The sequence below is a fragment of the Pseudoflavonifractor sp. SW1122 genome, from assembly GCF_012027765.1.
Taxonomy (GTDB): Bacteria; Bacillota; Clostridia; order Oscillospirales; family Oscillospiraceae; genus Enterenecus; species Enterenecus faecium.
The window spans coordinates 1-51,275 of record NZ_SJOS01000015.1 but is presented as its reverse complement, the minus strand read 5'-3'; the positions used below and the strand labels follow the sequence as shown (position 1 = coordinate 51,275).

46 protein-coding genes are annotated in these 51,275 nt (G+C 58.2%); 27 read left to right on the top strand and 19 right to left on the bottom strand.

All coding sequences use genetic code 11. From position 1 onward, the window contains the following. Positions 1 to 171 precede the first annotated feature (171 nt). The 10 genes from hpt (at position 172) to E0L15_RS12540 (ending at position 12,196) form a co-directional block, all read left to right on the top strand. Positions 172 to 714, top strand: coding sequence for a hypoxanthine phosphoribosyltransferase (hpt, locus tag E0L15_RS05510; RefSeq protein ID WP_087232071.1), 543 nt, complete (start codon positions 172 to 174; stop codon positions 712 to 714). A gap of 34 nt (positions 715 to 748) precedes the next feature. Continuing rightward, positions 749 to 2,626, top strand: coding sequence for an ATP-dependent zinc metalloprotease FtsH (gene ftsH, locus E0L15_RS05505; RefSeq protein ID WP_243155397.1), 1,878 nt, complete (start codon positions 749 to 751; stop codon positions 2,624 to 2,626). After that, positions 2,619 to 3,302, top strand: a complete 684-nt coding sequence (gene lepB, locus E0L15_RS05500; protein ID WP_168124836.1) for a signal peptidase I — start codon at positions 2,619 to 2,621, stop codon at positions 3,300 to 3,302. The genes ftsH and lepB overlap by 8 nt, the downstream gene beginning before the upstream one ends. Positions 3,303 to 3,320: 18 nt before the next feature. After that, positions 3,321 to 4,367: a hypothetical protein gene (locus E0L15_RS05495; RefSeq protein ID WP_168124835.1), complete on the top strand. Its 1,047-nt coding sequence runs from the start codon at positions 3,321 to 3,323 to the stop codon at positions 4,365 to 4,367. Next, on the top strand, positions 4,360 to 6,339 hold the full coding sequence (gene metG / locus E0L15_RS05490; RefSeq protein ID WP_168124834.1) for a methionine--tRNA ligase: 1,980 nt from the start codon (positions 4,360 to 4,362) through the stop codon (positions 6,337 to 6,339). The genes E0L15_RS05495 and metG overlap by 8 nt, the downstream gene beginning before the upstream one ends. 14 nt (positions 6,340 to 6,353) lie before the next feature. Then, positions 6,354 to 7,130 carry a TatD family hydrolase gene (locus E0L15_RS05485; RefSeq protein WP_168124833.1) on the top strand — a complete coding sequence of 259 codons (777 nt, stop codon included), beginning with the start codon at positions 6,354 to 6,356 and terminating at the stop codon, positions 7,128 to 7,130. A 123-nt stretch (positions 7,131 to 7,253) separates the two neighbouring features. Next, positions 7,254 to 7,814: a hypothetical protein gene (locus tag E0L15_RS05480; RefSeq protein ID WP_168124832.1), complete on the top strand. Its 561-nt coding sequence runs from the start codon at positions 7,254 to 7,256 to the stop codon at positions 7,812 to 7,814. Positions 7,815 to 8,541: 727 nt separating this feature from the next. Continuing rightward, positions 8,542 to 10,302: a threonine--tRNA ligase gene (gene thrS, locus E0L15_RS05475; RefSeq protein ID WP_168124831.1), complete on the top strand. Its 1,761-nt coding sequence runs from the start codon at positions 8,542 to 8,544 to the stop codon at positions 10,300 to 10,302. A gap of 3 nt (positions 10,303 to 10,305) precedes the next feature. Next, positions 10,306 to 11,043, top strand: a complete 738-nt coding sequence (gene truA, locus E0L15_RS05470; RefSeq protein WP_168124830.1) for a tRNA pseudouridine(38-40) synthase TruA — start codon at positions 10,306 to 10,308, stop codon at positions 11,041 to 11,043. Positions 11,044 to 11,155: 112 nt separating this feature from the next. Further along, positions 11,156 to 12,196, top strand: a complete 1,041-nt coding sequence (locus E0L15_RS12540) for a M15 family metallopeptidase (protein WP_168124829.1) — start codon at positions 11,156 to 11,158, stop codon at positions 12,194 to 12,196. 124 nt (positions 12,197 to 12,320) lie between these two features. Here the strand turns inward: E0L15_RS12540 and E0L15_RS05460 are convergent, their stop codons facing one another. The 9 genes from E0L15_RS05460 to E0L15_RS05420 all read right to left on the bottom strand — a co-directional run bounded on the left by E0L15_RS05460 (position 12,321) and on the right by E0L15_RS05420 (position 22,754). Beyond that, the gene (locus E0L15_RS05460; RefSeq protein WP_168124828.1) at positions 12,321 to 12,857 is read right to left on the bottom strand and encodes a hypothetical protein; all 537 of its coding nucleotides are present in this window, start codon (positions 12,855 to 12,857) and stop codon (positions 12,321 to 12,323) included. Further along, positions 12,854 to 16,780, bottom strand: coding sequence for an RHS repeat-associated core domain-containing protein (locus E0L15_RS05455; protein WP_168124827.1), 3,927 nt, complete (start codon positions 16,778 to 16,780; stop codon positions 12,854 to 12,856). The genes E0L15_RS05460 and E0L15_RS05455 overlap by 4 nt, the downstream gene beginning before the upstream one ends. A 335-nt stretch (positions 16,781 to 17,115) precedes the next feature. Beyond that, entirely contained in the window at positions 17,116 to 17,547 is a 432-nt protein-coding gene (locus tag E0L15_RS05450; RefSeq protein ID WP_168124826.1) for a hypothetical protein, read from the bottom strand. 35 nt (positions 17,548 to 17,582) lie between these two features. Next, complete coding sequence (locus E0L15_RS05445) at positions 17,583 to 18,428, bottom strand: DUF4367 domain-containing protein (RefSeq protein WP_168124825.1); 846 nt, start codon at positions 18,426 to 18,428, stop codon at positions 17,583 to 17,585. Beyond that, positions 18,421 to 18,981, bottom strand: a complete 561-nt coding sequence (locus E0L15_RS05440) for a sigma-70 family RNA polymerase sigma factor (RefSeq protein WP_168124824.1) — start codon at positions 18,979 to 18,981, stop codon at positions 18,421 to 18,423. The genes E0L15_RS05445 and E0L15_RS05440 overlap by 8 nt, the downstream gene beginning before the upstream one ends. A gap of 132 nt (positions 18,982 to 19,113) precedes the next feature. Beyond that, positions 19,114 to 19,761, bottom strand: a complete 648-nt coding sequence (locus tag E0L15_RS05435) for a hypothetical protein (protein WP_168124823.1) — start codon at positions 19,759 to 19,761, stop codon at positions 19,114 to 19,116. A gap of 278 nt (positions 19,762 to 20,039) precedes the next feature. Next, positions 20,040 to 20,948: a hypothetical protein gene (locus E0L15_RS05430; RefSeq protein WP_168124822.1), complete on the bottom strand. Its 909-nt coding sequence runs from the start codon at positions 20,946 to 20,948 to the stop codon at positions 20,040 to 20,042. A gap of 375 nt (positions 20,949 to 21,323) precedes the next feature. Further along, positions 21,324 to 22,310 (bottom strand): SPFH domain-containing protein, encoded by a 987-nt coding sequence (locus E0L15_RS05425; protein ID WP_087232028.1) that lies wholly within the window; start codon positions 22,308 to 22,310, stop codon positions 21,324 to 21,326. Positions 22,311 to 22,322: 12 nt separating this feature from the next. Beyond that, positions 22,323 to 22,754: an NfeD family protein gene (locus E0L15_RS05420; RefSeq protein ID WP_168124821.1), complete on the bottom strand. Its 432-nt coding sequence runs from the start codon at positions 22,752 to 22,754 to the stop codon at positions 22,323 to 22,325. Positions 22,755 to 22,935: 181 nt separating this feature from the next. On the opposite strand from E0L15_RS05420, the gene E0L15_RS05415 reads away from it, so the two are divergent. The 4 genes from E0L15_RS05415 to groL all read left to right on the top strand — a co-directional run bounded on the left by E0L15_RS05415 (position 22,936) and on the right by groL (position 27,127). Continuing rightward, entirely contained in the window at positions 22,936 to 24,060 is a 1,125-nt protein-coding gene (locus tag E0L15_RS05415; protein ID WP_168124820.1) for a class I SAM-dependent RNA methyltransferase, read from the top strand. Positions 24,061 to 24,075: 15 nt separating this feature from the next. Further along, on the top strand, positions 24,076 to 24,999 hold the full coding sequence (locus tag E0L15_RS05410; protein ID WP_168124819.1) for a diacylglycerol kinase family protein: 924 nt from the start codon (positions 24,076 to 24,078) through the stop codon (positions 24,997 to 24,999). Positions 25,000 to 25,183: 184 nt separating this feature from the next. Next, positions 25,184 to 25,471: a co-chaperone GroES gene (locus E0L15_RS05405; protein ID WP_087232017.1), complete on the top strand. Its 288-nt coding sequence runs from the start codon at positions 25,184 to 25,186 to the stop codon at positions 25,469 to 25,471. Between the two features lie 30 nt (positions 25,472 to 25,501). Further along, positions 25,502 to 27,127, top strand: coding sequence for a chaperonin GroEL (gene groL / locus E0L15_RS05400; protein ID WP_168124818.1), 1,626 nt, complete (start codon positions 25,502 to 25,504; stop codon positions 27,125 to 27,127). An 831-nt stretch (positions 27,128 to 27,958) separates the two neighbouring features. Here groL and E0L15_RS05395 read toward each other — a convergent pair. Then, the gene (locus tag E0L15_RS05395) at positions 27,959 to 28,279 is read right to left on the bottom strand and encodes a helix-turn-helix transcriptional regulator (protein WP_168124817.1); all 321 of its coding nucleotides are present in this window, start codon (positions 28,277 to 28,279) and stop codon (positions 27,959 to 27,961) included. A gap of 107 nt (positions 28,280 to 28,386) precedes the next feature. Between E0L15_RS05395 and E0L15_RS05390 the strand changes: the two genes are divergently transcribed. The 3 genes from E0L15_RS05390 to E0L15_RS05380 all read left to right on the top strand — a co-directional run bounded on the left by E0L15_RS05390 (position 28,387) and on the right by E0L15_RS05380 (position 29,920). After that, positions 28,387 to 29,052 carry an AsnC family protein gene (locus tag E0L15_RS05390; protein WP_168124816.1) on the top strand — a complete coding sequence of 222 codons (666 nt, stop codon included), beginning with the start codon at positions 28,387 to 28,389 and terminating at the stop codon, positions 29,050 to 29,052. Between the two features lie 72 nt (positions 29,053 to 29,124). Continuing rightward, the gene (locus E0L15_RS05385) at positions 29,125 to 29,310 is read left to right on the top strand and encodes a hypothetical protein (protein ID WP_168124815.1); all 186 of its coding nucleotides are present in this window, start codon (positions 29,125 to 29,127) and stop codon (positions 29,308 to 29,310) included. Continuing rightward, the gene (locus tag E0L15_RS05380) at positions 29,303 to 29,920 is read left to right on the top strand and encodes a Fic family protein (RefSeq protein WP_168124814.1); all 618 of its coding nucleotides are present in this window, start codon (positions 29,303 to 29,305) and stop codon (positions 29,918 to 29,920) included. The genes E0L15_RS05385 and E0L15_RS05380 overlap by 8 nt, the downstream gene beginning before the upstream one ends. Before the next feature lie 153 nt (positions 29,921 to 30,073). Here the strand turns inward: E0L15_RS05380 and rpiB are convergent, their stop codons facing one another. The 3 genes from rpiB to E0L15_RS05365 form a co-directional block, all read right to left on the bottom strand. Continuing rightward, complete coding sequence (rpiB, locus tag E0L15_RS05375; protein ID WP_168124813.1) at positions 30,074 to 30,517, bottom strand: ribose 5-phosphate isomerase B; 444 nt, start codon at positions 30,515 to 30,517, stop codon at positions 30,074 to 30,076. Between the two features lie 18 nt (positions 30,518 to 30,535). Further along, positions 30,536 to 31,342: a PHP domain-containing protein gene (locus E0L15_RS05370; RefSeq protein ID WP_168124812.1), complete on the bottom strand. Its 807-nt coding sequence runs from the start codon at positions 31,340 to 31,342 to the stop codon at positions 30,536 to 30,538. Positions 31,343 to 31,527: 185 nt separating this feature from the next. Beyond that, a complete protein-coding gene (locus tag E0L15_RS05365) occupies positions 31,528 to 33,543 on the bottom strand; it encodes a glycosyltransferase family 39 protein (protein ID WP_168124811.1) in 2,016 nt (671 codons plus the stop codon). A 275-nt stretch (positions 33,544 to 33,818) separates the two neighbouring features. Between E0L15_RS05365 and hrcA the strand changes: the two genes are divergently transcribed. The 5 genes from hrcA to E0L15_RS05340 all read left to right on the top strand — a co-directional run bounded on the left by hrcA (position 33,819) and on the right by E0L15_RS05340 (position 41,937). Next, positions 33,819 to 34,886, top strand: coding sequence for a heat-inducible transcriptional repressor HrcA (gene hrcA / locus E0L15_RS05360; RefSeq protein WP_168124810.1), 1,068 nt, complete (start codon positions 33,819 to 33,821; stop codon positions 34,884 to 34,886). A gap of 6 nt (positions 34,887 to 34,892) precedes the next feature. Further along, complete coding sequence (gene grpE, locus E0L15_RS05355) at positions 34,893 to 35,423, top strand: nucleotide exchange factor GrpE (RefSeq protein WP_168124809.1); 531 nt, start codon at positions 34,893 to 34,895, stop codon at positions 35,421 to 35,423. A gap of 55 nt (positions 35,424 to 35,478) precedes the next feature. Then, the gene (gene dnaK, locus E0L15_RS05350; RefSeq protein ID WP_168124808.1) at positions 35,479 to 37,335 is read left to right on the top strand and encodes a molecular chaperone DnaK; all 1,857 of its coding nucleotides are present in this window, start codon (positions 35,479 to 35,481) and stop codon (positions 37,333 to 37,335) included. A 90-nt stretch (positions 37,336 to 37,425) separates the two neighbouring features. Then, complete coding sequence (gene dnaJ / locus E0L15_RS05345; RefSeq protein ID WP_168124807.1) at positions 37,426 to 38,598, top strand: molecular chaperone DnaJ; 1,173 nt, start codon at positions 37,426 to 37,428, stop codon at positions 38,596 to 38,598. A gap of 141 nt (positions 38,599 to 38,739) precedes the next feature. Then, positions 38,740 to 41,937, top strand: coding sequence for an SIR2 family protein (locus E0L15_RS05340; protein ID WP_168124806.1), 3,198 nt, complete (start codon positions 38,740 to 38,742; stop codon positions 41,935 to 41,937). A gap of 465 nt (positions 41,938 to 42,402) precedes the next feature. On the opposite strand, the gene E0L15_RS05335 is transcribed toward E0L15_RS05340, so the two are convergent. Continuing rightward, on the bottom strand, positions 42,403 to 42,810 hold the full coding sequence (locus E0L15_RS05335; protein WP_087233495.1) for a hypothetical protein: 408 nt from the start codon (positions 42,808 to 42,810) through the stop codon (positions 42,403 to 42,405). A 123-nt stretch (positions 42,811 to 42,933) separates the two neighbouring features. Between E0L15_RS05335 and E0L15_RS05330 the strand changes: the two genes are divergently transcribed. Beyond that, positions 42,934 to 43,551, top strand: a complete 618-nt coding sequence (locus tag E0L15_RS05330; protein ID WP_168124805.1) for a single-stranded DNA-binding protein — start codon at positions 42,934 to 42,936, stop codon at positions 43,549 to 43,551. Here the strand turns inward: E0L15_RS05330 and E0L15_RS05325 are convergent. Next, positions 43,530 to 44,114, bottom strand: a complete 585-nt coding sequence (locus tag E0L15_RS05325; protein WP_168124804.1) for a uracil-DNA glycosylase — start codon at positions 44,112 to 44,114, stop codon at positions 43,530 to 43,532. The genes E0L15_RS05330 and E0L15_RS05325 overlap by 22 nt on opposite strands. A gap of 173 nt (positions 44,115 to 44,287) precedes the next feature. Between E0L15_RS05325 and gatC the strand changes: the two genes are divergently transcribed. From gatC to E0L15_RS05305, 4 genes are read left to right on the top strand one after another with little or no spacing between them, the layout of a single operon-like run. After that, positions 44,288 to 44,578: an Asp-tRNA(Asn)/Glu-tRNA(Gln) amidotransferase subunit GatC gene (gene gatC / locus E0L15_RS05320; RefSeq protein WP_168124803.1), complete on the top strand. Its 291-nt coding sequence runs from the start codon at positions 44,288 to 44,290 to the stop codon at positions 44,576 to 44,578. After that, positions 44,575 to 46,041 carry an Asp-tRNA(Asn)/Glu-tRNA(Gln) amidotransferase subunit GatA gene (gene gatA, locus E0L15_RS05315; RefSeq protein ID WP_168124802.1) on the top strand — a complete coding sequence of 489 codons (1,467 nt, stop codon included), beginning with the start codon at positions 44,575 to 44,577 and terminating at the stop codon, positions 46,039 to 46,041. The genes gatC and gatA overlap by 4 nt, the downstream gene beginning before the upstream one ends. Beyond that, positions 46,038 to 47,459 (top strand): Asp-tRNA(Asn)/Glu-tRNA(Gln) amidotransferase subunit GatB, encoded by a 1,422-nt coding sequence (gatB, locus tag E0L15_RS05310; protein ID WP_168124801.1) that lies wholly within the window; start codon positions 46,038 to 46,040, stop codon positions 47,457 to 47,459. Before gatA ends, gatB begins: the two co-directional genes overlap by 4 nt. Before the next feature lie 17 nt (positions 47,460 to 47,476). Beyond that, on the top strand, positions 47,477 to 48,091 hold the full coding sequence (locus E0L15_RS05305; protein WP_168124800.1) for a thiamine diphosphokinase: 615 nt from the start codon (positions 47,477 to 47,479) through the stop codon (positions 48,089 to 48,091). 46 nt (positions 48,092 to 48,137) lie between these two features. On the opposite strand, the gene E0L15_RS05300 is transcribed toward E0L15_RS05305, so the two are convergent. From E0L15_RS05300 to cysK, 4 genes are read right to left on the bottom strand one after another with little or no spacing between them, the layout of a single operon-like run. Continuing rightward, on the bottom strand, positions 48,138 to 48,539 hold the full coding sequence (locus tag E0L15_RS05300) for an Rrf2 family transcriptional regulator (protein WP_168124799.1): 402 nt from the start codon (positions 48,537 to 48,539) through the stop codon (positions 48,138 to 48,140). A 6-nt stretch (positions 48,540 to 48,545) separates the two neighbouring features. Further along, a complete protein-coding gene (gene nifU, locus E0L15_RS05295; RefSeq protein ID WP_168124798.1) occupies positions 48,546 to 48,980 on the bottom strand; it encodes a Fe-S cluster assembly scaffold protein NifU in 435 nt (144 codons plus the stop codon). Positions 48,981 to 48,990: 10 nt separating this feature from the next. Continuing rightward, the gene (gene nifS / locus E0L15_RS05290) at positions 48,991 to 50,181 is read right to left on the bottom strand and encodes a cysteine desulfurase NifS (RefSeq protein ID WP_168124797.1); all 1,191 of its coding nucleotides are present in this window, start codon (positions 50,179 to 50,181) and stop codon (positions 48,991 to 48,993) included. A gap of 23 nt (positions 50,182 to 50,204) precedes the next feature. Beyond that, positions 50,205 to 51,137: a cysteine synthase A gene (gene cysK, locus E0L15_RS05285; protein WP_168124796.1), complete on the bottom strand. Its 933-nt coding sequence runs from the start codon at positions 51,135 to 51,137 to the stop codon at positions 50,205 to 50,207. Positions 51,138 to 51,275: the final 138 nt, after the last annotated feature.

Genomic DNA, 51,275 nt, shown 5'->3' with positions numbered 1-51,275 from the left:
GGCAGCGTCGGATGGGTATAAGAGACAGCTCCCACCTCCGCCCCCGCCTTCCGGTGGTGGCCCAGGGGGAGCGGGTGGCAGCGGTGGCGCTGCTGGGGGTGGACCAGGCCTTTTTGGCCCAGCCCGGACAGCCCGCCCGATATATCAATGTGACAAAGGAGAACGAAGACCATGCATGAACACGTGGAATCCATTCTGTATAGTGAAGAGCAGCTCCGTCAGCGCGTAAAGGAGCTGGGCGCCCAGATCACCGCCGACTACGCCGGGAAGGAGCCGGTGCTGGCCTCGGTGCTCCGGGGGTCCTACATCTTCATGGCGGACCTGACCCGGGCCATCGACCTGCCGGTGACGGTGGACTTTATGGCGGTGTCCTCCTACGGAGCGGGCACCAAGAGCTCCGGCCAGGTGGAAATTAAGAAGGACCTGTCCGACTCCATCGAGGGCCGGGACCTCATCATCGTGGAGGACATTCTGGACTCCGGCAACACCCTGTTTTACCTCATGGAGATTCTCAAGGCCCGCAAGCCCGCCTCCATCCGCATCTGTACCCTGATGGATAAGCCCGACCGCCGCACCCAGCCCATCGTGGCCGACTATGTGGGCTTTACCATCCCCGACGCCTTTGTGGTGGGCTATGGCCTGGACTACGACGAAAAGTACCGCAATCTGCCCTATGTGGGCATTTTGAAGCCCTCCGTCTACGGCGGCGAGTGAGCCCCTTCGGGGAGAAAAGGAGCTGTATTCAATTTTGAATCGTGGAAAACATGTGCGCAGCGCCGTGGTGTATGTGGTGCTCATTCTGCTGCTGGTGTGGAGCTTTACCGCCTTCCGCTCCGCCCAACAGGAGAACTTCATCTCGTACAGCCAGGTGCGAAGCTATTTCTTAAACGAACAGGTCACCGCCTTCCAGGTGGAGGACAACCAGACCCTGGTGCTCCAGCTGGAGGACGGGAAGGTGTGGTACCACCGCCTGGCGGATGTGGAGCTGTTCTACAACGACCTGGGGGACGTCATCGACCAGCAGCAGGCCGACGGCACCTTAAAGGAGTTTGACATCCAGCCCGCCTATGAGATGCCCCTGTGGCTGCAAATCACCATTCCCATTGTGGGCACCGTGGTGGTGGTCATGGTGATCTGGGGCGTGATGGCCATGCGCCAGCAAAACGCCCAGGGCGGACAGGGGGGCATGAGCCGCTTCGGCAAGGCCCGCACCGTCCAGGGGGACGGCACCGTGAAGGTCACCTTTGCCGACGTGGCGGGGGCCGATGAGGAGAAGGCCGAGCTGCAAGAGCTGGTGGACTTTTTGCGCAACCCCCAAAAATACATCGACCTGGGCGCCCGCATCCCCAAGGGCGTGCTGCTGGTGGGCCCTCCGGGCACCGGTAAGACCCTGCTGGCCAAGGCCGTGGCAGGGGAGGCGGGGGTGAAGTTCCTGTCCATCTCCGGCTCCGACTTTGTGGAGCTGTACGTGGGCGTGGGCGCCTCCCGTGTCCGTGACCTGTTCGACCAGGCCAAGAAAGAGGCCCCCGCCATTGTCTTCATTGACGAGATCGACGCCGTGGGCCGCCAGCGTGGCGCTGGCCTGGGCGGCGGCCACGACGAGCGCGAGCAGACCCTCAACCAGCTGCTGGTGGAGATGGACGGCTTTGCCGCCAACGAGGGGGTCATCGTGCTGGCCGCCACCAACCGCCAGGACATTCTGGACCCCGCCCTGCTGCGCCCCGGCCGCTTTGACCGCCAGGTGTATGTGGGCCGCCCCGACATGAAGGGCCGGGAGGAGATCTTGAAGGTCCATGCCCGGCGCAAGCCCCTGGCCGAGGACGTGGACCTCAAAGAGGTGTCCCGGGAGACCACCGGCTTCACCGGGGCCGACCTGGAGAACCTGATGAACGAGGCCGCCCTGCTGGCCGCCCGGAAAAATCAGCCCTTTATCACCCTCAAGGACATTCAGGAGTCGGTGATCAAGGTGATTGCCGGCCCCGAGAAGAAGAGCCGGGCCCAGCTGGAGGAGGACCGCCGCATCACCGCCTACCATGAGGCGGGCCACGCCGTGGTCAGCCACGCTCTGGCCACCCAGGACCCGGTGCACCAGATCACCATCGTCCCCCGAGGCCAGGCCGCTGGTATGACCATCAACCGACCCCAGGAGGACAAGGGCCATGTGAGCCGCCAGGAGCTGTGCGAGACCCTGTGCACGCTGCTGGGTGGCCGGGCCGCCGAGGCCCACGCCCTTGGCTTTGTGTGCACCGGGGCCATCAGCGACTTGCAGCGGGCCTCCGCCATCGCCCGGGACATGGTCACCAAGTACGGCATGAGCGAGAAGCTGGGACTGGTCACCTTCTCCTCGGAGCACGACGAGGTGTTCCTGGGCCGCTCCATGGCCCAGGCCAAGCCCTACTCGGAAGAGACCGCTGCCCTCATTGACAGCGAGGTCAAGCACCTGCTGGACCAGGCCTATGAGGCCTGTCAGGCGATTTTGAAGCGGGACAGCGACAAGCTGGAGCTGGTGGCCCGCTATCTGCTGGCCTATGAGACTATGGACGCCGCCACCTTCCAGATGGTGTACGACGACCCCCAGGCTCTGGCCCAACAAATCCCCACAGAGGAAGTGGAAAATAATGGATGAACTATGGCAAGACAGCCAGCCCACCACCCCGTCTGAGCCGGAGGGCACCGACGGCCTGGGGAATCTGAATCTCAGTGATCTATCGGACCTCACCGACCTGACCGAGACCACCACCCCGCCGCCCACCCCCACCCGCACCAAGAAGGACACGTCTCTGGGTTATGAGCTGTATTTGAATGTCCGCACCCTGGTGTTTGTGCTGGCCGCCCTCATTTTGATCTTCACCTTCGTGGTGCGCATCATTGTGGTCAGCGGCAGCTCCATGGAGAACACCCTGCAAAACGGGGACTCCATGCTGGTGTGGTGCCTGGGCTACGAGCCCAAGCAGGGGGACATTGTGGTGCTCACCCAGCGCTCCTACCAGGAGGACTCTCTGGTCAAGCGGGTCATCGCCACCGAGGGCCAGCGGGTGGACATTGACTATGACACCGGGACCGTCTATGTGGACGGCACCCCATTGGAAGAGGATTATATCAAGGAGGCCATGAAGGTGCCCAATTACGGCGAGGGCGTCAACCATGTGACGGTGCCGGAAGGGTGCATCTTCGTCATGGGCGACAACCGCAACGACTCCGCCGACAGCCGTTACCCCAGCATCGGCATCATCGACACCCGCAGCGTCATTGGGCGGGCGGTGATGGTGCTCTTCCCCTTCCAGGATTTCACCCTGTTGTAACGGAAGGAGGAGAATTCCATGCGTGGAAAGAAACCCTATCAGATTTTGTGGCTGGTGTGCACCCTGGCTCTGGCCGGGCTTGCCACCGGAGTGCGGCTGTGGCAGGAGTCCACCGTCTTTGAGGGGGACTTCGGTCTGCCCGTCCGGGGCGCCACCGCCAGCGTGGCCATGGTGTGTGTGCTGGTGATGGCGGCGGCGGTGCTGTGCATTCTGGCCGCCCGTCAGCCGATTGTTCGGCCCCCGCGCGCTCAGGTCCGGGGCCGGAGATGGGCCATGAGCTTTTTCGCCACCGGAGACCTGGTCTTTCTGGCCCTGATGTGGTTCAGTGCCTTCAGCGCTCTGGCCGCTGTGCCCATGCTCTTTGGACAGGGCCGGGCCCTGTGGAAGGCCTATCAGGTGGCTTTGGCCATGAAGACCTGGCAGGGGGGCGACAACGGTGTGCTGAGTATGGTCACCGCCGTGCTGGCCCTGCTGGCCTTCTTCGGACTGCTGCAAATTGGCCGGGACGGCTACCACCCCGGGCGGAGAAGCCGGGGCGGCTTCTGGGCGGCCCTGCCCGCCTGTGCCGGGTGCGGCTGGCTGCTGAACACCTACCGCAACTGCGCCGCTGACCCGGTGCTGTGGGACTATGTGCCCCTGCTGCTGGCGGTGATCGCCGGAATGCTGATGTACACCGACTGGGCGGGCATGTCCTGTGCCGCCGCCCGGCCCCGCCGCACCCTGTGGCTGGCGGGCATGACGGTGGTGTGCTCCTGGGTGGCCCTGGCCTCCAGCCCGGACACCGGCACCGCCATGCTGCTCATCTCCCAGTCTGCCGCCGCCCTGGCGGCCCTGTGGCGGCTGCCCATCAACCTGCAAAATCCGCCCAAGGTGGGCTGGGAGGGAAATCTGGACACCTGCTCCATTCAGGATGCAGAGCCCCAGGCTGAGCCCCAGGAGCCGCAGCCGCCTTTGACCCAGCCGGAGCCCCAGCCCCGGGTGGAGGAGGACTGGAGCTGGAGCCGGGAAGAATCCCAAGCCATGAATTGTACCGGAGAGAACAAGGAGGAGGATACCCATGTCTGACAATCGTTTTTATATCACAACCCCCATTTACTACCCCAGCGATAAGCTGCACATCGGCCACACCTACTGCACCGTGGCCACCGACGCCATCGCCCGCTATCAGCGGCTGCGGGGCCGTGAGGTGATGTTCCTCACCGGCACCGACGAGCACGGCCAGAAGATCGAGGACAAGGCCGCCGAGGCCGGCGTGTCCCCCAAGGAGTTCGTGGACAAGATCGTGTGCGGCGACCGGGGCGTGCTGGATTTGTGGAAGCTGATGAACATCTCCAATGACCGCTTCATCCGCACCACCGACGACTACCATGTCTCCGCCATCCAGAAAATCTTTAAGAAGATGTACGAGAACGGGGACATCTACAAGGGCAAGTATGTGGGCAAGTACTGCAAGCCCTGCGAGTCCTTCTGGACCGAGTCCCAGCTGGTGGACGGCAAGTGTCCCGACTGTGGCCGGGAGGTGCAGGACGCTGAGGAGGAGGCCTACTTCTTCCGCCTGTCCAAGTACGCCGACCGCATCCAGGACCTGCTGGAGAACACCGACTTCCTGGAGCCCCGCAGCCGGGTCAACGAGATGGTGAACAACTTCATCAAGCCCGGCCTGGAGGACCTGTGTGTGTCCCGTACCTCCTTCACCTGGGGTGTGCCCGTGGACTTCGACCCCGGCCACGTGGTGTATGTGTGGGTGGACGCTCTGTCCAACTACATCACCGCCCTGGGCTATGACAACGACAAGTACGACGACTTCGATAAGTTCTGGCCCGCCGACGTGCACATCGTGGGCAAGGAGATCGTCCGCTTCCACTCCATCATCTGGCCCGCCATGCTCATGAGCCTGGGACTGCCTTTGCCCCGCAAGGTGTTCGGCCACGGCTGGCTGCTGCTGGACGGCGGCAAGATGTCCAAGTCCAAGGGCAACGTGGTGGACCCCTATATCCTGGCCGAGATGTTCGGCGTGGACGCTCTGCGCTTCTTCCTCATGCGCACCTTCCCCTTCGGCTCCGACGGCAACTTCTCCAACGAACTGCTCATCCAGACCATCAACACCGACCTGGCCAACGACCTGGGCAACCTGGTCAGCCGCACCACCGCCATGGTGGGCAAGTACTTCGGCGGCCAGCTGCCCGCCGGGTGTAAGACCTGGGCCGAGCCCCAGGAGGTGGACACCCAGCTCATTAGCATGGCCTCCGCCCTGCGGGACGCCTACCAGAAGGACATGGACACCTACGCCCCTCACAAGGCTCTGGAGGAAGTGTTCAAGGTCATTCAGCGGGCCAACAAGTATATCGACGAGAACGCCCCCTGGGCCCTGGCCAAGGACATGGAGCAAAGCGGCGCCCGGCTGGCCCACGTGCTGTACAACCTGCTGGAGACCACCCGCATCTGCGGCGTGCTCCTCACCCCCTTCATGCCCGAGAGCATGGACAAGCTGTTTGCCCAGATCGGCGCCTGCGAGGGCTGCCGCACTTGGGACAGCGCCGGCGTGTGGGGCAGCCTCAGCGACCATGCCACCGTGTCCAAGGGTGAGAACCTGTTCCCCCGTGTGGACGCCGAGAAGGCCCTGGAGGAGCTGGAGCGGGTGGCCGAAGAGGCCAAGAAGGCCGCTCTCCCCGCCCTGGAGGTGGAGCCCCTGAGCGAGGAGCACGTGGACTTTGACACCTTCTGCAAGAATGACCTCCGTGCTGTGAAGGTTGTGAACTGCGAGAACGTGAAGAAGAGCAACAAGCTCTTGAAATTTACCCTGGACGACGGCACCGGAACCCACCGTCAGATTCTCTCCGGCATCGCCCAGTACTACAAGCCCGAGGAGCTCATCGGCAAGACCCTGGTGGCCATTGTCAACCTGCCCCCCCGCAAGATGATGGGCCAGGAGAGCCAGGGTATGCTCATCTCCGCCGTGCACACCGAGCGTGGCGAGGAGAAGCTAAACCTGCTCATGGTCAGCGACGCCATCCCCGCCGGGGCTAAGCTGTGCTAACGAGGGTGTCTACCATGCTCTTTGACACCCACGCCCACTACGACTCCAACCAGTTCAAGGACGACCGCATGGAAGTTCTCGCCGCCCTGCCCCAGGCCGGGGTAGGGCTGGTGGTGAACCCCGGCTGTGACTTGGCCACCTCCCGCACCGCCGTGGAGCTCTCTGAGACCTTCCCCTACGTGTACGCCGCTGTGGGTGTCCACCCCGGGGACTGCGGGGATTGGCAGGACAGCTGGCTTACCGAACTGGAACAGCTGGCTCGGGAGCACCAGAAGGTGCGGGCCATCGGCGAGATCGGCCTGGACTACTACTGGAAGGACAACCCGCCCCGGGAGCTGCAAAAGCACGTGTTCCACGCCCAGATGGACCTGGCGGAGAAGCTGAATCTTCCCATCATCGTCCACGACCGGGAGGCCCACGGGGACTGCCTGGAGGCGGTGCAGGCCCACCCCAATATTACGGGCGTGTACCACTGCTACTCCGGCAGCCTGGAGGACGCCAAAACCCTGGTGAAAATGGGATGGATGCTCTCCTTCACCGGAGTGGTCACCTACAAAAATGCCCGCAAGGCGTTGGAGGTGCTGGAGTGGCTGCCTCTGGACCGGATCATGATTGAGACGGATTCTCCCTATCTCTCTCCTGAGCCCTTTAGGGGCCGCCGCAACGACTCCCGCCACGTCTACCGGGTGGCGGAGACTATTGCCCTGGTGAAAAACCTGACCGTGGCGGAGGTGGTGGAGGCCACCTGTGCAAACGGGTGCCGCTTCTTTGGCATCCAGAAACCAGAATGATGAAACATCACCCAATCTCTGGGAGAAATCCCGGGGATTGGGTGATTTTTTCACAGAATATTCACCTTTGTACCACCAAAGCAGGGTATACTGGAAAAAACGAATGGGAAAGGAAGCATCATCATGGAGCAACTAAACGAACTGGTGGCCCTGCTCACCGGCCACTTTGACAACAAGGCCCAGTTTGAGGAAAAAGAGAAGGCGGGGGAGAATTTCCCCTATGCCCGCCACGTGAACACTGTGTGCAACGAGAAAATCACCAACCTGCCCGCCGACTTTGAAGGGCTCTTCGTGGTGGAGGAGAGCTACTACACCGGAAACGGCAGCACCCACGCCGCGCCGCACCTGTTCCTCTTTACCCAGGAGGGAGAGGATGTGAAGCTGACCTCCTACGAGATTCCCCAGGGCTACGATAAGAACACCTTCACCTATGACCAGCTGGGAGAGGTGGACTACAACCAGCTGAAGGTGTCTGAGAAGTTTACCCCGGCCCTCTACCGCAAGGTGGACGGCGTGTGGGAGGGGGGCAGCGTGAGTATGTTCTCCCCGGTGCTGAAGTTCACCCTCTTTGAGCGCTTCTCCCCGGAGGTGCTGGAGGTCACCGAGAGCATGGAGGTCAATGGCAAGCGGACCTTCGGGTATGATGAGCCTATTCTCTATAAGAGAGTGGGGAAGGAAGAATGAAAAAGGCTCCCCTGTGCAAGGGGTTGTCTGTACCTTGGTCCCGACAATCCCTCCGAGCCGACTTGCGTCGGCCCACCTCCCTTTACACAAGGGAGGCTCTTGGTCTGGCAATGCCTTTCAACTCCCCTTGACATTTTGACTCCCAGGTGATATAGTGTCCCCATCAAAATGGCGTGGACGGAGAAGAGCCGAAATCAGCAGCTGCCCAGAGAGGGATGTGTTTGGTGCAAGCATCCTGCAATTGCCTTCGGCGGTACCACTCCCGAGCTGCCCGGGACATGACCGGGACGGGACCCTCCCGTTACAGAGGACACAAGCGGCAAGACGTTATGTGCAGGCACTGGCGCACTTTTGGTGTCATGCTCGCACCCTTCGCAACGGCCAACTGCTCCACACTCCGCCGAACATGCCGCCGGGCTACGCCCGGCCTGTTTTTCGGTCTGCGTGTGTCGCTGTTGCCCTGCTTTCGGGTGCTACGCACTTCGCTTTGCAAGCAGGGTGGAACCGTGGAGTATAAGTGCGTGGAACCGTCGTGAGCAGCACGGATGGACCGGAGCGAGGGCGAAAAATAAGATTTGCTGGCAAATCTGTTTTTTGCCCGAGTCGGAGGGAAGCCGTGCGTCGCGAACAGGTGCAGCGTAGCTACATACCTCACCCCTGAACCATTCTCAGGGGTGAGGCTTTTGCATACCTTCGCCCCGAAACAATCTGATAGGAGGGCAATACCATGAGCGAAGAAAAGAATCTGTACACCTTTGAAAATCCCGAGTACCGCAAGACCTATTGGCACACCTGTTCCCATGTGCTGGCCCAGGCCATGAAGCGGCTGCACCCCGAGGTGAAGCTGGCCATCGGTCCCGCCATTGAGAACGGCTTCTACTACGACTTTGACACCCCCGAGCCCTTCTCCGAGACCCAGCTGGCTGAGCTGGAGGCGGAGATGCGCAAGATCTGCAAGGAGAAGCTGAAGCTGGAGCGGTTTGAGCTGCCCCGGGCTGAGGCTCTGGCTCTCATGGAGGAGAAGGGCGAGCCCTACAAGGTGGAGCTCATCAACGATCTCCCCGAGGACGCCGTCATCTCCTTCTACCGTCAGGGCGAGTTTACCGACCTGTGCGCCGGTCCCCACCTGGACTCCACCGGCCGCATCAAGGGCAACGCCATCAAGCTTACCGCCTGTAACGCCGCCTACTGGCGTGGCGACTCCAACCGCCAGACCCTCCAGCGTATCTACGGCGTGGCCTTCCCCAAGAAGGACGAACTGGATGAGTACCTGGCCAAGATCGAGGAGGCCAAGAAGCGGGACCACCGGAAGCTGGGCCGTGAGCTGGGCCTGTTTATGCTCCGGGACGAGGGCCCCGGCTTCCCCTTCTTCCTGCCCAAGGGCATGGTGCTGCGCAACACCCTGATTGACTACTGGCGTCAGGTGCACAAGCGCTACGGCTATGTGGAGATCTCCACCCCCATGATGCTCAACCGTCAGCTGTGGGAGCGGTCCGGCCACTGGGACCACTACAAGGACAACATGTACACCACCGTCATCGACGGCACCGACTTTGCCATCAAGCCCATGAACTGCCCCGGCGGCATGCTGGTGTACTCCAGCCAGCCCCACTCCTACCGGGACCTGCCCCTGCGTGTGGGTGAGCTGGGCCTGGTGCACCGCCACGAGCTGTCCGGCGCCCTCCACGGCCTGTTCCGGGTGCGCTGCTTCACCCAGGACGACGCCCACATCTTTATGACCTGGGACCAGATGAAGGACGAGATCAAAAACGTGGTGCGCCTGTTCGATGAGGTGTACTCCGTGTTCGGCCTGAGCTATCAGATCGAGGTGTCCACCATGCCCGAGGACCACATGGGCGACGAGAAGGACTGGGACTTCGCCACCGAGACCCTGAAGGCCGCTGTGGAGGAGCTGGGCAAGGACTACGTCATCAACGAGGGCGACGGCGCCTTCTACGGCCCCAAGCTGGACTTCCATCTGGCCGACTCCCTGGGCCGTACCTGGCAGTGCGGCACCATCCAGCTGGACATGCAGCTGCCTGAGCGCTTCGAGCTGGAGTACGTGGGCGAGGACGGCGAGAAGCACCGCCCCGTCATGATCCACCGGGTGGTGCTGGGCTCCATCGAGCGGTTCATCGGCGTCATCACCGAGCACTTTGCCGGTGCTTTCCCCACCTGGCTGTCCCCGGTGCAGGTGAAGGTGCTGCCCGTCACCGACCGGGCCGCCGAGTACGCCGACCAGGTGGCTTCCAAGCTGGACAACATGGGCTTCCGGGTGGAAGTGGACCACCGCAACGAGAAGATCGGCAAGAAGATCCGGGAGGCCCAGCTGGAGAAGGTCCCCTACATGCTGGTGGTGGGCGACCGGGATATGGAGAACGGCACCGTCTCCCCCCGTCACCGCGCCGACGGCGACCTGGGTGCCATGTCCTTCGACGAGTTCGCCGCCCTGCTCACCGACGTGGTGAACACCAAGGCCAAGAAGTAAGAAATGAATTTCAAACTGACGATACAGTACGACGGCACACGGTACGACGGCTGGCAGCGTCAGGGCAACACCGACAACACCCTCCAGGGCCGCCTGGAGGGTGTGTTGTCCCGTATGGTGGGGAAGCCTGTGGAAATTCAGGGAGCGGGCCGCACCGACGCCGGGGTCCACGCCCGTGGCCAGGTGGCCAGCGTTCATCTGCCAGAGGGCTACACCCCCCAGGAGGTACAGAACTACCTCAACCGCTATCTCCCCGAGGATGTGGCGGTGGTGGAAGTGGTGGAAGTGGGAGAGCGGTTCCATGCCCGCCTGTCTGCCACCGGCAAGGAGTACCGCTACCACATCCGCATGGGCAGTGTCCCCAACGTGTTCGCCCGGAAATACCAGTACCGGGTGGAGGAGCCTTTGGACCTGGCTGCCATGGAGCGGGCCGCCGGGTACCTCACCGGGAAGCACGACTTCCGCTCCTTTTGTGGAAATCGCCGCTTCAAAAAGTCCACGGTGCGGGAAGTTTTCCACATCGGGGTCGAGGTGTGTGGAAGTGATTTGACCCTGGTGTACCAGGGGGACGGCTTCCTGTACAACATGGTGCGGATTTTGACCGGCACTCTGCTGGAGGTGGGGCTGGGCCAGCGCACCCCCGAGAGCATGGTGGATATTTTGGAGGCCCGTGAGCGCACCGCAGCGGGGAAAACTGCCCCCGCCCAGGGCCTGGTGCTGCAAGAGGTGTACTACCCTTGAGATTTTATAAATATTTGTGAAAGTCCATTTACACCGGGGGGAATTTTCGGTAAAATGAGGGTAACTGTACATCCGGCCTCCATGGGAGGCGGAGAGAAAGCGAGGAACGGCCATGAGAGACAAGCGTTTGGTGGCTCTGGCAGCTTGGGCGGCAGCCCTGGCTCTGTTGGCCGCAGGGTGTGGAGACACCGCCAACCAGGTAGGGACCCAGGCCCCCGCTACCCAAGGGGTGGAGCACACCCAGCCGGGGACAGCGGAGTCGGAACTGCCCCAGGTGAGTCCCTCGCTCTCCCCCAGCCCGGAGGTGACCCAGAAGCCCCAGGAGACGGCCACTCCCACCACGCCGCCCACCCCCAAGCCCACCCAGTCCGGGCAGGGGGGCAGCTCTCTGGGAGGAGGAGGCAGCCAGGGAGGCGGCTCCTCCACCGGGGGTTCGTCCACCTCCAAGCCCCAGACCCTCAGCCCCAGCGGCAAGGCGTACCGCTACTATGACACGGTGCAGCCCACCTACCTCAAGGGGGTGCTGCTGGTGAACAAGACCTATGCTCTGCCCCGCAGCTATGGCGGGTATAACGCCACAGCCAGCGCCGCCCTCAGCCGCCTCCAGGCGGGGGCGAGAAACGCCGGGTTCTCCATGCCCCTGCTCAGCGGTTACCGCTCCTTTGACTATCAGGACAAGCTGTACCGCAAGTATGCCGCCACAGACGGGGTAGCGGCGGCCAACACCTATTCCGCCTGGCCGGGGCACTCGGAGCACCAGACGGGATTGGCCTTTGACATTGGCAGCATCAGCAACAACTACGGCAACACCCCGGCGGGGAAGTGGCTGGCCGCCCACGCCCATGAGTACGGATTCATCATCCGCTACCCCAAGGGGAAAGAGGGCATCACCGGGTACCAGTACGAGCCCTGGCATGTGCGCTACCTGGGGGTAGAGCTGGCCACCAAGGTGTATGAGAGCGGGCTGTGCCTGGAGGAGTATCTCTCCCAGCCCGATCCCACACCTGCCCCAACACCGAGCCCCACTCCTACCCCGGAGCCGGAGGTTACTCCCACCCTGGAGGTCAGTCCCCAGCCCACCCAGCCTGCGGAGGAGAGACGTAAGGATGAAATTGAGGCTGTTGAAAAATGCAGATTTCATCCCGGATTTTAAAATGCAGCAGATAAAAACGTTATCCCGGTTTGTCCAAACGACAAACCGGGATAACGTTTATCCAGCGAAATTTTAGAAAGATTCTATTCTGCGACAGGATTGCCACTTTCTTTATCGTTTAAGATTATAGTAGCGAGGTAGATAACACTTCACGAAAATATCGCTCAAATGCGGAGTTGCCCACAAGCCAATTGTAAGAGGATTGGGAAAACTCAGATTTTACAGCTTCGTATTGGGGGAGCGTTTGGGAAGAACCTATACTACCTAAGTAAAGCAGGTGTACAAACAGATTGTGATTAGACAATTTCTCTGCCTGTTTAAGTAGTGCTGTTGCATTCAACGGATTCGGAAATAAATGTGGAGATACCGAGACCATATAGCCAAGTAGTGTTAAAAATCGATAGTCATTATATAAGTTTTGCCTGCCGTGGTGTACTCCATGTAAAAAAAGCGAATAGAAAGCTTCAAAGTGAGAGTCAGGCAGATTTGCTTCCGAGAGCGCATACCAATTGGAGGTGAGACCTCTGAGATAGACGGGAGTGTCTGTTCTGTGAATGTAATCTAAATTGATAAGATACAAGTAAACATTTTCCCAATCATTTATAGACTCCAGCGTATCCAGTGTGGGGTCTGATTGAATCCACTCAATATGGTTCATCATCGTCCTACCACCCATCCATCTACAATTTTTATGATTCCGTTCACAATTTTAATTTGAATTTCAATTATATGCCCTCTATATCTTGCATATATTAAACGCGAATCGGCTTTATAAGGTTTCGATGCGCCATTACAAAGGACATAAATGATTGCTCTTTGGACATCTTTCCACTGTGTAGCTCCAATCATACGCCAATTGTGATGTGGTAAGAGAATATGATTGATTCTGTTAGCTTCAAGTCTACTTAATAATGTTTGAAAAAATGAAGATAGTGGTCCATTCAAGCCAAGAAAACTTTTTATTTGAATGAGCGTGGCATAACCATAGCGAGAAATTATTTTTACATAAACCTCAGGGTGGGATTTTATATACATAGCGGCTAATTTAGTAATTAGTTTACCTGAAAACCAGCCTAAGACAGCTCCACCGATGATTGCGCCAGCACGAATTGCGAGATATTTTGGACCAGAGTAGTATCCTAGTTTATTAGCAAGCCACTTTCCAAAAGGTATACCTACCAATGCCCCAATAATGGCACATGCCCATTGAATTGGTGTCCCAAAGTGACCGCTTTTGTCTTCGATCGAGATTGGGCTATTACAGCAGTAGGAAAATAAATTGTAGCCTAATATGGTACCATTTGCTTCCAAAAAAGCTGCGTCATCTGAATTTAAAAACCTTCCGATCTCGGGATCATAATACCGACTCTGAAGATAGTAGTACCCGGTTTCTTCGTCGTAATCATATCCACGGTAAGAGCAGGGGTTGAGAGCTGCCAGTTCCGTGTCGCCAGTGACGGTTGGAACACCCCAGGGGTCATATGTGTAACTTACAACGGTTCTACCAGTTTTGTCAAGAATCCGAATGACATCACCCTGTAGATTTTTGACGTAAGTATAGACAACAGGCTCCGTGGAGATGGGAGGTATTATTCCTCCGACTTTCTTTACACTGAAACCAATGGCTTCACCACTGCTGTCGTATAGGGGTACCACGGTTGTGGTGCTAGACATATTGTTGGTAATAATACCAGCCAGTCCGTTATTACCCCAGACGTATTTGGAGGTCGTCAACTGGCCGTCCTTCATGACATCCTTTTTGATTCGCAGACCATCAGCGTTATAGGTATATTGAGAGTAGTTAGAGGCATTTTGTTTCACACGCAACAGCATGCGACCCTCTCCCCAAGTTAGGGATTGGGTACCTGTGCCAGTAGAAATGGCGATGGGATTACCCATTGCGTCCGTACGGTATGTTACGGTTGTATTCCCGTCTCGATAAGAGGAAAGAATGCCATTGGTATAGCTGAATGTTTTATTGCTGGTGGTAACTTCGTTCCCTGCTTCGTCACGTTCCACTTCTTCCATACGGATGATGTTGCCGGAATTGTCGTACTTATAACGGTAGATTTTGCTTGTTTCCCCATCCACTGCTTCTACCAGTTGTCCTGCTTCGTCATAAGTATAGGTGCTAGTATAGCTGCTGGTTACAGTCTCAGATGAATCGACACTCATGATCTCCAAACCCTTGGTGGGTTGAGGATCGGGATTGGGGAACACTTTACCAGAATGTTCGGTTTGAGTGACTCCTGTGATATTGCCATTGCCATCATATGTATAGTTAAAGGTCAGGGAGGTCTGTTTGGTATCGCCGACAACGTAACCAGCATGATAGCTGTCGACAAGGTTACCGCTGTTGCCGTCTTTATCCGACCGATAGTTGTAGCTATTGGTAATCTTGACAAAGCCTGCAATGACAGTCTTAGTGCTCAAGCGGTCAAGAGCGTCATATGCACGACTAGCTTTGATTAAGGAAGTTCCTTTTTCATTGGTAATTGTAGTTGTATTGTTAGTGGAGTTAGAAGAGGTATGGAAGGTTAGTCCGTTGAAGCTTTCCGTGCTGTTGCCGTTTTCGTCTCCGGTATAGGAGTAGATGAGTTGATTGGAAGTCGTCCTGATTTCAAATCCAGAGTCTGTATACTTTATGATTTCTTTCATAATATTATCTTGGATTTGAGTCAGGGAGCCATCAGATGCATAGGTATATGTGAAGCGATTGAGTTGATTGGTGTAGCCCACATTTACAACTTGCCCCAGTGAGTTATAGTTGTAGAACACCTTTTGCCCATTGCCGTAGGTCATGGTTTGCACTTGTCCTGTGTGCGCATGATCTCCATAATCATAAGATACCAGGAGACTCCCGTTCATTCTGACGGATAGAACATTTCCCCAGATGTCATATTGGAAATGGTACTGATACGCTCCATATATGAGGGTTGTTAACAGTCCTTTTGTATAATTGTACTGGGCATTCATCCCAGAACCGTTGGTCAGATTGGAAACATCGAGATGGGCAGCCTGAAGTTCACGGACGGCATTGTAGCTATATTCGGTTTTGTTTCCATTGGCATCAATCAAATACTCCAGCAAACCAGAATCCTGGTTATACTGGTACTCAACGGTATTGCCGTTTTCATCGGTGTGGGAGGTTAGGTAGTTTCCATCCTCAGAATAGGTGTAATAGTTTGTCTGCTGAAGCTTCCCCTGGGTATAGGTTTCTGAGAGAATATTGCCGTAGGCATCTTTTGTGTACGTGGTATTATTAGACCCAGATTTAGTGGGATCAGATGCCTGGGGAGCCTCATCTCCGCTCTTATCGGTATCTTCGATTACTCCATCGGCATCATAGGCTTCCACGTCCACAATTGTATTGGATACTGTGCCATCGTCATCAGTGACATAGCCATAGGTCATGTTCATGCCATAGACGCACTCAAAAGCACCGTCATCTGACGTACCATGAGTAGTTTCGGATGTGGCAGTCAGCATTTCACACTGGATAGCTCGTCCACATTGATCAAATGTGTATTCTTCTTGAACCGTATCGCTGGTAATTGTTACAGAATCCAAAGTGGGGTGTTCAATGACTGTTTCTGTACCAGTTGCCTCCTGTGTGGTTCCCATTGCGGCTTTGGCGGTTACGCAGGTAACTTTGGGAGAGTTTTCGGAATAAGTAAAAGTATATCCACGCCGATCTACATTGGATACGCTTTGCAGACGTTGAGCTGAGTCGTATTGATAAGAAATAACATCGCCGTTTTCACGGGTTACGGTGGTGAGCAGATTATCTGTTACGGTGTAGCTTATGGTAACAGAATTGGTACCGTTGGTAATTGCCTTGCCGGTGGAATCCTTGCAGGTAATGGAAGACAGGAAACCACTGGAATAGTTAAATGTGTACACCCGACCGACGGAGTCTGTAATGGTAGCAATTGCATTTGTGTCATCAACATAAGAAATAAGAATCTGGTTTGCTCCGCTGGACATCTTTGTAAGACGACCAGTGCTGTCAAAGCTGTAGTGCACATCACCAGAGACAAGGTCCATGGATGTATAGTCTGTTTCTGATGTCTGGGCAGAGCGGAAAAGTTCTACGCCAACCTCACCAATGCCGTACTCTACATCCTCAACCCAAATTTCAGAGCCAGAGTCGCTTCGTTCTCCTGAGTCAACGAAGTAGATCCAGGTTCCGTTTTCGTTTTTGTATGCATATCTGCTGGTCTGTTGATCATAGGAAAGCAACTGATTATAAGTGGTAGTCCAGCCTGCTCCGTAGGGATTGTTGCTGGTATCATTTACGGGATCAAAGTAGAACTCGATTGTAACAGGCATTCTTTCTCCACCAAGGGAAAGATCGCTGCGGCGAAGATGCAGCGAGCCAAGATAGGTATTTACGTAGGCGGTGCCTGCTGACCCTGCCTCAAAAGGTGTATACTCATACAGAGCGGACATTCCTGACTGAGGATCACATTCTGGATTGGCGGGATAAGCTTCTTCGGCGCGAGCAACCAGCGGAGATATCTGGATCAGAAGCGCCAGAACCAAGACCATCGAAGTAACTCTTTTCCAGCATCGTTTCAACATTGTTGTTCTCCTCTCTCGTTATGTATATTTTGCAAAAGGGGTGTACAGGAACAGTGCATTTATGCCAGAAAGATACTTAGAACCCCATTGGAATCCCTCCTTTATAATAAAGTTCTTTTGGGAGAATGCGGTAAGTGGAGCCGATAAAATTTCAAGGAAATGGCGGGAGGTGCGAAGGTATGTGGATTTGTTCTGTCATAATGTATATGTCTTTACTTCACTAATATGTTACACACAAAGCAAAAATTTTTGAAAATTTATTTGTGTGGTGAATAGAGAATAGACCGGGCTCGGAGAAATCTTCTCCGAGCCCGGTCTGCTGTGGGGTGGCGTATTTACTTGGGGGCCTGTACTACCGATGTTTTCACGGTCCTGGTGTCATAACTGGTGGAGGTTCCCGCACAGACGGTGACAACAGCGTAGTAAGAGACAGTTGGAATGCCTTTGTATGTATAGCTATAGGAATATCGTATGGAACTTTTTGGAGAAAGCAATCCGTTTGAGGTACTGCCCCAGATGGTGACTGCACGATCTCCACTGGTCCGGTAGATATCAATTTTCAATGCACCGATTTTGGGGAGGGATTTTTCAGCCAAGATGGAGAAATTAACGACGATTTCGCCACTTGTATCCCCTTGAGAAATGCTGGCTGCATATGTGCCCAGATACTGACTGGATCTCGTTTGAGCCTGGGCACCAATAGGACAGACAAGCAAAATTGACAGTACAGCCGCTAAGACAAAAGATATTTTTTTCATCATTTTCACCTGAGTTTCTACATTATTTGAGACTAATATAAATACTATGAGGTTAAGTTGATAGAAGTGAAAAACTTCAGAACAATGTCCTCTGTAATGTCGCCTGAGAGATAATAAACCACGTTTTGGTGGTGGCATACCGCCTTCGCACTATCCATGTTATGGAAAAAATATACTGTTTTTTCATTGACTTGGTATACTTGCACCAGTTGATTGTCCTTTTCAAATGCCCGATAACTGATGTCTTCCATAGTATTATGAATGGAAATCAAATAATGAATTGTAGAGCCGTCTTCATTGTTGAATGGAACATAAAATTCTACCCAATCTGAAAGGGTGGTTACTTCAACTTCTCCAATTGTATAACCTTTAGGAATCCAAGTGGGCATAAATGCTGTATCCAACCCCATGGACTCTAGTTCCTCCCTGTATGGAACATACCAATCTGAGGCCGTATGGGTCTCCTGGACTTCGAAGTGGAATATTTCATCTGTCCATCGAGCTACAGCGCCAAAGATATCCACACCCGAGGCCTGAGCTGCCACCAGGCATCCAAACAGAAAGGCGGCAGCCAACGCCACCCGTAGAGTTAGGCGCAACACAGCGCCCCGCCGCTTGCGCCTAGGGGACTCCTCAGTGGGCAGAGCCTTGGACAGCATGGATTGGAACTGCCCGTAGGACTCCTCCATATCGGGAGCTTCCGGTATGGGAGTTTTGGCATCTAAGGCATCCAGGTAGGCGTCGATGACCGCCTGGTCGTAGGTGTCCTCGGTCATGTCGTCCAGAGCCTGCTCCATGGCCTGGGCCAGCTCTTCCGGGGAGAGCTGTTCCAACTCGCTCCGGTTGGGAACGGGATGCAGACGCCGGATGCGTTCATCGTATTCAGCCATGGGTGCCTCCTTTCCCCGCCCTCACCCTATTCATGTATTGGGAAGACGGTTTTGTGACATGGTTAGAAAATTTCTTTTTTTCGGGTTCCGGCGGGGCCTCCATCAAGTCCCGGCATTTTTTCAACAGCCGGGACAGCCGGGCCCGGCAGGCCGCCGGGGAGATGCCCAGCCGCCGGGCCATCTCTTGATGATCCAGCTCCAGCTCATATTTCCAGCTCAAAAGCTGCTGTTCCTCCTGCGATAGACCATCGGGGAGGGACTCCCCGAAGGGGATGTCCGGCTCTTGGGCGGGGAATTGGGACACATCCTCTAGGGGAATTTCCGCCTGATGGGACATGCGCCGCCGCTCATTTTTCACCAGATTGTTCAAGGTTACCACCAGCCAGCCCCCTGGGTTGGGGTGCCTTTCCAGATCCTCCTGCTGGGAAATGGCCAATAGGAAAGTCTTTTGTATCATGTCTTGGGCATCGTCTCGGCTGCCCGTCAGGCGATAGGCAACCCGGTACAGGAGGGGATATTCCCGACGATATAGCTGGGCCAAAAAGGATTCCATAGGAGCCACTCCATGTCTCCCTCCTTCCTCTATTTGGTGCTTTTCTCCATTTTAACATATTTGTTTATAAAAACAATAACTAGTACAAATTAATTGTAAAATATGCACAAAATTAGCGGATGCCTAGGACGTTTATAGTCCTAGGTATCCGCTAATTTGTTCTAAATGTTCCATATCCCGGCGCAGCACCGTCCGGTTATAGATGCCGATGTACCCGCACACCAGAACCAGGGCCAGGGCTACCACGGCGCAGATGGCTGCGGCCCCATAAATCTGATGCGTTACGGCAACATACAAGAGTGCACCAAACAGGACCAGGGCCCACAGAAGCATTCCAAACACACGGCACATGTGGATGAAGAATGCCTGATGGAGCACTTGGGGAACCGGCTCACAGGTGGACTCCTCCAGAGCCACCCCATCCCCCGTGATCTCCAGTTTTGGGGGATGTAGGGCTTGGTTCGACTTGATGACTTGGACCGTGCAAGAGCCTTCCTTAGTGGGACGGAGCACAGCCCCCAGGCGGTAGGGCATCACGTCATCCCATTTGGTGTCGCCGAAATGCAGGGCAACCTGTAATGGTGCGGTGATCACAATGCCCAGGGCGGCCAAGACCTTCCATTTGCTGGTTAAGGGCGGGTCTTGGACCAGGGTGAGGGTCTCGCCCTCTGCCACGTCCACTTCCACCGGAGTGTCCGGGGACAGATCCACCCGGTTTCCATGGTGCATAAAGTGCAGACCCAGTCCCTCAGGGAGAATTCCATGTAGGCGTACGTTCATACGTCATTTCCTCCTTGTTTTTTGTTTCCACAAGATATGTTCCGCCCAAATCCAGAGAAAACTGGAGAGATAGGGGACACCCTGGTACAAAACCAGAAATAGGTCCTTGAGTTGAACCCAAAAGAATACGCTGACGGGGAGGTAGAGGGCCACGCAACAGGCCGCCACTTTGGGAGGCTGCCGAAATACTTTTAAGAGTATGAAGGTTAGAATGAGAGGGACAGCTGCAATGAGAAATTCCACCGCATGGGTGAGATAGGCAGTTAGCAGGTCCATGGTTACTCCTTTCTGTGCTCCAAGGTCTGTCGGTACTCCTCCAGCTGCGCCTGGGAGAAGGGGCAGTCCGGGTTTCCGTCATAGACCGAGAGAATCCAACGCAGTACATCCCGGTTTCCCGGGTCAAGTTCCAGCGCACGGGTGAGGTGCCAGTGGATGAGGGCATCTGCCCCAAGAATCGTGGGCTCCATGAAGGTCAGGTAGTTGCAGATGGTCAGGTGTTTGTCCGGGCTCTCCTCCTGGGAGATGACGTACATGAGGAACGCGTACATGGTCAGGCTGTTGACCTTGGGGAAGTCGTGGGACAGGTGGTCAAAGGAGAACTCATAGGACACCATGGACAGGTCCCGGTACACGCTGTCAAAATGCAGGTGCAAGATCTCCTTTTGCAGGGGCTTCCGGTAGATGTCTGGAATATCCCGGGGGCCGGTGTTTCTCTGGATGGAGACGGTGTACACATAGCAGGGGGCCCAGTCCTTATCGTCGTCGTCGCAGTCCAGCAGCGGGAGAATCTGCGCCACATCCTCGGTGCGGGGGCACAGACCGTGCTCGTTGAGAAATTCCTCCGCTTCGTTGGGCACTTCGCCATACAGCAGAGACTCCTCCAGATTGTGGGCCACGTCCACCCCCAGAAACTCCAGCCCATAGCCGTAAGCCCGCTCCAAGGGGGTGGAGTCGTACACGATGACCTCACAGGGAAAATGGAATTGCCGCAGCAGGGAGCAAAGCTCCATCATTTTGGCCAGCCCCTGTTGGGAAGGGGGATTCTGCCACTGGTCCAGGGATTGCGCGTACTGGTCCAGCAGCTGGGAAAACTCTTTCTTGGATTCGTTGGGGTAAAAATCGGCACCGTCCAGACACCGCCCAATGCCTCGATAACGGGTCTGAATGGGGACAACGTCATACAACATTCCGGGTCACCATCCTTTATACATGTATTGAAAATGGGATTTTGTGACGATAACGTCAAAATAAAATGGATAACGACAAATTGCAGCGACAAAAAGCCCTCGGCAGAGTTTTCCCGCCCGAGGGCGGGAAAATCAATCAAAATCCGTTTTTTCCGGGGACATGCGCATCGGAAAAAACACTTCTCAGCCCGCCAGTGTGGAATCGGGTCGTCCTTTGACCCGATTATGCATGCAGCGGGCTGCAACTCTTCGAAAAAATGCTGGCATTTTTGAGAATCGTGTCGATCTGGTTCGACACGATAAACGCTCCTGGAATCGCTGGGATTCCAGGAGCGTTGCTGTGGGTGTTGTCTTATGGGGAAGTCCTGGCCTTCCTCAGGGCTTGGGGGTAGGAGCCTTCTGGGTGGGAGCCGGGGCGGCGGGATTGGGAGTCACGGAATCAAACACCGTCTTGGCAGAGGCGCACAGGCCAGCCAGTCCCTGAATTTCGCTGGGAATGATGATCTTGGTGGCACGGCCGTCGGCGGCCTTCTGGAAGGCCTCCAGAGCCTTGAGCTGGAGCACTTCGGAGTTGGGAGCGGCCTCGTTCAACAGCTTCAAAGCGTCGGCGGTGGCCTGCTGCACCTTCAAAATGGCCTCGCTCTCAGCCTCGGCGGCCAGGATGCGGGCGGTCTTTTCGGCCTCGGCCTGCATGATCTTGGCCTGCTTGGCGGCGTCAGCCCGGAGAATGGCGGACTGCTTCTCGCCCTCAGCCACCAGAATCTGAGATTGCTTCTGGCCCTCGGCCTGGAGAATGGCTTCCCGGCGCTCGCGCTCGGCACGCATCTGCTTCTCCATGGACTCCTGAATGTCCCGGGGAGGCATGATGTTCTTCAGCTCCACACGGTTGACCTTGATGCCCCAGGGGTCGGTGGCCTCGTCCAGAATGGAGCGCATCTGGGTATTGATGTGGTCACGGCTGGTGAGGGACTGGTCCAGCTCCAGGTCGCCAATGATGTTACGCAGGGTGGTGGCAGTGAGGTTCTCAATGGCGCTCAGGGGCTGCTCCACGCCGTAGGTATACAGCTTGGGGTCGGTGATCTGGAAATACAGGACGGTGTCGATCTGCATGGTGACGTTGTCCTTGGTGATGACGGGCTGGGGGGCGAAGTCCACAACCTGCTCTTTCAGGGAGACCATTTTGGCCACGCGCTCAATAAAGGGAATCTTGAAGTGGAGACCCACGCTCCACACGGCACGGAACGCGCCCAAACGCTCCACAACCATGGCCTTGGACTGGGGTACTACCTTGACGTTGGCGGCAATGATCAGCAGAATGATGATGATCACGGCCACCGGGATGATGAGAGAGATCAAATCCATATTACTTCCTCCTTACTCTTCTACGATAACTTTGACACCTTCTATGCGCAGCACCCGTACCATGGCCCCGGCGGGGATGGGGGTGTCGTGCTCACTGCGAGCGGTCCAGGTGACACCGCCGATGGTGACGGCGCCGGTGCCCTGGATGTTGTCAATGTCCTGGGTGACCCGGGCCTCTTGCCCAATGACCCGGTCAGCGTTGGTGGGCTCCACCCGGTTATTCAGATATTTTTTTGCCAGGGGGCGCAGGGCCACCAGGCACACCAGGGAGAGCACAATGAAAATACCCAGTTGCAGCCAGATGTTGCCTCCGGCCAGGGCACACACCAGCGCACCCAGAGAACCGATGGCAAACCACACGGAAGTCAGGCCCACGGTGGCGGCTTCGGCGACCGCGAAGATAATCAGCAGCGCCAGCCAGACAATTTGATAAACAGTGTCCATACTGGTCACCTCCTTTGGGGGTAGTATAGCATAGCTACCCCAGCGATACCACTACAATTTGTAACCATTAGAGAAAATATCGAAAAATTATTATCCTTGTCATGGGGTGTCAAATTGGGTATAATAAAAAAGATTATGACCATTTGAAGACGACAGGGGAGACCCCCGGAGAGGATGGAATATGGACGGGAAACTGCAATTTGTCATTCCCACCCTGCTGGGGGTGGAGAGCCTGGTGAGCTATGAGGTGAAGAAGCTGGGCCTTGCCGACGTGCGGGCGGAAAACGGCCGGGTGCTGTGCACCGGCACCAAGAAGGACATTCCCCGGCTGAATCTGAACCTGCGCACCGGTGCAAGAGTGCTCATTCTCCTGGGGGAGTTTATGGCCCCCAACTTTGAGGCCCTCTTTGAGGGCACCTACGCCCTGCCCTGGGAGGAGTTTGTTCCCCGGGAGGGCAAGTTCCCGGTGAAGGGCTATGCCATCAACTCCGCCCTCCACGCCGTGCCCACCTGCCAGGCCATGGTGAAAAAGGCCATTGCCAAGCGGCTGGGCAAGGTGTACGGGCTGGAGACCCTGCCGGAGACGGGGGTGCTGTACCAGGTCCAGTTTGCCATCTTTAAGGACCGGGCTTCCCTGATGTTGGACACCTCCGGCGAGGGCCTGTACAAGCGGGGCTATCGGGCCCAGGGCGTGGCCGCCCCCTTGAAGGAGACCTTGGCGGCGGCTATGGTGGCCCTGTCCCGCTATAAGGGAAAGGACCCCTTCTGTGACCCCTTCTGCGGCTCGGGTACCATCGCCATTGAGGCCGCCCTCATCGCCAAGAACCGGGCCCCTGGCCTGGGCCGCTCCTTCTCCTCCCAGAAGTGGACCCAGCTGCCCTCCGGGCTGTGGCTGGATGCCGCCGACGAGGCCATGGACGGAGAGTTCGATGGAAACTATGAGATCTGGGGCGGCGACATCAACCCCCAGGCGGTGGAGCTGGCCCGGCACAACGCCCAGCTGGCCGAGGTGGACGATGTGGTGTCCTTTGAAGTGGCGGACGCCACCCGGTTCCACTGGGGCGGCCTGCGGGGACGAGTGGTCACCAATCCCCCCTACGGCGAGCGGCTGATGGAGAAGCGGGAGGCCGAGGAGCTGTATCGGGCCTTTGGCCGGGCCATGGACAAGTTCCCCGACGGCTGGCAGGTGTCCATTCTGTCCTCTCACACCGAGTTTGAGCGCACCTACGGGAAAAAGGCGGACAAGAAGCGGAAGCTGTACAACGGCATGCTCAAGTGCGACCTGTTCCAGTACGGCGTGAAGTGATGGAGAGAGAATGGAATGAAACATTTATTTATCGTCAACCCCGCAGCCGGAAAAGCAGGGAACGAAAATGAGTTACTGGACCAGATTCAGGAGCTGGACCTGGACTGTGAAGTGGTGCATACTCAGCACCAGGAGGAGGCCTGTGAGATCGCCCGGGCCGCCGCCCAGCGGGGCGAGCCCCTGCGCATTTACGCCTGCGGCGGGGACGGGACCTTAAACGAGGTCATCAACGGGGCAGCGGGCTTTGACCATGTGGCGGTGACCAACGTGCCTCTGGGCACGGGCAACGACTTTTTGAAAATCTTCGGCCCGGAGAACAAGGAGAAGTTTGCCCAACTGGAGGAGCTCAGCCGAGGCCCTCAGGTGGCCCTTGACCTGATGGAGTGCAACGGCAAGCTGGGGGTGGATATCTTCTGTGCGGGAGTGGATGCCCGCATTGCCGCCGACGTGCACAAGTACCGCCGTCTGCCCCTGGTGCGGGGCATTGGGGCCTATATCCTCTCGCTGGTGGCCAATGTCTTATTTAAAGGTATTAGCCGCCAGACCCAGGTGGAGGCGGGGGAGTACGCCTACCAGGGTCAGACTGCCATTGTATGTGTGTGCAATGGCCGCTATTACGGCGGCGGCTTCATGCCCGTGGGGGACAACCTCCCCGATGACGGCAAGCTGGAGATGCTGGTGGTACCCAAGGTCAGCCGCAGAACCTTCTTCCGCCTGGTGGGGGAGTACGCCAAGGGCCGCTATCGTCAGCACCCGGATTTGATCACGGCGGTGGAGGGCACCGAGTTCACCATCACCGCTCCCCAGCCCCTGGTGGCGGTGGTGGACGGAGAGGTGCTGCGAGAGCAGCGCTACCACATCCGCCTATCCGACAAGAAGGTGAATTTCTTCTACCCCCAGGGCCTCAGTTATCAGCCCCGGATGGAAGAGGCGAATTAGCACTCTCCCTGTCGCCTTGTGAACAAAACATGAATTTTTTTCACTCAACCTCTATTTCTCAAAAATAGGGGTTGATTTTTTGGAGTGAAACGGTTATTATCTTATCTAGAGTTAGCACTCGGGTAAAATGAGTGCTAACTCATGAAACCGTAAACCATTGGATTGATATAAGGAGGAACCAATTATGACTCTGAAACCTCTGGCAGATCGCGTGATCTTGAAGGCCATGGAGGCCCAGGAAACCACCAAGGGCGGCATCATTCTCACCGCCAGCGCCAAGGAGAAGCCCGAGATGGCCGAAGTTGTGGCCGTTGGTCCCGGCGGCGTGGTGGACGGCAAGGAAGTCGTCATGACCGTGAAGGTGGGCGACAAGGTGCTCACCAGCAAGTACTCCGGCACCGAAGTCAAGGTGGATGGAGAAGAGTACAATATTGTTCGTCAGAATGACATTCTGGCCATTGTCGAGGACTAATTGAGTTTTTCTTACGGAGGTAATTGAATTATGGCTAAGATTATTTGCTACGGCGAGGAAGCCCGTCACGCTCTGGAGCGTGGCGTCAACCAGCTGGCTGACACCGTGAAGATCACCATGGGTCCCAAGGGCCGCAACGTGGTGCTGGATAAGAAGTTTGGCACTCCCCTCATCACCAACGACGGTGTGAGCATTGCCAAGGAGATTGAGCTGGACGACCCCTTTGAGAACATGGGCGCTCAGATCGTCAAGGAAGTTTCCACCAAGACCAACGACGTGGCCGGCGACGGTACCACCACCGCCACCCTGCTGGCTCAGGCCATCATCCGTGAGGGTCTGAAGAACCTGGCCGCCGGTGCCAACCCCATGGTCATGAAGAAGGGCATTGCCAAGGCCACCACCGCCGCCATCGAGGAGATCAAGAAGAACTCCAAGCCCGTCTCCGGCACCTCTGACATCGCCCGTGTTGGCGCCATCTCTTCCGGCGACGACACCATCGGCGCTCTGATTGCTGAGGCCATGGAGAAGGTCTCCCACGACGGCGTCATCACCGTGGAGGAGTCCAAGACCGCCGAGACCTACTCTGAGGTTGTGGAGGGCATGCAGCTGGACCGTGGCTACATCACCCCCTACATGGTCACCGACACCGAGAAGATGGAGGCCGTGCTGGACGACCCCTATATCCTCATCACCGATAAGAAGATCTCCTCCATCCAGGAGCTGCTGCCCCTGCTGGAGCAGGTGGTGCAGAGCGGCAAGAAGCTGCTGATCATCGCCGAGGACGTGGAGGGCGACGCCCTGTCCACCCTGCTGGTCAACAAGCTGCGCGGCACCCTGAATGTCTGCTGCATCAAGGCCCCCGGCTTCGGCGATCGCCGCAAGGAGATGCTGGAGGATATCGCCATCCTCACCGGCGGCACCGTGGTGTCCACCGACATGGGCATGGACCTGAAGGAAGCCAACCTGACCATGCTGGGCACTGCCCGTCAGGTGAAGGTCTCCAAGGAGAACACCATCATCGTGGACGGCGCTGGCGCCACCGAGAACATCGCCGCCCGTGTGTCTCAGATTCGTCACATGATCGAGAACACCACCTCCGAGTACGACAAGGAGAAGCTCCAGGAGCGTCTGGCCAAGCTGGCTGGCGGCGTGGCCATCATCCGCGTGGGTGCTGCCACCGAGACCGAGATGAAGGAGAAGAAGCTGCGCATTGAGGACGCCCTCAACGCCACCCGTGCCGCCGTGGAGGAAGGCATCGTGGCTGGCGGCGGCACTGCCTACGTCAACGCCATCGGCGCCGTGGAGGCCCTGCTGGACACCGTGGAGGGTGACGAGAAGACCGGCGTGAAGATCATTGCCAAGGCTCTGGCTGAGCCCATGAAGCAGATTGCCACCAACGCTGGCATCGACGGCTCCGTGGTGCTGGAGAAGGTGAAGACCGCTGGCCAGGTGGGCTACGGCTTCGACGCCTACAAGGAGGCGTACTGCGACATGATCTCCTGCGGTATCGTGGACCCCACCAAGGTGACCCGTTCCGCTCTGGAGAACGCTGCCTCTGTGTCCGCCACCCTGCTGACCACCGAGGCCCTGGTGGCCGACAAGCCCGAGCCTCCCGCTCCCGCTGCTCCCGCTCCCGACATGGGCGGTATGTACTAAGAAATCGTCCCAATATGGATTCAAAAGGCCGGTGTCTTCGGACACCGGCCTTTTTGAACTTTAAAAGCAACCGTTTTTAGCTGCATTTTGGATTCGCAGCCGAAAATGGTTGCTTTTCGTTTGAAGAGGAAGGGGGAGAACTAAGACACGGGGCGGATGAAGGACTTTTGCTTCTCCGATTTCTCGTGTGCAGACCAGCGCCCCCGCCAGGGACGCTCCGCTGGGCCCGATTTCTCCCCGATGAGAAATTGGGGAAAGAATCGCTTAGGGCGTTCCCCCCTAAGGACCTCCCTGGGGTACGAGGCTGGGCCTGCGTCAAGACTGGATTCGGCCCGTCACCCTTGCTGTGGCTCCTGCTACTGCCTCCACACCAGGCCACCCTGGGCAGCTGGCCCTATGGCTGGATGGTTTCCACAGCCGGGCCTACCTTGGAGAAGCGGCGTTCCCGCCGCCGGAAGCCAGGCCACCGACCGCTGGGAACAGCGGCTCACCAGGATAAGGCCCTGGCGGTAGAAGGATGCACAAGCAGAGGAGTAGGTGGAAACCATAGAACGGAAAGCCATCTATGTGACATGGACCAGTCCAGGGCCGAGAAGAGAAAGGTGCACGCTCCACCCAGTACCGCGGGGTGGATTCCACAAGGCGGGGGAAGGCCCCGCCTTTGGTGGTCTTTGGTTCCTTTCTGGCAGCAGAAAGGAACCCCCAGCGGGGAGCGTCCCCACCAGGCTGGCAAGCCTGAGACTGTGAGGTTAGACGGTCAATCTCTCCGGCCCGGGGGCAGGGAAAGAGAAAAAGGAGGAAGCACCTGCTTCCCCCTTTATGCGTTAAAAATTAACCTCTGTCCCGCAGACCATCCATATAAGCCTCCACCCGCTCTTGTTGGCGGCTATTCAACTGGCGGTAGGCATACAGGTGTGCCAGCTCCTCCGGGGTCAAATCGCTCTGTGCCATGAGACGCTTTTGCTCAGTGAGTCCGGCCAAATAGTCCAGAGATACGCCGAAAAATTGAGCAATCGCCACGAGGGTTTCCAAATCTGGGGTCCGATCCCCCACTTCGTAGGCGCTGACGGTAGATTGAGACAGATTGAGGTTTAGAGCCAGCCCTGCTTGGCTGAGATGACGTTCCTCACGCAGTTGCTTTAATCGCAGCATATTACCACACTCCCGAATAAATTTTACCGCAGAGTGTTGTAAAGAATACTTGTATATGATATTATAAATACCTGTATTACAGGTAATCGTTGCGGGAGGGCGGTAATATGCCGATGACAGATATACCATACAGCACCTTACAGGAGGACAAAACAGGCTATCAGATCTTGCTGCTCCGGGAGCAGCAAGACCAGAGTTTTACCGCCATTGCCAGCCAATTGGGTGTTTCTCCCGCCCGTGTCCGGCAGCAGTACACCAAAATGAAGGTGCGACAGGTGCGCTTGTACCTTCGCCACATCGCCATTGCCCTGGGCCACGACAACACCGCACAGGTGCGGAATGTGTTTTCCACAGCCATGGATTGCTATCAAAATTATCCCTATGCCTGTGGGTATCTGGACAAGACCTATGGGGAGATTTTGGAGGCGTATCGGGCGGGGGAGCCGGGGACACCCCAGGAGATGTTAGAGAAACTGCCGCCCTGTCCGATGAAGCTGGGAGAAGAGGAGATTTCCCGCATGGTCACCATGCGGGAAGAGGAGAACGCCAGCTTTCGGGCCATCGGCAGGGAGTTCCACATCACACCGGAAAAGGCCCGGCACACCTATGAGATGGTGTATCACCGCAAGGTGTTGGAATATGTGGAGGGACTGCAACAGCAGGTGAAAACCTGGGAGGAGCGCCGGGAACTCTGGCGGCGGTATTTTGGCGGGTATCTGTCGGCAAAAACACGGTATGAGAACATCCTAGGAGAGATTGAGAAACAGGCATGAGCTCTGTTCTGGGATTGTGTTTTTCCTATAAATCAGGTATACTATTACCAAAGCGCAAAGGAGGCGGGCGGTATGAACAGCAAGGAAACACGGAGAATGGAATATGTTTTGACCACCCATGCCATTGAGAAATTGACCCCTAGCGAAAAGGCGGTTGGCCTATGCCGGAAGGTGACGAAAGGAACCGTCAGTGCGGATGCTGCGGTATCCGCACTGTTGAAGGACTACGGCGTCAAGCGGATGCGTGCCCATGGATAAGGGCTTTGGAAAATACGACGTCTATGCCGTTGCAGGGTCGATATACTGCTATCGGGGCACCAGCGTATTGAAAAATCGCTTTGGTTTGAGAGATATGGAAACGCTGAAAAAATTGGAGGCGGATATTTCAGCGGTTCGCCAAAGTGATCTGTTGACCCATCCCATTCAGGGACGCTTTTCCCCCAACCATCTGTGCCGGATTCATCGGTATCTGTTGGGAGATGTCTATCCCTTTGCCGGGCACTTTCGTCGGGAAGACATTATGAAAGGGAATACCCGATTTTTAACCCATGGAGAGATAAAAGCAAAGCTGTCCAAGCTGCTGGAAGAATTGGCAGAGGAAGATTATCTCCAAAATCTGTCCTTTGAGGCATTGGTAGACCGCAGCGCCTACTATTTTGCAGAGCTGAATTATATCCACCCCTTCCGGGAAGGAAATGGACGTTCTATACGGGAATTTATGCGACAGCTGTATGCTCTGAATGGGTATGAAGTGAATTGGGCGGCGGTACCGACCCAGACATTTCTCAAGGTGATGGAGGCATCTGTGTTTGATACCACGTACTTGAGGGATATTCTGCGCATCAGTTTGACCAAGAGTCAACCATGAGAAAGGCCAGCTCTGGGCCCAAGTGGAACAGTATGTCCTGCTGGTGGTGATGCTGGGTGGACTATTCGTACCCCTGTATGTGGCAGCCAAATGGCATAAATAAAAGAAAGAGGTGTGGGCCAAGCTCACACCTCTTTTTGATGGTTTGGGGAATTAGGCCTCGTTTTCAATGGCCATGATCTTACCCACACGGCGCGCATGGCGGCCGCCCTCAAACTCGGTATTGAGGAACACGTCCACAATGCGGTCGGCCATGTTGGGGCCGATGAGAGCGCCGCCCATGGCCAGCATGTTGGCGTCGTTGTGGCGGCGGGTCATCTCGGCGGAATAGGGCTCGCTGCACAGCGCGCACCGGATGCCCCGGACCTTGTTGGCGGCGATGGAGATGCCGATGCCGGTGGTGCACATCACGATGCCCCGGTCACAGTCGCCGCTGGCCACCAGCTGGGCGGCAGCCTTGGCAAAATCGGCGTAGTCGCAGCTGTCGGTGGAGTAGGTGCCGCAGTCCACCACCTGGTGGCCCTGTTCGGTCAGGTACTGCTTGAGGTGCTCTTTCATGGCGAAGGCGCCGTGGTCACTGCCAATGGAAATTTTCATGTTCAGGACTCCTTTTCCTTAAAGTTTGTGACAGACAGGGCGGCGGCCCTGGTAGGTGGTGACGTGGGAGAACCCGGCCTCCCGCAGCAGCTCCAGGGCCTCGGGAATCCCCAGGGCCATGTGCTCGGGCTGGTGGGCGTCCGACCCCACGGTGACATACTCGCCCCCGCAGTCCTTGAACCAGCGCAGCAGAGGCAGCCACTCCTCCAGGGACATGCCCCGGCAGGTGTTTACCTCCAGGGCGTGGCCGCTGGCGGCTACTTGGCGGAAGATCTCCTCCACCTGGTCCCGGAAGGGCTCCAGGGTCAGGTGCTGTCCGTCCCGGGCCATGTAGCGCAGAGGATAGTTGATGTGGGCCAGGGAGTCGTAGCAATCCGGGTGCTCCTTCACCAGCTCCCAGGTATGGCTGAGGGCGTTTTCCACCGCCTGACGGCACAGGCCGGGGTCAGCGGTGAAGTTGGTAAAGTAGAAATCCTGGTTGTTCTGTGCCCCAATCCAGTTGTGGAGGGAGCCCAGCACAAAGTCCAGTTCCTCCCCGGCCTGGGCCAGAATGGCCCGGGCAGCCTGGGGATTATAGGGGGCGGAGCCCAGCTCCAGCCCCAGGCGCACGGTGAGGGGAGCGTCCCCCCGGCCGTGGTACTGGTCCAGAGCCTCCTGCCAGGGGAAGGTGAGGGTGGGCTTGCCGTCCCCGTCCAGCAGGTCGCAGTGGTCGGTGATGCACAGCTCCTGGACCCCCGCCTGTACGGCGGCGGCCATCATGTCAGACAGGGAAGCGGTGCTGTCAAAGGAAATACGGGTGTGGGTATGGCAATCACAGAGATACACAGGGAATCAGCCTCGCAGAGTTTTCCCGCCCGCAGGCGGGAAAAGAATCGGAATCACGTTATTTTCACGGACATGTGCCGGGAAAATAACACTTCTCATGGCGGATGGGGTGACTTTTTCGTAAGAAATCGAGCCACATCCGCCATGCAAAACCTTCTCCAAAGAAGTCCTTGGACTTCTTTGGATTATAGAGGCCAGCTGGGGAACCAACGCAGGAACACCTCGCTGTACCACAGCGGGATATACAGTCCGGTGAGGGCGGGGTAGAAGATGGCGTACACTGCCACAGTGCACCCAGTGAAGCCGTAGACGGCCAGGGTGGCCCCCTTCTTGTGCCGGTCCAGCATGTCGTTCATCAGGTAGGCGATGGCAAAGACCAGGAACAGAATGGTGGGGAAGTAGTGATAGGCAAACAGGGTGCGGCCAATGGGCAGCCAGGGCAGGAACTGAGAGAGAATGGCGATGAGGATGAACAGTCCCCGTCCACATTTGCGGCGGATGGTCTGGATGAGCACGGCGAAGAAGGCCAGCAGGCCTGCCCAGGACACCAGGGGATTGTTAAAGGAGGCAAACAGACTCTTGACCCCCTCGGTGTTGGCCAAATCCAGGTCCCGATAGTACAGAATGGGCCGGGCGTCAAAAATCCACTGGTACCAACTGGACTGGTAGGGGTGGGTGGAGTGGACGCCCTGGTGGTAGGAGAGCATGAACTCCTGGTTGCTCCACATCACATTCAGAAGGTTATCCAGGGTGAGATTGCCCTGGGCGGTGGCGTAGGGGATGTAGGAGGCGGTGTAGATCACCGAGGGCAGGAGCACAAAGAAGATGATGGACAGGGAGGTGGTGCTCAGCACGAAGCTGATGAAGTCGAAGCCCTGGGGGTCCAGCTTCCACTCCCGGTACCGGAACACCAGGCCCAGCAGCCACATCACCGCCAGACCGGCCCCGGCGTAGATCACCGTCCACTTGCAGGCGCAGCCGATGCCCCAGAACAGTCCGCACAGGAACAGAGGCACGGCGGTTTTCCGCAGGGAAGAGCCCACGGGGCAGCACAGCCAGCGGTACATAAAGTAGTAGGACACCAGGATGAAGAACACCCCGTAGGTGTCTATGGTGCCGATGCGCGTCTGTACCAGGTGCATGAAGTCAAAGGCGAAGAGACAGGTGCCGCAGAAGGCCACCGGGGTCTTGCCAAAGAAGTTTTTCAGGAACACATAGAGGATGGGCAGCATGAGTACCCCGAACAGGGTACCCATAAACCGCCAGCCAAAGGGCACCATGCCGAAGAGGGCGATGCCAAGGGACATGATGAGCTTGCCCAGGGGCGGGTGGGAGACCTCATAGGGATAGATGTTGTTCAGATGCTCCAGGGCGGTGCGGGGGTGGTAGATTTCGTCAAAGTAGGAGGAGTTCATATAGGTCTGCTTGGTGGTCCACTCCTCCGGCTCGTCAAACAGGGCCTCGGCCCCCACGTCCACGTGGTCGGGGGTGAGAGGCTCGCCGTCACTCCACAGGGCCAGCTCGGCCAGCCACACGCCTTCTGTCCGGTCAGCGGTGGTAGCGGTGATGCGGAAGGTGGTGGCCTCCAGAGTCACCGGGGGCACGTCCATGCCCTCGGGAATCTGGTTTAAGTCCACCGTCTCCCATTTAAATAAGGTGGCGTAGTTCTGGTCCAGGTCCACCCACTTCCAGTCCGAGCCGTTGTTGGTGTACTCCAGACGGTAGGTGCCAGTGCCCAGAGAGGTGTAGAAGGAGATCTCATCCACCTTCACCGGCTGGGAGAAGGAGAAGGTGTAGGAGTCCCCCTGCTGGAACTTCACGTAGGACTCTGGGGCGGACATACTGCCCAGCTGGAAGAAGGCGGTGATGGCGTAGATTACCGTCACCAACACCAGGGGAATCCAGTCGCACCGCTCCATGGGGGTGTAGGGCAGGGTGAGACTCATGGACTTGCGCCGGGACTGGGCCTCGGACATGGCAATCCACTCCAGAGAGTTGGCCCGGGGCTTGAGGCAGTACCAGTAATACACGAAAAAGGCCACCACAATGGCCATCCCCATCAGTGCAAACACAAAGGCGGGGGAGAGATTGGTGAAGAACCAGCCAACCCCGGTGACCGCGCTGTCCCAACCCTGCTGTATTCGCTCAAACAGGTTGGGAGAGGCGGAGGACGTGGCGGTGGCAGCGGTGAAAAGCTCCATAGCGGTTGACCTCCTAGGTGAACATAGACATAGATATACATATTTTACTACGAATGGCCGCCGATGAAAAGACTCAAATGTGAAATTACCCCGCTCTTCCGGGAACGGTTAGCAATCGGCCGGGAATACTGCAAAAAACCTTGTGTGTTTTATCCCCCATTTCCATTCACATTTAATTTACAACTGAACTATTGACAATTCACGGGGGTGGTGGTACAGTATCTTTAGCACTCGGGGATAGTGAGTGCTAATACGAGAGAACAGGAGGATGCCGCTTGGACCTGACAGAACGAAAAAAGAAAATTTTGCGGGCTGTGGTGGAAAGCTATATCCGTACCGCCGAGCCGGTGGGCTCCAAGGCGATTTTGGAACTGGCGGATTTAAAGGTATCCTCCGCCACCATTCGAAATGAACTCTCCGACCTCACCGAGATGGGGTATCTGGAGCAGCCCCACACCTCCGCCGGACGGGTGCCGTCCCCCAAGGGATATCGGCTGTACGTCAACGAGCTGATGGAGGAACAGCGGCTGAGCCTGGAGGAGACGAAGCAGATCAACGATGCCCTGCATTTGAAAATGCAGGAGCTGGACAAGGTCATCGACCAGGCCGGGCGCATGGTGTCCCAGCTGACCAACTATCCCGCCTTTGCCTTGGCGGGGGAACGGCGGCGCACCACCATTCGACGCTATGACCTCATCATGGTGGACACCAACTCGTTCATCGTGGTGGTGATGACGGACAGCAATGTGGTGAAAAACAAGCTCATCCGCCTGCCCACCGACCTGTCCCAGCCCCAGCTGCAAATGCTCACCACCCTGCTCAACGCCTCCTTTGTGGGCAAGAGCCTGGAGGAGCTGACCCCCGAACTGATGCGGGTGGCGGAACATGCGGCCGGCAGCGCCTACGGCCTCATCTCCCTGGTGGTGTCCTTTGCCATGGAGGTGCTGGACGCCCTGGAGCACGGCCCGGTGTACACCGCCGGAACCAGCCACATTTTAGACCACCCGGAATACCGGGACGTGGACAAAGCCCAGAAGCTCATGAGCTACCTCAACGAGGAGCAGTCCCTGGCCAACGTGCTGGACCTGCCCGCCCTCAGTGAAGACAACACCAAAATCCTCATTGGGCCCGAGAACGTGGCCGATGAATTAAAGGATACCAGCGTGGTGCTGGCCAGCTACGACATCGGAGACGGCATGAAAGGCGTCATCGGTGTGGTGGGGCCCACCCGCATGGACTACGCCAAGGTGGCCGCCAAGCTGTCCTACGTGGCAGACGGCCTGTCCAAGCTCTTTGGAGGGCAGGGCGGACTTCCCCCAGCCATTGGCGAAAAGGAGGAATAGTACCCCATGGATGAAAAGACAATGAATACCGAATCCACCGAAAACCTGGAGCAAGAGGTGGAAGAGACCACCGCCGAGCCTCAGCAGGAGGCCCAGGCAGAAGCGGCTCCCCAGGTGGACGAGAAGCTGGCCCAGGCCGAGGAGAAATACCTGCGCCTGGCCGCCGAGTACGACAACTACCGCAAGCGCACCGCCAAGGAAAAGGAGAGCGCCTGGACCAATGCCAAGGCCCAGACCGTGGCCGCCTTCCTGCCGGTGTACGATAACCTGGAGCGGGCTTTGAAGCAGCAGACCACCGACGAGGCCTACGCCAAGGGCGTGGAGATGACCATGAAGGGTCTTCAAGATGCCCTCAGTGGCCTGGGCGTGGAGCTGATTCCCGCTTTGGGCGAGACCTTCGACCCCAACCGCCACAATGCCGTGATGCATGTGGAGGACGACGCCGCCGAGGAGAACACGGTGGTGGAAGTGTTCCAGCAGGGCTTTACCTGCGGGGATAAGGTCATTCGGTTTGCCATGGTAAAAGTGGCCAACTGATTCATATATTACCCTTTGTAAAAACATATTTGCCATATATTTAGGAGGAATTATTATGTCTAAGATTATTGGTATCGACCTTGGTACGACTAACTCTTGTGTGTCCGTCATGGAGGGCGGCGAGGCCGTCGTCATCCCCAACGCCGAAGGCAACCGCACCACTCCTTCCGTGGTGGCCTTCTCCAAGGACGGCGAGCGCATGGTGGGCCAGGTGGCTAAGCGCCAGGCCATCACCAACCCCGACCGCACCGTGATCTCCATCAAGCGTGAGATGGGTTCCGACTACAAGGTGAACATTGACGGCAAGAAGTACACCCCCCAGGAGATCAGCGCCATGATCCTGCAAAAGCTGAAGGCGGACGCCGAGGCTTACCTGGGCCAGACCGTCACCGAGGCCGTCATCACCGTCCCCGCCTACTTCACCGACGCTCAGCGTCAGGCCACCAAGGACGCCGGTAAGATTGCCGGCCTGGAGGTCAAGCGTATCATCAACGAGCCCACCGCTGCCGCTCTGGCCTACGGTGTGGATAAGGAGAGTGACCAGAAGATCATGGTCTACGACCTGGGCGGCGGCACCTTCGACGTGTCCGTGCTGGAGGTGGGCGACGGCGTCATCGAGGTGCTGGCCACTGCCGGTAACAACCGTCTGGGCGGCGACGACTTCGATAAGTGCATCATGGACTGGATGGCCGCTGAGTTCAAGAAGGCCGAGGGCATCGACCTCACCGGCGACAAGGTCGCCATGCAGCGCCTGAAGGAGGCCGCCGAGAAGGCCAAGATCGAGCTGTCCGGCGTCACTTCCACTTCCATCAACCTGCCCTATATCACCGCTGACGCCACTGGCCCCAAGCACCTGGAGCTGACTCTGACCCGTGCCAAGTTCAATGAGCTGACCGCTCACCTGGTGGAGGCCACCACCGGCCCCGTGCGCCAGGCCATGAACGACGCCGGCCTGAAGTCCAGCGACCTGCACAAGGTGCTGCTGGTGGGCGGCTCCAGCCGTATCCCCGCTGTCCAGGAGGCCGTGAAGAAGATCACCGGCCTGGAGGGCTTCAAGGGCATCAACCCCGACGAGTGCGTGGCCATGGGCGCTGCCATCCAGGGCGGCGTGCTGGTGGGCGACGTCAAGGGCCTGCTGCTGCTGGACGTCACCCCCCTGTCCCTGGGCATTGAGACCATGGGCGGCGTGATGACCAAGCTCATCGAGCGCAACACCACCATCCCCGCCAAGAAGAGCCAGATCTTCACCACCGCTGCCGACAACCAGACCTCCGTGGAGGTCCACGTGCTCCAGGGCGAGCGTGAGATGGCGCAGTACAACAAGACTCTGGGCCGCTTCCACCTGGACGGCATCGCTCCCGCCCGCCGCGGCGTGCCTCAGATCGAGGTGACCTTCGACATCGACGCCAACGGCATCGTCAACGTCACCGCCAAGGATATGGGCACCGGCAAGGAGCAGAACATCACCATCACCTCCTCCACCAACATGTCCAAGGAGGACGTGGAGAAGGCCGTGCGGGAGGCCGAGCAGTTCGCTGCTGAGGACGCCCGCCGCAAGGAGGAAGTGGACACCCGCAACCAGGCCGACCAGATGGTCTACCAGACCGAGAAGACCCTGGAGGAGATGGGCGACAAGCTGGATGCTGGCGACAAGGCCAACATCGAGGGCGAGCTGAACAAGGTGAAGGAGGCCCTGAAGGGCACCGACACCCAGGCCATCAAGAACGCCACCGAGGCGTTGACCCGCGCCTTCTACGCCGTCAGCGAGAAGCTGTACAGCCAGGCTGGCGCTCAGCCCGGCCCCGACATGGGCGGCGCTGCTGGCGGTGCCACTGGCGCCGCCAACAACGGCGGCGACGACAACGTGGTGGACGCCGACTACGAGGTCGTGGACGACGACAACAACAAGTAAGTAATTGACCGGGTTTCACAAGCGGGGTGCATCAAACCACCCCGCTTGTGGCAGGTTTATTTATCCTGCCCAGTGAGGTGACGACATACAATGGCAGAACAAAAACGTGACTATTATGAGGTCCTGGGCGTGTCCAAGACCGCCTCGGACGATGAATTGAAAAAGGCCTACCGCAAGCTGGCCAAGCAGTATCACCCTGACCTGAACCCGGGCAATGCAGAGGCAGAGCAGAAGTTCAAGGAGGTCAACGAGGCCTATGAGGTGCTGTCCGACAAGGATAAGCGGGCCAAGTACGACCAGTTCGGTCACGCCGGGGTAGATCCCAACTTCGGAGCCGGTGGCTTTGGAGGCGGCGGCTTCGGTGGGTTCGACATGGGCGACGTGGACCTGGGCGACATCTTCGGCTCCTTCTTCGGCGGCGGCTTTGGCGGGTTTGGCGGCGGTCAGCGCCAGGCCAACCCCAACGCCCCCAAGCGGGGGGCTTCTCTGCGGGTGAACATGACCATCACCTTTGAGGAGGCCATGCGGGGCGTGGAGAAGGAGATCAGCCTCAACCGCACCGAAAACTGCACCACCTGCCACGGCTCGGGCTGTGCCAGCGGCACCACCGCGGAGATCTGCCCCGACTGCCACGGCACCGGACAGGTGCGCATCCAGCGTGGAGCGGGCGGCTTCGCTTTCACCACCACCGCCCCCTGTTCCAAGTGCCGGGGCACCGGTAAGATTATCCACCAGCCCTGTCCCGACTGTCATGGAGACGGCCAGGTGCGCCGCCCCCGCAAGATCAAGGTGAAGATTCCCGCCGGCATCGACGATGGCCAGTCCATCTCCATGCGTGGCCAGGGCAACGAGGGCCTCAACGGCGGACCCGCCGGGGACCTGCTGGTGAACATCTCGGTGATTCCCGACCCCCGCTTCCAGCGGGACGGGTACGACCTGTATCTGGAGCAGAAGGTGAGCTTCACCCAGGCCGCTCTGGGTGCCGAGCTGCAGATCGACACCATTGACGGCAAGGTCAAGTACAACTTGCCCGCCGGGACCCAGCCCGGCACCACCATCCGCCTGCGGGGTAAGGGTGTGCCCAACGTCCACGGACGGGGCCGGGGCGACCAGTACCTGCTCATCAAAGTACAGGTGCCCACCAACCTCACCAATGAGCAGCGGGACGCTCTGAAGGAGTACGCCCGCACTATGGGGGAAGGGTCCCCCGCTCCGGCAACCCCGGTGCGGGACTTCTTTGAGAAGAAGCGGAAGAAGAAATAAAAAATCAAAAAATGAAATGCGGAAGGTCTTCTGTAGGACCTTCCGCATTCTTTTTTGTCAAACCTTGCGTGTGGGATGGCCATGGTGTAAAATGGATGAAACACACGAACGGCCAGAACACAGACGAGGGGAGACCGAGCTATGGCAGCCATCACATTTACACAAATTATGAACTGCTATCCCGATAATCCAATGGTTTATGACCATATCAAACGGGACTGTGGCAAACTGATTCCCTTTGTGGGGGCGGGCTTGTCTGTGCCCTGCTATCCCCTGTGGCCCAGTGCACTGAAGGAACTGGCGGAACAGGTGGCAGTACCGGAGACAAAAAGCGATATTTTAGATATGGTAGAGGGGGAAAATCCCCAGCTGCTGGAGGCGGCACAGGCCCTGGAGGATTACTGGGGGCCCAGAGGAATGGCAGATCATCTGCTGGAGCTGTTTTCCGCTGCTAAAATCCAGGAGCACAAGGAAAAGTTGCCCCATCAGAGCGTCTGGCTTCTGCCGCTGCTGTTTCCGGGGAAACCTGCGGTGACCACCAACTTTGACCGGGTGCTGGAGACGGTGTACCACATGCAAGGGTGTCAGTTTGACACGAAAATTTTGCCCAACCGCCAGGAGTTGCAAGACCAATTGCGGCAGGGAGAGCGCCACGGCCTGTTGAAGCTCCACGGGGACATCGGAAGCGAAACCCTGGAGTATTCCTCCATCATCTTTGGAAAGCGGCAGTATCAGGAGGCCTATCAGCCGGGAACTCCCATGGTAACCAATCTACAGGCGTGGTTTTCGGGAAAAATGCTGCTGTTTTTGGGCTGTAGCCTGAAAGCGGACGAATATTTAAACCTGTTGCAGGGCGTGGTGCAGCTGCATCCTGGGGTGACCCACTACGCCATTTTGGAGTGCGAAGATGTGAGGGATGCCGCCGCACGGGCCAGGCAGTTGAGGGACCAGTGGGGGATTCAAGCCCTGTTTTATCCCAAGGGGCGGCATGAGGCGGTGCGGGTCATCCTGGAGAAGCTGCTGGAAGACCATAATCCCACCGCCTATCAGGCCCTGCCCACCCATGTGGGAGCACTGACCAACCAGAGCCCCAGCAGCCGCTTCCACTACAAAAGTGGGGCGGTCTCCTTCCACGGCAGACGGAAGGAGCTGGAGCAGTTGCGGGAATTCTGCGGACAGGAGAATGTGGCCTTTCGCTGGTGGGCGGTGACCGGAGCAGGCGGCGCAGGGAAAAGCCGTTTAGTGTACGAGTTTGGGCAGGAGATGGAGCGCGCTAAATGGAATGTACTCTGGCTCAATTCCACCCATATGGACCACTTGGACACCCTGCCCATCCCCACCAAAACCCTGGTGGTGGTGGACTATGCCCAGGCCTATTTGGGGCATCTGGGCTGCTGGATCGAGAAACTGGACAAGCGGGATCATCTGGTCCCGGTGCGGCTGCTCCTGTTGGAGCGGGACGGCGAAACTCTGGATAGTAGTTCCTGGGGAAGTGGATTAAGTGCGGAGGTATTTCGACCCAAAACTATTCGAGAGTCCTGTTGGAAAGAGACATTTTTACAGCTTTTCCCCTTGCAGGAGGAGGCGCTTCTCCGCATTATGAAAGACTATGCGGACACAGCGGGCAAGAGCTTGCCAGAAGCCCAAGCCCAACAGCTGGTGGAGACCTTGAAAACCACGGACCCCGGACTGCGCCGTCCCCTGTATGCCATGTTTCTCACCGATGCATGGGTCAATGGAGAAAAGCCAGAGAAGTGGGGACAGAAGGCGGTACTGGACTATGTGCTGCAACGGGAAAATGAGTATTTTGAGGAGAAACTAGGACCGAAACTATACGACTTGTCCGAAGTATTTTGCCAGTTGCGTCTGGTGGCAACTATTTGGGATGGAATCACCCCGGAGCAAGTGGCCCAGGAATACCCAAAGCTGTGGAGCGAGTTTCAGATCCAGGCAAACGCATCTAATTGTGCGAAATTGGAGAAAAAATTGCTTCAACAGGTGGGATTGCTCCAAGGGACAGAACTGGCAGGGCTGAAACCGGACCTGTTGGGCGAATATTTTGTACTCCAGCACCTAAAGAAGCAGGAAGTGTTGCAATTGCTTTTCCCAGATGGGTGGCAGGCCAAGGGGAAACTTGTGGCGTTCCTATTCCGTATGTACTCGGATTACCACGAAAAACTAGAGAATGTGGAAGCATTTTGGGATTATATGCTCTGCCCTTCTGCGGATGCAGTGAAAAGATATGGGATGATGTTGGTGAATGTTGCAGTGAAGTCAAGCGCATATGCTTCCTCAGCCATTGAGGCACTTAAAACCTTGTGGGAAAGGGATGGTCATCAGGTAACAGATGCTCTGTTGTATGCTCAGGGGCTGGTGAACCTGACGACTAGGCAGCCAGTGGAGGGAGCAGAAGCTGTCGTAGGGCGGTTAAAGGAACTACAGGAACGGTATTCCGGGAATGAGGAGATTGCTCTCTGGTATGCCCGGGGGCTATTCAACCTGTCCTGTGATCAAGATGTAGCGGAAGCGGAAGTCACGGTAGAGCGGTTAGCGGAGTTGTATGAGCAGTATTCAGGGAACCAGGAGATAGCCCATGCGTATGCCAGTGGGCTGGTAAACCTGCTCAACAAGCAAGAGTTAGAGGAAACGGAAACCACTATAGAGCGGTTAAAGGAACTACAGGAGCGGTATTATGGGAATGAGGATATTGCCCTTGCATATGCCCAGGGTCTGGTGAACCTGACCGCCAAGCAAGCATTAGAGCAGGTGGAAGTCAGCGTAGAGGGGTTAAGGGAGCTACAGGAGCGGTATTTTGGGAATGAGGAGATTGCTCTTGCGTATGCCCAGGGGCTGGCAAACCTGACCGCCAAGCAAGAGTTAGAGGAAGTAAAAACCACCATGGGGCGATTATGGGAACTACAGGAACGGTATTATGGGAATGAGGAGATTGCCCATGCGTATGCCCGGGGGCTATTCAACCTGTCCTGTGATCAAGATGTAGCGGAAGCCAGCGTAGAGCGGTTAAGGGAACTACAGGAACGGTATTCCGGGAATGAGGAGATTGCCTTAGAGTATGCCAAGGGGCTGGTGAACCTGTCCTGTGATCAAGATGTAGCGGAAGCCAGCGTAGAGCGGTTAAGGGAACTACAGGAACGGTATTCCGGGAATGAGGAGATGACAGTTGCATATGCTGTTGGACTATGGGTGCTAGCTGTAAAGCAAACTGCTCAGGAGGCGCAAAGTACCATACCGAAAATAGAAAGCTTGTGCCAGAAATATCCTGAAAATGGGGATGTGAAAAAAATATTGAAAGCATTGGAAAAACTGCAAGAGAACTAATATGGCAGATACAAGCTGAAACGTATACACAAAATAAGAGTGCGGGAAGAAGTTCGACTTTCTCCCGCACTCTTGCCATTTATTCACTCGTCTAAGTAATATTGAATTTCACTGGCCTGGGCTTGAATCAGCTCCTCCATGGCCTGCTCCACCGCCTCCGTCAACTCCTTGGGGGACTTGACCCTGATGTACTCGGTTGTGTGCTTGGCAGAATTGCCCCATTGGTTGGGTTGTTGGGCGTAGGGTGACGTATACCTTCTGAATTTCCAAGGGCAATGTCAAGGCCCCCACGGGCCGGGCAAGCCACGGCCCCTACCCCAGCGCAACAAGGAGTGCAGCGGTGGCCTTCGGCGACAGGAACGCCGCCCCCGCCGGAGTAGCCCCAGAGGGGGAGCCCAGGAGGGGGTAGCCTTCCTCCAGAAGCTAAAAAACTTCCACAGCCCATCCCTGGACTGTGGAAGTTTTTCAATGTTCAATGGTGATGTTTTCGGTGCCGTGGGCCTCAAATTCGTCGATATAGGCGTCCATGCGCTCCATGAGCTCCTGCTGGTTGCTCTCGTCGATGGGCACGTAGTTCATATCCCGCCGGGCCAGGTCCTCGGCCAGAATGTCGAAGAACACGTTGTTCTCATATTCCATGATGGCCTCGTGGATTCCGCCCTCGGCAAAGGCCCTGGAGGGTACGATCTCGCCGTGGTACACCTCCGCCAAGGGCTCCATGCCCTCTCGGGCGGCCTGGGCAAAGAGCAGGCTTTCCACCTGGTCGTAGTCCTCAAAACGGTCGTCGCCCCGGGTGGAGTTGAGCACCCAGTTGCCGATATACACCATGTCCAGCAAGCGTCGGAACTGCTTGCGTGTCAGTTGTACCTCCATATGCAGCCCTCCTTTATAGGGGTATGCCATATATTATACTGACGTGTCTGGGAATGTCAACGGTCATACTCTGGCCCCCGGACGCATACACTCCAACAGATTTTACCCATGGAGTGTGATGTCATGAGCCAAGTAAAAGGAGAAAATCAGGGGATGCTGCGGGGAGAAGTTCTGGCCGTTCCCAAGCTGTCCCACCACAACCACGGGGTGGACTACTACCTGGTGCCATTCCGGGTGCCCCGCCTGTCGGGAGCCGAGGACGTGGTGAATCTGGTGGTGTCCCAGCCCCAGGCCGAGCTGTGGCAGCCGGGGAACTGGCTGGAGGTGGGGGGCGAGGTGCGCTCCTACAACAACCGTTCGGGGCAGGGCAGCCGCCTGGTCATCACCATGCTGGTGCGGGAGGTGCTCCAGGCCCACTGCCGGGAGGGGGAGAACCACCTGCTGCTGGCGGGCGCCCTGTGTAAGCCCCCGGTGGCCCGCCGTACCCCCTTGGGCCGGGAGATCTGCGATCTGCTGCTGGCGGTGAACCGCCCCTATGGCCGGGCGGACTACTTACCCTGCATCGCCTGGGGGTCGGTGGCAAACCGCTGCGCCCAGATGGAAGTGGGGGACCGGCTGCGCCTGGAAGGGCGGCTCCAGAGCCGCCAATACCACAAGATGGTGGAGGGGGAGCGCCAGACCCGCACCGCCTATGAGATCTCCATTATGAACCTGCTGCCTCAGAGCGAGGAGGAGGAGTAGACCTGGGGGCACAGCTGCCGGGCCTTGGAGCGGATGGCCCGCAGGTCCCCGAAGGTGTCCGGCTTCTTGGAGGGGTCCCGGAGCAGAGCGGCGGGGTGGTAGATGGCGGTCATGGCCACCCCGGCCTTCTCCACCCACTGGCCGTGCTGCTGGGTGATTTTGTAGCCGGGGTCAATGAGCCGCTGGGCGGCGATGCGGCCCAGACAGACGATGATCTTGGGGCGCAGCAGGGCCACCTGGTTGCGCAGGTAGCCGATGCAGGCGTCCTGCTCGGTGTGCAGCGGGTCCCGGTTGTGGGGCGGGCGGCACTTGACGATGTTGGCAATGTACACGTTTTTCTCCCGGCTCAGGCCGATGAGGGAGAGCATGTCGTCCAGCAGCTGACCCGCCGGGCCCACAAAGGGGATGCCCTGCAAGTCCTCCTGCTCCCCCGGGCCCTCGCCCACCAGCATAATGGGGGCGTTTTGGGGGCCCACCCCAAACACCACATGGTGGCGGGTCTCCGCCAGGGGACACTGGCGGCAGGCTTGACAGGTCTCGTTGAGCTGCTCCCAAGATAACATACAGTCGGCTCCTCTCCGGTGATCTTCTTGCCTCTAGTGTACCATAAACTGACGCCCCTGACTAGAGTGTGGCCGCGCATTGACAAAGCCCACAGGTCGGGTGTAAAATATCCCAAACAAGCCCCAGCTGTGGTTGTTTCACGGCTTGGGGCGTCTTTTTTGGAGGGACACCCATGGAAGAGACAAGCAAGCAGGTGCGCAAGCTCTCCCACCTGGCCCGGCTCTCCCTCACCCCGGAGGAGGAGGGGGAGCTGGCCGGACGGCTGGAGCAGATGGTGGGCTATCTACAGGCCCTTTCCCAGGTGGAGGAGGGGGCGGAACCGGACACCCCGTGTGCGGTCCCCTTCCGCCCGGACGGAGTGGCGCCCTCCCTGGATCGGGACAAGCTGCTGGCCCAGGCTCCCCTCACGCGGGACGGGTATGTGGTGACCCCCAGAAGCGTGGGAGAGGGGGGCGAAGCATGAACTTTACCCACCTCACCGCCCTGGAGCTGGGCCGGGCCATTGCAGCGGGGGACGTGACTATTCCCCAGGCCACAAAGGCAGCCCTGGAGGAGATCGCCCAGAGGGACAAGTCCCTGAACAGCTGTATCACGGTTTTGGAAGAGCAGGCCATGGAGCGGGCGGAAGTGCTTCAAAAGGGCCTGAAACCGGGGCTATCTCCCCTGTACGGGGTGCCTCTCCTCTTAAAAGACAACCTGTGTACCCAGGGGGTAAAAACCACCTGCGGTTCCAAGCTGCTGGCGGGCTATATGCCCCCCTATGATGCCACGGTGGTGGAGAAGGTACAAAATGCCGGGGGCGTGTGCCTGGGCAAGGGCAATCTGGACGAGTTTGCCATGGGCTCCACCACCGAGACCTCCTACTTCGGCCCCACCCGCAACCCATGGGATGAAAACCGGGTGCCCGGCGGGTCCTCGGGGGGCTGCGCCGCCGGGGTGGCGGCGGGCTTTGCCTGGTACGCCCTGGGGAGCGACACCGGAGGCTCCATCCGCCAGCCCGCCGGGTACTGCGGTCTCACCGGGCTAAAACCCACCTACGGCACGGTGTCCCGGTATGGACTGGTGGCCTATGCCTCCTCCTTGGACCAGGTGGGCTCCCTGTGCCGGGACGCCGCCGACTGCGCCGCTGTGCTGGACCTCATCCAGGGGAAGGACCGCCGGGACAGCACCACCGTGGACGGCAACTATGGAGGGCTGCTGGCCTCCCTCAACGGGGATATTCGGGGCCTGCGGGTGGGCCTGCCTGTGGAGTGCTTTGGGGAGGGGCTGGACCCCTGTGTTGCCCAGCGGGTGAGAGAAGTGGCCCAGGTGCTTCAGCACCGGGGGGCTGTCCTCACAGAGGTGTCCATCCCGGAGCTGAAACAGGTGATTGGTGCCTATTACGTGCTGGCCTCGGCGGAGGCCTCCTCCAATTTGGCCCGGTATGACGGAGTAAAGTACGGATTTCGGGCGGAAAAGTACAAAAATCTCACCCAGATGTATGAGAACACCCGCAGCCAGGGCTTTGGAAAAGAGGCCAAGCTGCGCATGTTGCTGGGCACCTTTGTGCTCAGCGCTGGGTACTACGAGGCCTACTATAAAAAGGCGTTGGCGGTGAAGGAGCAGGTGAAGGTCGGCCTGGAGCGGGCATTTGCCGCCTGTGACGTGCTCCTCACCCCCGTCACCCCCAACACCGCACCCAAACTGGGGGAGAGCCTCAGAGACCCCATGAAGATGTATCTGTCCGACCTGTACACCGTCCCCGCCAATCTGGCGGGACTGCCCGCCCTGTCCATGCCCTGCGGGGTGGACGGGCAGGGGCTGCCCGTGGGAGCCCAGCTCATGGGGCCTCGGTTTGGGGAGCAGGTGCTGCTGAGCGTGGCTCATGCCTACCAGCAGGAGACGGACCATCATAAAAGCGTGCCGAGAGGGGGCGAAGGGCGATGAACTGGGAGATTGTCATGGGGCTGGAGACCCATGTGGAGCTGTCCACCGAGAGTAAGATTTTCTGCGGCTGTTCCACTTCCTTTGGCGCTGCCCCCAACCGCCAGTGCTGCCCCGTGTGTATGGGTCTGCCCGGGGCGTTGCCCGTGCTCAATGAGAAGGTGGTGGAGTACGGGGTGAAGGTGGGGCTGGCCCTGGGCTGCTCCATCACCCCGGTGAGCCGTTTTGACCGGAAAAACTACTTTTACCCGGATTTGCCCAAGGGGTACCAGATCAGCCAGCTGTACGCCCCCCTGTGCACTTGTGGCCGGGTGGAGGTGGCGGGGACCACCATCGGCATACACGAAATCCACATGGAGGAGGACGCCGGGAAGCTGTACCACGCCCCCGCCACCGGGGAGACCCTGTGCGACTTCAACCGCTGCGGGGTGCCTTTGCTGGAGATCGTCACCGAGCCGGACTTTCGCACCCCGGAGCAGGTGGTGGCCTATCTGGAGCTGCTGCGGGAGCGGCTGCAATACCTGGGGGTGTCCGACGGCAAGATGGAGGAGGGCTCCCTGCGGTGCGATGTAAACCTGTCCGTGCGCCCGGTGGGGGGTCACACCCTGGGCACCCGCACCGAGATGAAGAACCTGGGCTCCTTTAAGGCCATTGCCCGGGCCATTCAATATGAGAGCCAGCGACAGATTGCCCTTTTGGAGCGGGGAGAGCGGGTGGTGCAGGAGACCCGCCGCTTTGACGAGGAGAAAGGGGAGACCTTCTCCATGCGCAGCAAGGAGGAGGCCCGGGACTACCGCTACTTTCCCGAGCCGGATTTGCCCCCGGTGGTGTTGTCCCAGGAGTACATCCAGGACATCCGAGACCACCTGCCCGAGCTGGGGGAGGCCAAGCGGAGACGCTACGCCCAGCAGTACCAGCTGCCGGACTACGACTGCCAGATGGTCACCAGCCACCCGTCCCTGGCCCGGTTCTTTGAGGAACTCATTGCTTTGGGTACACCGCCCAAGCAGGGGGCCAATTGGATTATGGGGGAGGTGCTGGGGGCCCTGTCCGCCCGGAGCCTCAGCCCGGAGGGGCTGACCATCACCCCTAAGACCTTGGCCCGGCTCATTCAGTTGGTGGGGGAGGGGAAGCTGAACCGGAACACGGCAGTGAAGGTATTTGAAGCGGTGTTTGACACCGATGGAGATGTAGATGCCTATGTGGCTGCCCACGGCCTGGAGCAGGTGCAGGATGTGGAACTGGTGGAGAACACCGTGGCCCAGGTGCTGGAGGAGAACCCCCAGTCGGTGGCAGACTGGCGGGGCGGGAAAGAAAAGGCCTTCGGCTTTCTGGTAGGCCAGACCATGCGGAAATTGCAGGGAAAGGCAGACCCCCAGACGGTGCGGCGGGTACTGCTGGAACAGCTGGGTCAAGAATGAGAAACGAGGAGAGAACCATGTCCATTTGTTATATTTTTGCCTCGGGGGAGTACGGGAAAGAGTGGCCGGACATCCAGCCGGGGGATTTGAGCATTGCCGCCGATGGGGGCTATGCTCAGATGCAGGCCCATGGGGTGGACCCGGACCTGGTGGTGGGGGACTTTGACTCCCTGGGCTATGTGCCCCCCCACCCCCACATCGTCCGTCACCCGGCGGAGAAGGACGACACGGACACCGCCCTGGCCCTCAGCGAAGGATGGAGCCGGGGATACCGAACCTTCCACATTTACGGCTCCTTAGGTGGAAGGTTGGATCACACCCTGGCCAACGTGCAGCTGCTGTGCGGCCTTGTGGAGCAGGGAGGCCAGGGGATGCTGGTGGGTCCCGGCATGACGGTGACGGCGGTGCACAACGGCACCCTGGAGCTGGAGGGGGAGACGGGGCGCACCCTGTCCATCTTCTGCCTGGGCGAGCCCGCCCATGGGGTGACGCTGGAGGGGGTGAAGTACCCCTTGCACGGGGCCACCATGACCGTCCAGGTGCCCCTGGGGGTGAGCAACGAGTTTTTGGGCGGCCCCGCCCGCATTACGGTGGAGCGGGGAACGCTGGTGGTTATGATCGTGAGCGACTAAAAACAGCTGCGGGGCAGAGACTTACGGTCTTCTGCCCCGCAGCTGTTTATTTCATCAAATCTGCCAGGGTGACGCTGTCCAGGTACTCGTTGACCCGCCGCCCCAGCTCGCACCACATCGAGCGGGTGGGGCAGGTGTCCCGCTGCTGGCAGGGGGTCGCCCCCGCTTCCAGACAGGCCACCGGGGCCAAATCTCCCTCGGTGAGCCGCAGAATATCCCCCACCCGGTACTCCTCCGGGGCCCGGGTGAGCTGATAGCCGCCCCCCTTGCCGTGGGTGCCCACAATATAACCATTTTTGGACAGCACCGGGAGGATTTTCTCCAGGTATTTGAGGGAAATCTGCTGCCGTTGCGCCACATCCTTCATGGGAATGGGGCCCTGGCTCTGGTGCTGGGCCAAGTCCACCATCACCCGCAGGGCGTAGCGGCCTCGGGTGGATACCAACATGGGGCCTTAGTGGGCGTGGCAGTGGCCGCAGCTCTCGCAACAGGGGAACTGGCTGTGGTCGTACTCGATGCCGTTCTTGTCGTAGTAGTCCTTCAGGGCCAGCTTGATGGCCTCCTCGGCCAGCACAGAGCAGTGCACCTTCTGGGCGGGCAGTCCGTCCAGAGCCTCCACCACCGCCTGGTTGGTGAGGGTGAGGGCCTGGGACACGGGCTTGCCCTTGATGAGTTCGGTGGCCATGGAAGAGGAGGCAATGGCGCTGCCGCAGCCGAAGGTCTCAAACTTCACGTCCACAATGATGTCATTCTCAATTTTCAGGTAGATGCGCATGATGTCGCCGCACTTGGCGTTGCCCACTTCGCCCACGCCGCTGGGGTTCTCCATGGAGCCCACATTGCGGGGGTTGCGGAAGTGGTCCATTACCTTTTCACTGTATAAAGCCATAGTAAATACCTCACTGGATAATAAATTCTTGAATGCCTGCTTCCAGGTTGCGCCACACCGGGGAGATGGAGCGCAGATAGGCCACCACTTCGGTGACAGCCTCCACCATATAGTCCACCTCTTCCTCAGTGGTGTCCGGGGAGAGGGACAGCCGCAGAGAGCCGTGGGCGATCTCGTGGGGCCGCCCAATGGCCAGCAGCACGTGGCTGGGGTCCAGGGAGCCGGAGGTGCAGGCGGACCCGGAGGAGGCATATACACCCTTGTCGTCCAGCAGCAGCAGGAGAGACTCCCCCTCGATGCCCTCAAAGCAGAAGTTCACGGTGCCGGGCAGCCGGTGCTCCCGGTGGCCGTTGAGCACGGAGTGGGGAATGTTGGACAGCCCCGCAATCAGTCGCTCCCGCAGGGCGGTGAGTTTGGCGGTGTCCTCGTCTAGATGGTCGCAGGCCTCGTCCAGAGCGGCGGCCATGCCCACAATGGCGGGAATGTTCTCGGTGCCGCCCCGGCGATTGCGCTCCTGGGCGCCGCCATGGATGAGGGGGAAGATGGGCACACCACGGCGGGCGTACAGCACCCCGATGCCCTTGGGGCCGTGGAACTTGTGGGCGGACAGGGACAGCAGGTCAATGTTCTGCTCCGCCACGTTCACGGGCAGGTGACCCACCGCCTGGACGGCGTCGGTGTGGAAGAGCACCCCGTGGCGGCGGCACACCTCGCCGATCTCGGCGATGGGCTGCACCGTGCCAATCTCGTTGTTGGCGTACATGATGGTGACCAGACAAGTCTCGTCGGTGATGGCCTCCTCCACCTGCTGGGCGGACACCATGCCGTCCTCATGGACGTCCAACAGGGTGACGGTAAAGCCCTCCTTCTCCAGGGCCTCCAGGGTGTGGAGGACGGCGTGGTGCTCAAAGGCGGTGGAGATGATGTGGGTCTTGCCCTTGAGCTTGCCAAAGGCGGCGGCAGAGCGGATGGCCTGGTTGTCCGCCTCGCTGCCCCCGGAAGTGAAAATCACCTCGGTGGGCTGGCAGCCCAGGCGGGCGGCAATGCGAGCCCGGGCCTCGGTGAGGGCCTCCTGGGCCCGCTGGCCCACGGAGTGGAGGCTGGAGGGGTTGCCGTACTCACCCTGTAGATAGGGGAGCATGGCATTCAGCGCCGTGTCACTCAGGCGAGTGGTGGCGGCGTTATCAGCGTAAATTTGCATGGTAGGATTCCTTTCCTATCTCTTTATTCGGTAAACATGGGGGTGGACAGGTACCGGTCCCCGGTGTCAGGGAGGAGCACCACAATGGTCTTGCCCTCGTTTTCCGGGCGCTTGGCCACCTCAATGGCGGCGTGGAGCGCGGCACCGGAGGAGATGCCCACCAGCACGCCCTCGCTGCGGCCCATGAGCCGCCCGCCGGCGTAGGCCTCCTCACTGGTGACGGGGAACACCTCGTCATAAACCTGAGTGTTGAGCACTTCGGGCACAAAGCCCGCCCCGATGCCCTGGAGCTTGTGGGGGCCAGGGTTGCCGCCGGAGAGGACGGGGGAGTCGGAGGGCTCCACCGCCACCACCTGCACCTTGGGGTTGCGGGACTTCAAGTACTCGCCCACTCCGGTGATGGTGCCGCCGGTGCCCACACCAGCTACAAAAATGTCCACGTTTCCGTCGGTGTCGTCATAGATCTCCGGCCCGGTGGTCTCCCGGTGGGCCTTGGGGTTGGAGGGGTTGACAAACTGGCCGGGGATGAAGCTGTTGGGGATCTCGGCGGCCAGTTCGTCGGCCTTGGCAATGGCTCCGGCCATGCCCTTGGCCCCGGGGGTGAGCACCAGCTCGGCCCCGTAGGCGGTCATGAGCAGGCGGCGCTCCATGGACATGGAGTCGGGCATCACCACGATCATGCGATAGCCTCGGGCGGCGGCCACAGCGGCCAGTCCAATGCCGGTGTTGCCCGAGGTGGGCTCGATGATCACCGAGTCGGGCTTCAAAGCCCCGCTGGCCTCGGCGTCCTCAATCATGGTCAGGGCCACCCGGTCCTTTACCGACCCGGCGGGGTTGAATAGCTCCAACTTGGCCAGAATCTTGGCCTTTAGGCCCAGTTTTTCCTCAATGTGGGTCAGCTCCAACAGCGGGGTGTGACCGATGAGCTGATGGGCGGATGTATAGATATGTGCCATAACGGATTCCTCCTGATGCAACGAATTAAAACCTACTGAGTTGGTTGGTTATATGATACGCCTCTTTACCTACCTTGTCAATCGGTAATTGAGAAAAAGAAAAAACTTCCCCGACCCACAGGAGTGGGCCGGGGAAGG

What these genes read in the sequence shown, in the direction of transcription:
- hpt (WP_087232071.1), top strand. Translation starts at nt 172, where the DNA reads ATGCATGAACACGTGGAATCCATTCTGTATAGTGAAGAGCAGCTCCGT.
- lepB (WP_168124836.1), top strand. Translation starts at nt 2,619, where the DNA reads ATGGATGAACTATGGCAAGACAGCCAGCCCACCACCCCGTCTGAGCCG.
- E0L15_RS05495 (WP_168124835.1), top strand. Translation starts at nt 3,321, where the DNA reads ATGCGTGGAAAGAAACCCTATCAGATTTTGTGGCTGGTGTGCACCCTG.
- metG (WP_168124834.1), top strand. Translation starts at nt 4,360, where the DNA reads ATGTCTGACAATCGTTTTTATATCACAACCCCCATTTACTACCCCAGC.
- E0L15_RS05485 (WP_168124833.1), top strand. Translation starts at nt 6,354, where the DNA reads ATGCTCTTTGACACCCACGCCCACTACGACTCCAACCAGTTCAAGGAC.
- E0L15_RS05480 (WP_168124832.1), top strand. Translation starts at nt 7,254, where the DNA reads ATGGAGCAACTAAACGAACTGGTGGCCCTGCTCACCGGCCACTTTGAC.
- thrS (WP_168124831.1), top strand. Translation starts at nt 8,542, where the DNA reads ATGAGCGAAGAAAAGAATCTGTACACCTTTGAAAATCCCGAGTACCGC.
- truA (WP_168124830.1), top strand. Translation starts at nt 10,306, where the DNA reads ATGAATTTCAAACTGACGATACAGTACGACGGCACACGGTACGACGGC.
- E0L15_RS12540 (WP_168124829.1), top strand. Translation starts at nt 11,156, where the DNA reads ATGAGAGACAAGCGTTTGGTGGCTCTGGCAGCTTGGGCGGCAGCCCTG.
- E0L15_RS05460 (WP_168124828.1), bottom strand. Translation starts at nt 12,857, where the DNA reads ATGATGAACCATATTGAGTGGATTCAATCAGACCCCACACTGGATACG.
- E0L15_RS05455 (WP_168124827.1), bottom strand. Translation starts at nt 16,780, where the DNA reads ATGTTGAAACGATGCTGGAAAAGAGTTACTTCGATGGTCTTGGTTCTG.
- E0L15_RS05445 (WP_168124825.1), bottom strand. Translation starts at nt 18,428, where the DNA reads ATGGCTGAATACGATGAACGCATCCGGCGTCTGCATCCCGTTCCCAAC.
- E0L15_RS05440 (WP_168124824.1), bottom strand. Translation starts at nt 18,981, where the DNA reads ATGGAATCCTTTTTGGCCCAGCTATATCGTCGGGAATATCCCCTCCTG.
- E0L15_RS05435 (WP_168124823.1), bottom strand. Translation starts at nt 19,761, where the DNA reads ATGAACGTACGCCTACATGGAATTCTCCCTGAGGGACTGGGTCTGCAC.
- E0L15_RS05430 (WP_168124822.1), bottom strand. Translation starts at nt 20,948, where the DNA reads ATGTTGTATGACGTTGTCCCCATTCAGACCCGTTATCGAGGCATTGGG.
- E0L15_RS05425 (WP_087232028.1), bottom strand. Translation starts at nt 22,310, where the DNA reads ATGGATTTGATCTCTCTCATCATCCCGGTGGCCGTGATCATCATCATT.
- E0L15_RS05420 (WP_168124821.1), bottom strand. Translation starts at nt 22,754, where the DNA reads ATGGACACTGTTTATCAAATTGTCTGGCTGGCGCTGCTGATTATCTTC.
- E0L15_RS05415 (WP_168124820.1), top strand. Translation starts at nt 22,936, where the DNA reads ATGGACGGGAAACTGCAATTTGTCATTCCCACCCTGCTGGGGGTGGAG.
- E0L15_RS05410 (WP_168124819.1), top strand. Translation starts at nt 24,076, where the DNA reads ATGAAACATTTATTTATCGTCAACCCCGCAGCCGGAAAAGCAGGGAAC.
- E0L15_RS05405 (WP_087232017.1), top strand. Translation starts at nt 25,184, where the DNA reads ATGACTCTGAAACCTCTGGCAGATCGCGTGATCTTGAAGGCCATGGAG.
- groL (WP_168124818.1), top strand. Translation starts at nt 25,502, where the DNA reads ATGGCTAAGATTATTTGCTACGGCGAGGAAGCCCGTCACGCTCTGGAG.
- E0L15_RS05395 (WP_168124817.1), bottom strand. Translation starts at nt 28,279, where the DNA reads ATGCTGCGATTAAAGCAACTGCGTGAGGAACGTCATCTCAGCCAAGCA.
- E0L15_RS05390 (WP_168124816.1), top strand. Translation starts at nt 28,387, where the DNA reads ATGCCGATGACAGATATACCATACAGCACCTTACAGGAGGACAAAACA.
- E0L15_RS05385 (WP_168124815.1), top strand. Translation starts at nt 29,125, where the DNA reads ATGAACAGCAAGGAAACACGGAGAATGGAATATGTTTTGACCACCCAT.
- E0L15_RS05380 (WP_168124814.1), top strand. Translation starts at nt 29,303, where the DNA reads ATGGATAAGGGCTTTGGAAAATACGACGTCTATGCCGTTGCAGGGTCG.
- rpiB (WP_168124813.1), bottom strand. Translation starts at nt 30,517, where the DNA reads ATGAAAATTTCCATTGGCAGTGACCACGGCGCCTTCGCCATGAAAGAG.
- E0L15_RS05365 (WP_168124811.1), bottom strand. Translation starts at nt 33,543, where the DNA reads ATGGAGCTTTTCACCGCTGCCACCGCCACGTCCTCCGCCTCTCCCAAC.
- grpE (WP_168124809.1), top strand. Translation starts at nt 34,893, where the DNA reads ATGGATGAAAAGACAATGAATACCGAATCCACCGAAAACCTGGAGCAA.
- dnaK (WP_168124808.1), top strand. Translation starts at nt 35,479, where the DNA reads ATGTCTAAGATTATTGGTATCGACCTTGGTACGACTAACTCTTGTGTG.
- dnaJ (WP_168124807.1), top strand. Translation starts at nt 37,426, where the DNA reads ATGGCAGAACAAAAACGTGACTATTATGAGGTCCTGGGCGTGTCCAAG.
- E0L15_RS05340 (WP_168124806.1), top strand. Translation starts at nt 38,740, where the DNA reads ATGGCAGCCATCACATTTACACAAATTATGAACTGCTATCCCGATAAT.
- E0L15_RS05335 (WP_087233495.1), bottom strand. Translation starts at nt 42,810, where the DNA reads ATGGAGGTACAACTGACACGCAAGCAGTTCCGACGCTTGCTGGACATG.
- E0L15_RS05330 (WP_168124805.1), top strand. Translation starts at nt 42,934, where the DNA reads ATGAGCCAAGTAAAAGGAGAAAATCAGGGGATGCTGCGGGGAGAAGTT.
- E0L15_RS05325 (WP_168124804.1), bottom strand. Translation starts at nt 44,114, where the DNA reads ATGTTATCTTGGGAGCAGCTCAACGAGACCTGTCAAGCCTGCCGCCAG.
- gatC (WP_168124803.1), top strand. Translation starts at nt 44,288, where the DNA reads ATGGAAGAGACAAGCAAGCAGGTGCGCAAGCTCTCCCACCTGGCCCGG.
- gatA (WP_168124802.1), top strand. Translation starts at nt 44,575, where the DNA reads ATGAACTTTACCCACCTCACCGCCCTGGAGCTGGGCCGGGCCATTGCA.
- gatB (WP_168124801.1), top strand. Translation starts at nt 46,038, where the DNA reads ATGAACTGGGAGATTGTCATGGGGCTGGAGACCCATGTGGAGCTGTCC.
- E0L15_RS05305 (WP_168124800.1), top strand. Translation starts at nt 47,477, where the DNA reads ATGTCCATTTGTTATATTTTTGCCTCGGGGGAGTACGGGAAAGAGTGG.
- E0L15_RS05300 (WP_168124799.1), bottom strand. Translation starts at nt 48,539, where the DNA reads ATGTTGGTATCCACCCGAGGCCGCTACGCCCTGCGGGTGATGGTGGAC.
- nifU (WP_168124798.1), bottom strand. Translation starts at nt 48,980, where the DNA reads ATGGCTTTATACAGTGAAAAGGTAATGGACCACTTCCGCAACCCCCGC.
- nifS (WP_168124797.1), bottom strand. Translation starts at nt 50,181, where the DNA reads ATGCAAATTTACGCTGATAACGCCGCCACCACTCGCCTGAGTGACACG.
- cysK (WP_168124796.1), bottom strand. Translation starts at nt 51,137, where the DNA reads ATGGCACATATCTATACATCCGCCCATCAGCTCATCGGTCACACCCCG.